The following is a 56832-nucleotide window of genomic DNA, read 5'->3' as shown; positions in this document are numbered from 1 at the left end:
AATATCGGTAATGCCGATCTGGCGCGGGTGGAAGCATTAATTGCCGACTCAAGAATTTTTGCCTTGTTCAGTGAACCCGTTTACTGGCAGGCGCAATTCAGTGGGTTCATTGCGGTTTTTCAAAATGTTTCGTTGTGGCTGGATATTCTTTGGCTTCCGGTTTCCATCGCCCTCATTTTACTGGTCGAAGGATTGGGAACATTAATGAACCGCCCTCGCTGGCAGTTGAGCGTGCTGCTGCTCGTTGCTGGTGGCCTTTTAGCCTGGGCGGTGCCACTTGTCTATGACGTAAGCCGAACGCCACAGAACCTGACTGACCCGGCCCTGGTCGGTCTGTATTTCTCCCTTGCCGGAGCATGGGTATGTGGCGCCCGCTTACGCGGCCACCACAGCCATTAGTGGTTCAGAAATTAAACTTGCGACTGACATCATAAAGGTCAGTGCGGCGGTCTTTAAGATTGGTCACTGACCCTTCATGATGCAGGTAGCGCAGCTCGTCCAGGTTTAAGTCTGAGAACATCAGCATCTCGGTATTGGGCGTGGTTTCTGACATCACGGCATCATGTGGAAAGGCAAAGTCTGACGGCGAAAATACGCTGGACTGAGCGTACTGCACGTCGAGGCTCTCGACTTGCGGCAGGTTGCCGACTGAGCCGCAGATAACCACATAACATTCATTTTCGACCGCCCGGGCCTGAGCGCAATGGCGCACCCGCAAATACGCATTGCGGGTATCGGTCCAGAAAGGTACAAACAGAATTTCCAGCCCTTCGTCCGCCATCAAACGTCCCAGTTCAGGAAACTCCACGTCGTAACAAATGAGTATACCGACACGGCCTGCATCGGTCTGAAAAACCTGCACCTTATCACCGCCCTCAATGACCCAGTCGCTCTTCTCATGCGGGGTTATATGCAATTTACGCTGTTCATCCACCGAACCATCACGGCGACACAGATATGACACATTGTAGAGCGAATCACCTTCCTGCAGTGGCATCGAGCCGGTAATAATGTTGATGTTGTAACTTACCGCCATCTGCGACATTTCGCGTTTGAAAAGGTCGGTGTAGCCAGCCAGAAAGCGGATCGCTTCCATCTGCTGACTCTGGTCGGTAAGGCCCATCAAAGGCGCATTGAAGAACTCAGGGAAGAGGGCAAAGTCACTCTTATAGCTGGACAATGCATCAACGAAGTACTCAACCTGCTGCAGCATTTGCTCAACCGACTCTACCGAGCGCATCTGCCATTGCACTGCGCCTACCCGGACATTACGCGAACGTGCCGTGATAAAGGTCTCAGACGGCTCGTAAAGAAAATTATTCCATTCCAGCAGAGTCGCGTAGCCTTTCGACTTTTTGTCTTCAGGCAGATACTTACCTAACAGCCGCTTGACGCTGAAGTCATTGGCCAACTGGAAGGTCAGGATCGGGTCGTAGATTTCACGACGATGTACCTTCTCCAGATACTGGCTGGCTGTGAGTTCGTTGGCGTATTTGTGATAATTAACAATCCGCCCACCGGCCAGGATAGCTTTCAGGTTGTGCTGCATACAGAGTTCTTTGCGAGCATCGTACAGGCGCCGACCCAATCGGTAACCACGATAGTCAGGATGGATCAGCACATCCAGTCCATACAGCGCATCACCATCTTTTTCATTAAGAATGGTTTCTTTTTTACCCAGCAGGTCGTCATACCGGTGCGGATTGCTAAAACGGTCGTAGGTCACCTTGACCGTCAGCGCGACGCCGACAATTTTACCGCCGTCTTCAAGGCAAATCTGACCTTCCGGAAATTCTTTCATCAGTTTACGAATAGTGTGCTCTTCCCAGGCTCCACCGATATCGTCGTAAACTACGTCCATCAGGCCTTTCAGCTGTGGATAATCTTCATCGCGCAAATTGCGCATCTGCAAATGCAGTTCATCTGGGCTCATGCAACAACCTATTCATTATTTACCATGCCTGTATTGTACTACCAATTGCCAATTTTGGGTTGCTTGTGTAAAGCAAATGATTATACACTTCTGGACGTCTAAACATCTGATAAAGGGTATTTTATGTCTGAAGTCCGCGCCAATCCGGTCGCTCTGTTACCGCTCGCCGTGTTTCTCGCGCTTTTTCTTGGCACCGGTATTTACTACCATCAGCAGGGCGTCGACATGGCGTTCTATCAGCTGGCGGCACCGGTGGCGATTCTTCCAGCCATTATTCTCGCTGTGGCGCTAAGCAAAGAAAGCCTTAACCAGCGGATTGCCACCTTTATTGAAGGGGTCGGTCACAACAACATTATTACCATGTGCCTGATCTACCTTCTCGCGGGGGCCTTTTCGACCGTAGCAGCGGCGACCGGCGGTGTGGATGCCGTGGTAGCACTAGGCCTTAGTATCATTCCACCCGCGTTTATTTTGCCTGGTATTTTCATCATCGCGGCGGTCGTTTCCACCGCCATGGGCACCTCGATGGGTACCCTCGCCGCCTTAACGCCAGTGGCCCTTGGTCTGTCGCAGGCAGCTGGTATAAACCCGGCGTTAATGGCTGGGGTATTGGTCAGTGGCGCAATGTTTGGCGACAACCTTTCCTTTATTTCTGACACTACCATCGCCGCGACCCGAACCCAGGGCTGCGAAATGAAAGACAAATTCAAAGCCAACCTGCGCATTGCCTTGCCTGCTGCCCTGGTGACTATTATCTGGTTGTCTTTCATTGATGTAGATAAAGCGCCGCTCGAGGTTCCCGAGGCAAAACTATGGCTGGCGATTCCGTACTTCGCGATTATTGCGCTGGCAGTGGCGGGATTAAACGTCTTTGTCGTGCTGACCCTGGGTATCGTCATGGCCGCTGTGTTTGGCATGCTGGCGATTGATTATCAGCTGGTTACGCTGAGTCAGGACATTTATGCCGGTTTCGAGAGTATGCAGGAGATTTTCCTGTTATCGCTGTTTATCGGCGGTCTTTCGGCACTTATTCGCCAGCAGGGTGGCCTCGCCTTTCTCGCTAAAGCCGTGGTTTCAGTGACCAGTCGCTTGAGCCAGAAGCCATCAAAAGCCGCTGGTTATGGTATAGCAGGTCTTACTGCGCTGACCAACCTCGCGGTGGCGAATAACACCGTCACCATTTTACTGTCCGGGGAAGTCAGTAAAAAGCTCGCTGAAGAGGGTCAACTGGCGCCTAAGCAAAGTGCCAGCTTTCTTGATATCTTCGCCTGCGTGGTTCAGGGCGTGTTGCCGTACGGCGCGCAAGCACTGTTGTTAGGTGCAAGCTTCGGTATCTCACCATTATCCGTGAGCATGAATACATTTTATTGCTTTATTCTGGCCGTCGTCGCACTGGCCTATATCACCTTTTTCAAGCCGCTCATGCGCGAACCCGCAACCAGCGCCAGCCCCATCTGACATTCAACATTCAAGCGCGGGGCTTGAACGTTGAATCGGAAAAATCGATTCAATGTTCAAGCCCCGCGCTGGTTTGTTGAATTAGTTGGTGGAGGGGATTTCCATAATGCCGTCGATTTCAATCTGGGCGCCTTTCGGCAGCGCGCGCACGCCAATCGCCGCACGTGCCGGGTATGGCGTATCGAAAAATTCGGCCATGACCTCGTTAACGGTAGCAAACTGACCTAAGTCAGGCAGGTAAATCTGGACCTTCACCATATCCTGCAACTTGCCGCCAGCGGCTTCACAGACCGCACTCAGATTCTGAAACACCTGCACCGCCTGTTGACGAAAATCGTCACTGACTAATTCCATGCTGCTAGGAACCAATGGGATCTGGCCAGACAAATACACGGTGGTGCCAATCTTTACTGCTTGCGAATAGGTACCAATAGCCGCCGGCGCTTTGTCGGTGGCAACAATCACTTTAGACATGAATTACTTCCTTAAACGAGAGACCCGCTGCACATGGGGCATTTTGCGAATGCTACGCATCACGGCCGCCAGATGCTTACGATCATTAATAGTCAGTGCAACATCAATATAGTAAATACCGGAATCAATTTCCTCGGTTTTCAAACCGTGAATATTGCAGCCCGTTTTAGCAATGTTAGACGTTAACCGCGCCAGGGCGCCCTGATGGTTGACCATTTCAACCCGCAATTCAGAGACAAACTGAGCATCCGGTCTGTTATCCCACTGCACCGGGAAGTACTTACCCGGTTCCTCTTCATGTCCACGCACATTCTTACACTCACGGCGGTGGATCACGAGGCCGCGGCCCGGACTGACGTGGGCGATAATGTCGTCGCCTGGAATAGGCCGGCAGCATTTAGCGAAACTCACCAAGAGCCCGTCAGCTCCTTTAATAGCAAGACTGCGACTACTGCTATTGTCGTCGGCGGTGTCGTCACGCAAGCCTTCCGAGTCACCCACCAGGCGCCGGGCTACCGCCACGCTCATTAAGTTACCAAGCCCAATGTCACGGATAAGTAGCTCTTTACTATCGCGCTTCATCTCTTTGGCAACCCGTTCGTACTCCTGGTCGCTGATATCATCGAAATTAACCGCGCCCAACGCCGCTCGCAACAGACGTTCGCCAAGCAGGCGCGCATCATCCGCTTCCTGGCTTTTCAGAACCTGGCGAATTTTCGCCCGCGCTTTCCCGGTTACCACAAAATTCAGCCACGCAATATTAGGCCGCGAGCCTGGGGCAGTGCGGATTTCCACTGTCTGACCCGTTTCCAATTGCTTACTCAGCGAGTAGGCCTTGTGATTAACCCGCGCCCCAATGCAGGTATTACCCACATCGGTATGCACAGCGTAGGCAAAATCGACCGCTGTCGCCCCTTGCGGTAACTCAACAATGCGCCCATCCGGGGCAAACACATAGATTTCTTCAGGGAACAGCTCCGACTTCACATTTTCAATAAATTCGAAGGAGTTACCCGCACTTTGCTGCAATTCAAGCAGGCTTTGCATCCATTTTTGTGCGCGGACCTGGGCTGTGGTGCCACTTTCATCGGAGTTTTTATAGAACCAGTGCGCAGCAACACCGCGGTCCGCCATCAAATCCATTTCTTCGGTGCGCACCTGGATCTCGACCGGCACCCCATGAGGCCCTTTCAACGACGTGTGCAACGACTGATAGCCATTGGACTTGGGAATCGCAATGTAATCTTTAAACCGGGTTTCAATCGGCTTGTACAAATTGTGCACGGCACCAATCACCCGGTAGCAGGTGTCGACTGAGTCAACCACCACCCGGAAGGCATAAATGTCCATCACCTGATCGAAATTCAGCTCTTTATTGCGCATTTTGCGGTAAATACTGTGCAGATGCTTTTCGCGCCCATAAACCCGGGCGTCAATGCCGATCTCTTCGAGCCGGGTAATAATTTCTTTGCGTACCCGTGCAAGCAACTCTTTGCGGTTACCGCGGGCCTTTTTCACTTCGCTTTCTAAAAAGCGTGCCCGCATTGGGTACATGGCTTTAAAACCCAGGGTTTCCAGTTCGTTTTTGATGTTATGGATACCCAGGCGATGCGCCAGAGGAGCAAAAATATCGAGGGTTTCACGGGCAATACGTCGCCGCTTGTCAGGCCGTAAATGGCTGATAGTACGCATGTTGTGGGTGCGGTCAGCAAGCTTAATCAGGATCACCCGGATATCCTGGGTCATCGCCATGATCATTTTGCGGTAATTCTCGGTCTGCAGTTCTTCTTTCGAGGAAAACTTGAGTTTATCGAGCTTTGACACGCCCTCGACCAGTTCTGCCACGGTAGCGCCAAATAACTCAGCCAGATCTTCTTTCGACAGTGGGGTGTCTTCAATCACGTCGTGCAGCAACGCCGCCATCAGCGTTTCATGGTCCAGCCGCATATCCGCGAGTATCCCTGCCACCGCCACCGGATGGGTGATGTAGGGCTCCCCACTTTGCCGTTTCTGGTCACCGTGCGCATCGAAAGATACTTTAAAGGCCTCATAGATACGGTCTACCTGCTCTGGTGGCAAGTATGCTGAAACCTGATTTTTAAGTCCTTCAAATAAATACACGGCCCACGCCTCTTTTTTACAGCCAGTACTACAGTGATGATTACATCAACAGAAGCGAATCTTTGCGCTTTTTCTCAGAATACGAGGAATCCTTGCAAATGCCAATGCTTTCCTGCGCTAGCCGGGCACAAACAAAAAACGCCCGCTGAAGCCAGCAGGCGCTTTTAACTACTTACTGCGGAAAGGTTATTCCTGGTTTTGTGGGTTGCGTAATGCGGCAACCGCTGCCATTTCTGCCTCATCGCTTTCGTACCGAGCTACCTGCTCTTCTTTTTCAAGACGAGCTGCATCAATCAGGCCCGCTTCAATTTCACGCAAAGCAATAACGGTGGCTTTTTCATTGTGCGTCTCAACCAGTGGCGCTTTGCCCTGATTAGCTATCTGACGTGCGCGGCGTGCTGCGACCAGCACCAGATCAAACCGGTTGCCAATACGATCTACAGCGTCTTCTACAGTAACCCGTGCCATCTCAACACTCCACAGTTAGGTTATTCTTAAAAAAGGGCGCTTATTGTACTGAAAATAATCGATTCCGCCAAGGCCTATTCTGCAAGCAAATCCTGCAGAATTTCACGATAGCGAATTTGCTGCTTGGAACGGCGTAGGCGCTGGCTCAAAACAATGTGCTCAAGCTGGTCAACAGAGTCATCAAACACTTCATTCACAATGATATAACCGAACTCGCCATAATGGGCCATTTCGTGCTGCGCTTTGGCCATACGTCGGGCGATGACTTCGTCACTGTCCTGACCGCGGATGCGTAAGCGGCGTTCAAGCTCAGCGTTGGACGGCGGCAGAATAAATACCGTGTGCACGCCGGGGTATGCTGCCTTTACCTGACGGGCACCCTGCCAGTCGATATCCAGAAACACATCCACGCCACTGGCCAGGGTATCCTCGATAACATGCCGCGAGGTGCCATAGTAATGGTCGAATACTTTGGCATGCTCATAGAAATTACCAGCGTCTACCTGCTGCAGGAAGGTTTCTTCATCAACAAAGAAGTAATGTTCGCCGTCTTTCTCGCCAGGCCTTGGTTTACGCGTGGTGGTACTGACCGAGACCTGCATTGACCCCTTGCGGTGACGCCTAAGCAAGGCGTCGATCATGCTCGATTTACCTGCTCCACTGGGGGCGGCAATCACAAATAAGTTACCACTTACTTTACTCATACGGGGGTCCACAACTTTGCTGGCTAAAAAGTTGCAACATAAAGTACATCGAAACCAGCAAAAACTCCACTATTCGGATATGCTGGATGCCATAAAACTGCTATTTTCTCAGTAGTATTATTTCGTTCACTTAAAAAGGTACCGTCATGTCTATTGCAGCCTGGGTTCTTATCGCCATTGCCGTTATTCTGGTATTTTGGCTTGTTCGGATATACAACCAGTTAGTCTCGTTAAAGAACCGCTTCAAAAATGCATTTGCGCAAATTGAAGTTCAGCTTAAACGACGTCACGACCTGATCCCCAATCTGGTTGAAACGGCCAAAGGCTACCTAAGCCATGAGCGGGGCACACTGGAAGCGGTCACCGAAGCTCGTAATCAGGCCACCTCTGCGTTGCAACAGGCATCTAAAGCACCGGGTGACAAAGCCGCGATGGGCGCCCTGAGTGGCGCTGAAGGACAATTAACCAGTGCCTTAGGCCGGTTGAATGTGGTGATGGAAGCCTACCCGGATCTGAAAGCCAGCCAAAACATGCAGCAACTCAGCGAAGAACTGACCAGTACCGAAAACCGGGTCGCGTTCTCACGCCAGGCATACAATGACGCCGTCATGACCTACAACACCTATCGTCAGTCATTTCCACAGGTTGCCATTGCTGGCATCGTAGGCCATGGCGAAGATGCGAGCCTGCTGGAATTTGAAGACAGCGAGCAAATTCAGCAAGCACCTAAGGTGTCGTTCTAAAACAGGCTAACTCATGAGTGCTATGAATTTTTTTCATCATCAGGATGTCGCCCGACGCAATACCCGACTTTTAGGCATTTTATTTACCCTCGCTGTGGTGTTGCTGGTCAGTCTGGTTGCGGTGCTGGTGTCTTACTTTCTGGGCGGTATTCAATACCAGGAAACAGACGCCTACACGCAGACTGGCGCAGACTGGTATCTGGCATGGGATGTCATTATTGCCTCCGCGGGCGTCGCTTTATCGGCGATTGGCTTTGCGGTGTTATACAAATGGATGGTATTACGGCCCGGCGGCAAAGTAGTCGCAGAGCAATTGGGCGGACGCCGGTTAAGCCCTGATAGCAGCGACCCGCTTGAGCGTAAAGTGCTCAATGTGGTGGAAGAAATGGCCATCGCGGCCAATATGCCGGTGCCTCCGGTGTACCTGCTCGACCAGGAGCCAGCCATCAATGCCTTCGCTGCCGGTTACAGTCCCCGCGACGCGGTAATTGGGATTACCCGGGGCTGCGCAGAAAAGCTGTCCCGGGCTCAGTTGCAAGGCGTGATAGCGCACGAAATTGCGCATATTCTGAATGGCGATATGCGCCTTAATATTCGTATCATTGCGATCCTCAACGGTATTTTGTTTATTTCTCACGCTGGCTATCTGCTGTTGCGCTTTGGCGCCCTTGGCGGTCGCCGCAGCGATGGCAAAAATGCGGCGTTACCTTTGCTAGGCCTGGGCTTACTGATACTAGGTGGGATCGGCGTTCTGTTTGGCAATGTGATTAAAGCCGCAGTAAGCCGCCAACGCGAATACCTGGCTGATGCGTCAGCTGCTCAGTTCACCCGCGAACCAGAGGCGCTCGCAGGTGCACTGCAACAAATTGGCGTAGCGCAAAAGCGTGGTTCAGGTAGCAAAGTGGAAAGCCCGAATGCGGATGAAGCCAGCCACCTGTTTTTCAGTCAGGCTGTTGGTAAATTCATGTCAGTGATGGCCACTCACCCGCCACTGGGCGACCGCATAAAAAGGCTTATGCCACAGTGGGACGGCAACTACCAGGCGAACGCGGAAGCGCGTCCGGATATACTAGCGAAAGAATCGGATCAGAAAGCAACCTCGCAGGCGTTTGTCGAACGACTTACCGCGATGGCGGTTGCCTTCGACCTGCCGGAAGATGTCGTTGCCGATGCCCGCGATCCGGAACATGCTAAAGCACTGGTCCTGACGTTACTGCTCAGTGAGGATGAAGCAACCCGTACTCAGCAGTTAGCGCTGTTGAATGAGCGGGTCTCGGACGTGCTATACGACGATGTGGTGGCCCACATCGACAGCATTAAAGCGCAGCCGATGGAGCAACAACTACCAATGACCGAACTGCTCATGCCGGCATTGAAAATGATGGACAGCCGCAGTGCAGATCGCTTCTTACAAACCATGCAGGCGGTTATTGACGTTGATGCCAAAGTCAGCCTCTACGAGTGGTGCCTCTACCAGGTAGTCTGGCGCTATCTGAAAGGAGAACATGCACGCAACGAACTGAACGTGCGCGGCTACAAACGCCGTCGCCAGCATGATGCCAAATTAACCTTATCGGTGCTGGCCCACTATGGCCACCAAGAGGATCAAGCAAGTGCTAAAGCATTTCGTCAGGGGGCTGACCTGTTTGCCGCCGATCTCGACAGTTACCCCGCCGATATGCTTAATTTCAGCGACTTAAGCGATTCACTAACCCGTATTGACCAATGGCAGGCGCTTGAAAAAGAACGCCTGGTCAATGCCTGGGTTGCCTGTGCTCAGGCGGACGGGACTATTAATCCGGTCGAGCAAAAATTGCTATTTACCTTGTGTGCCTGCATCGGTGAGCCGTTACCAGAGCTGCCTGCTATTCAGTCACCACAGGCTCCGGCTTAATCAACGCAGTTAAAGCCGCCAACACCTGGTTGGCGGTTCGCTGCGGATCTTCCTGCATAAAACAATGACCGCCCTCAAGCCAATGCAAGGTGACCCGATCCGTCATCCTTTGCCAGCGCTGCAGCGAGCCGCGGACAAAGGGGTATGTCTGTAACCCAGCCCACACATCCGTGGGCACCGCCAGTCGTTTGCTGATGTAAGGCCAAAGGCCTCGCGCGTAAGAACTGAAAATTTCAGCTTCCCGGTCAGGCGAGCATTTAAGTTGCCATTGTCCGTCCGCGCCTTGATGCATGGCGTGTTTAACGTAGGCACGCAACGCATCATCCTGCCAGCCTTTAAACATACCGCGCTGGTGCAATCCTGCGTAGGCGGTTGCTTCATCCGGCCATACACTGCGCCGCTTACGCGCACGTTTTGCGTACGGGTTGAGCTGGTAAAGATGCAATCCGCTAAGCACTCTCATCGGCAGCAGCATGCGCCGTGGAAAAAGGATCGGGTCGAGCAGGATCAAACGGTCAAACAGATGCGGCTGAAGCTGGCTCATCAATAGTGTCAGAATACCGCCAAAACTGTGACCCATACCAATCACAGGAACGGCCCCGTAGGTCGGCTTTACTATCCGCGCTGCCACTTCAACCGCCAGCTCAGCACTTTCATTCCAGCCGACAAAACGGCCACCTTCATCACTGTCACCGTGGCCTTGGGCATCGTGCAGGAAAATATCGAAGTAAGGATACAGCGCCTGCAGCAACGGCAAATAGGTCAGCCCGGAGTAACTATTACCATGAATGAAGTGCACCACCGGCAGGCCACGCGGCCGGGTGTGCTGGCCGCGTAAAGTAAATCCGTACTGGCTCTGGAACTGCCAGGGTACCCAGTCAAGCAGCAACTGGTCTGCCAAATCCGTTGGCTGAGAATCGCCTTTTTCCTTACCCTGAGCCTCGTTGCTGCGCATATTGCTACCTTTTGTCTGTTGTAAATCGGCGCCAGTAAAGGCCTAATATACGCCAATCATGAGAATAACAGCAAAAGCTGTCGTCCAACGTTGAGGAATTTGATGAGCACCTGGATGGAAACCACGGTTGAGAGTGTCAGGCACTGGCACTCCGGTTTACTAAGTTTGCGGATCAACAGCCCGCACTTTAGCTTTAAAGCGGGTCAGTTCGCCCGTATTGGCTTGCCTGGCAGCGATGGTGAGCCGCTGGCGAGAGCGTACTCGATGGTCAGTGCGCCGGGCACAGACACACTCGAATTCGTTATCGCCGTGGTCCCCGACGGCGACCTCTCGCCGCGTCTCGCTAAGCTTCAGGCCGGCAATCAGATACTTCTTAACAGCCACCCCAGCGGCTTCTTTACGCTTGACCACGTCCCCGAAGGGGAAACCTTATGGTTACTGGCAACAGGCACAGGGATCGGCCCTTACCTGTCGATCCTTAAAGGTGAACAGGTGTGGCAGAATTTCCGCCAAATCCGTCTCGTTCATGGTGTCCGCAGCTCGGCTGACTTGTGTTACCGGGACTGGTTGCAGGCGCTGCAGCAGGAAAAGCCGCAGCAGTTTTATTACCAACCGGTGTTGAGCCGCGAGCACCATCAACATCAGCCGACCATTCTGCACGGGCGAATCCCGGCGTTAATTGATTCAGGTGAACTGGAGCACGCCTGCAAAGCCGTCTTCAATTCACAAGCCCAGATTATGCTATGCGGTAACCCGGCGATGATTCAGGATGCGCGGACCGCGCTTAAAGCTAAGGGTCTGGAAAAGCACCTGCGCCGTAAGCCGGGCAATATTACGATGGAGCAGTACTGGGCGTAACATGGCAGCCAGCATTACAGGCAATCCGCAATTGACATGGAAAGCAACAAAATATATCAAATTAAATACCATTTGATATAAACAAAACGGCTTATTTTATTGCATTTTAGTTAACTGCCTTTTACATTGAAGCTATGAAACAGGTAAAAGTCGGATCATTCCTGCTGCTTGGCATAAGCCTGTTGCTTTCGGTTAGTCAGGCCGGCCAGCAACTGAGTCAGTCGCAGCAAAGTTACAGTCTTCACTGGGCGCTAAATACAGCGCCTCCGTTTCATATTGTCGAAGGTCCTTATCAGGGACAAGGGATTTGTGACAGTCTGATGCTAGCCGTCGAGGATGCCTTACCGGAACGCCGTATGTCGCGAATCGTCATGCCTCAAACCCGAATTGGGGTGCAATTCAAGCGCAATGTGAATCAATGCTTCCCCTGCATGATCCATCGCGCTAACAGCATGACGGCACCCACCTGGTTTAGTGACCCTACACATACCTACCAGCCCCACGGCATTATTACCCGGCCAGAGACAGCTGTCCGGCTGCGGCAACTGTTCGGTGATCCCGTGGTTCTTGAAGAGTTACTGCAAAGTAATGACTATCGGCTTGGCCACCCCGCTGGCCGCCGCTATGGGGAGCTGCAAAACTTACTCGATATGCATGAAGGGCAGAGCAGTTATCGGGTGATCCGTACCGGCGAGAATGCCACTACGGCCGTGTTGGAAATGATCCTCGCGGGCCGCGTCGACTACACCATTGATTACCAGGGGTTATTAGCCTACCACCAGCGAACCAGCGGCGATCCGCTGGAGTTTATCGAAATTGCAGAAACCAGCGGCCAGAGTGTTATTGGTGCCATTGGTTGTACCAATAATGCCTGGGGTCGGGCCCTTATCAACGAGATAAATCAGCAACTGCCGGATATCCAGCGCGACCCTCGTTTTATCGAGAGCCTGCGCCTGTGGTCTGAAAGCAGTGTTCAGATCCCGTTTCTCTAACCTGCCTCCCTAACGAGCCAGGGCTATCAGGTAGTCTGCAACCGCTCCCATGCCTGTTACCCGACCACCTGCAGCCGCTTCTGCCGCCTGATTATAGTTGGTGTTGGTATTCACGTCGTACGCGTATACGTCGCCATACTTGTCTTCGATAAGCTCAATACCAGCAATATCCACACCGCTATTACGCATAAACGTTTCCAGCTGACCAATAATAGAATGCCCGTGATAACGTTCACTAATCACAAACTTGGCGGGAGCTGCAGCGGATTCACCAACCGGACAAGCGGCATCATCAATTGCACAGATATCGGCCGGGCAGAGTTCAAAGCCACCGGTGGTATCAACCTGAACAGCATACACAAAACGTTGGCCGACAAACTCGCAACGGGTAATAAAGGGGGCAGCGCTTTGGATATAGGCCTGCAGTAGCCAGATGCCATCCAGCGGTTCATGGTAATCAGGCCCTTCAACAAACTGTTGCAGCGCACTGAGATCATCAAATTTGATCACCCCAAGGCCTTTCCCACCTCGGTTTGGCTTAAGTATCACTGGCCATTGAGCGAAGTCTTCTGCTGCTTTTGCGATCACGGACCGCCCCACCACAGCACGGGTTTTCGGTGTCCGGATGCCGGCTTTCTGCAACGCGGCATATTGCGAAAGTTTACAGGTTTCCAGATACAGTGCGCGGGTGCCATTCACGACCTGAACCTGGGAATCACCGGCATGTTCAAGCCAGGTTAGCGCCATCCGTGTTAACTCGGGAGCAAAACGATGCCCGCGGGTGTGCGAGGACGCGCTCATTCGGTTGTAATACACCCCTGGTTGCGGGTTTTTCTCAAACGCAACATAGTCCTCGTTAAGAAACCATTCCTGAACTTCAACCCCACGCTGGGCAAACTCAGCGCGCAAAGGGACTAGCCACTCTTCGTTCTCGTGCAATATAAAAATTGGTTTCATTAGGTCCTCATTGTGACTGGATGACGGGTGATTAGTCTCTGGCGGCACGTATACAACTTATGCATTAGCTGCCTGCAGTGCATCCTGCGCAAGCCTACCACTGCGTCGCCGACTAATAAATGCTTCAGCTGCTTTAACCCCTTGTTCATAACCACTTTGTAGTTTGCTGATATCCCGGGTGAAACGGGCGACGGGAAACTGTTCCGGGGGGTACAACTGATGAACCTGGCAGTCCGCCGGCGGTTGCTGCATGAATGCCAGAGCCTGATGGTATTTGCGCTCACAACGCAGGGCCGCGCCCAGTAGCCGTGGATGCTGGGACAGCAGTGGCTTGAGCATTCCCGGGAAGCGCAGCTGCTCGGTGCGGAACGACTCAGGCACCGAGCGGATAACGGTAATATCACGTGCACCCTGCTTGTATGCATAACGGACCGGAATAGAGTCTCCCAGGCCCCCGTCGGACATCGGCTCGCCCGCCACCGGGGGATGATCACGAAACACCACTGGCATGGCGCAGGAGGCGGGGAAGACTTCGTCCACATTGGCCGCATCGACTTTGTGGTACAACGGATGCCCTGTGCGTACGGATGTAGTCACCACCCACAACGGAATATTACGCTCGACATAGGTATCCACGTCCAGACTCAGCTCTTGCCGTGAGCGCTGCCACAACCAGCTGACATCACACAAATGACCGCCCCGCGCATAACGCGTGAAACTCATAAAGTCGGGACGACAGGCATGATCGGTCAGAATTTTATAACTCCGTCCATGATCACCTGTCAGATACGCAATGCCTGTAGTCGAACCAGCCGAAACGCCAATGACGAAGTCAAACGGATAATAATCCTGCTCGATAAAGGCGTCGAGGACGCCGGCGGCAAAAATGCCGCGCATGGCGCCTCCTTCTATAATTAAAGCTCGTTGCGGCTTGCTCGCGTGCATAATGCGTCCCTCCCTGCCTACTAGTATTGTTGATACTGGGAGTTATGCAAAAACGATCAGTGGTAACGTTTTGGTAAAGCTAGCCTTTCTGTAAGAAGCGCTGGATCAGCGCACGCAACTCATGCACCGTATCCTGCAACTGGGCGCTGGCATCGGCGGTTCCCTGTGCATTACTGCGTGCTTCTTCCGCACCATCCGCCATATCCGTAACTTGCTGCGAAATATGCTCGGCAACATTGCTTTGCTCTTCGACCGCCGCCGACATCTGCAGTGTGGTATCACTAATCGCAGACACCACCGCATCGATTTCCCGCAATGCCTGCTCCGTCTCGGCAACCATCTCAACCCCGCGTTTGGCCGAGCTCTCGCCATGCTCTGAAACTTCCACTGCATTGTCAGCCCGAGTACGTAAGGTACCGATAATGGTATGAATACGATCCGTCGATTCGCGGGTTTTACCCGCAAGCGCCCGCACTTCATCCGCCACAACACTAAATCCCCGGCCGTGCTCACCAGCACGCGCAGCTTCAATCGCGGCATTGAGTGCCAGTAAGTTGGTTTGATCCGCTATTTGAGTAATTAGATCAGCCGCCTGGCCAATTTCCTGGGTCGATTTCGAGACCTCATTGACCGTACTGACAATACTTTTTACTGCGTCATGCAGTTCGTTAATTGCCTGCATGGCAGCTTTCGCCCGGTCTGTACTTTGTTTAACGTACTCTGCAGCTGATTTGGCTTTTTCCGAATTCGCTTCGACATTGTCAGCGACTTCTTCGATGGACGCCGACATCTGATGAATCGCGGATGCAGCCTGCTGTGTGCTTTGATTCTGATTGTCGGTCAGGCGACTACTGGTCGCCGCCTGTTCTTTGGTGCTACTGACGACTTCCGCCAGCGACTCAGAAGCATCCGCGATTCGGGTCAAGCCGGTGCTCGCACGGGCCGCTTCGCTACGGGTCATCATTTCAACCTGAGCCTTACTACCGCCATCTTTTGAATAGGTATTAGCAACCAGCGCTTCAGTGAAGGCTTCGGGGCGTAACCTGAGCAGATCCTGATAGTCCTTTTCACTGCGCCAGCCCTGGGCAAGCAGAATCACCGCCGTTAAGGCCAGTAGCGTCAGCGCCATCGGAGCCCCGGCGAACGGCCACGCCAACAAAGCGGCTGCGACACCGGGCAACCACACCGGGCTGAATACCTGTGCGTAGTAACGCGCATACTGACGCCAGCTAAAGGGCTTCTTGCCAGCCCGCAAGCGACAATATACTTTCTCCGCCCGTTGCTTTTGCTCCTCGGTGGCATTGACCCGCACCGATTCGTAGCCAACCATATCTGACCCCTCAAACACGGGGGTCACATAGGCACTAACCCAGTAATGGTCGCCGTCTTTGCGGCGGTTTTTTACCAGGCCCATCCAGGGTCGGCCTCGCTGCAGGGTCTTCCACATATTTTCATACACACCAGGCGGCATGTCCGGATGACGGACCAGATTATGCGGCGCGCCCATCAGCTCGTCCTTGCTAAAGCCACTAACCTGCTGGAAGTCTTTATTAAAGAAACGGATCCGGCCTTTTAAGTCTGTCGATGAGATAAGACGTGCGGAGGGGTCAAATTTAAACTCGCGGCCAGTGACGGGGAGGTTGTTGCGCATGTGGGGCATATCCTTAATTGCTGAGGTGCTACCTGCTAGTAGGTATTGCTACTAGCAGGTATCGACAAACCAGTCGATAACCTTACCTAACATAGCCCTTTATTTACTATCAAGTGAATTACTATCAAGTCAATTTTTCGAACACTCATTCAGCTGGCTGCGTAAATGCTGCACCACCGCCCGGACCTTAGCTGACAGGTGGCGATTTTGCGGATACAGCGCCCAGATCCCGTCGTCGTCCTGGCGATAGTCATCCAGCGCGGATTGCAGAGTGCCCTGAGCTAGCGCCTCACTGACATAATAGTCAGGCAGTTGGGCCAGACCGAGCCCCTGTTCAGCGGCGTTAAGCAGCGCCAGACCACTATTGCAATGCAGCCGACGGCCGGGCTTGACCAGCACGCGTTTACCCGCCAATTGCAGCCGCCAGTTCTCAACCGTCCCCGCAAGCAACTGATGCTGCTTAAGATCGTCGGGATGCTGCGGTTTGCCGACGCGATTAAAATAGTCCGGCGCACCGACAATATAGTGGGTACGCTGGCCCAGGCGCTGGGCAATTAAGCTGGAGTCCTCAAGGTTGCCGAGTCGGATAGCAAGGTCATAGCGACCATGGATCAGATCTTCTTTGCGATTGGTCAGATGCAGCTCGAGTTCAACTTCCGGGTAATCCAGTAAAAAACGATTCAGTAGCGGTGCAATCCGGGTTTCACCAAAATAAACCGGCGCAGTAATACGCAGTAAACCTTGTGGGCGCGCCTGCAGATTACCCATCGCACGGTTGGCTTCGTCGAGCCCCTGCACCAGGTGCTGGCAATGCTGTAAATACAGATGCCCCTCTTCGGTCAGGCTGACTTTGCGGGTCGAGCGGTAAAACAACTTAACCGCTCGCCGGCGCTCCAGCTCGCTTACCGCGCGGCTAACCTGAGCTACCGACAAATCAAGCTGCCTGGCGGCGGCAGTAAAGCTGCCCTGCTCGGCCACCGCAACAAACTCACTGATACCCTGCCATTCGCGCATAGCGCCTCATTATTACGCTTTTAGTAAAAGTAAATTGCATTTTAGCAGGATTACTTAACTTAAGGTAAATAACTACAATGGGCTAAACTTAGTACCGTTTCGAGCAATCTGTTTGCTCTGATATTCGCTGTTTTGTAGGGAGTTAGCATGGATACCATTAAAACCCGCGCAGCCGTGGCCTGGGGCCCTGGCGAACCATTAAAAATTGAAGAAGTGGATTTACAGCCGCCAAAAAAAGGCGAAGTGCTGGTGCGTATTGTGGCCAGTGGTGTCTGCCACACTGACGCTTACACCCTCTCCGGCGCGGATCCTGAAGGCATTTTCCCATCCATTCTTGGCCACGAAGGTGGCGGTATTGTTGAAGCCATTGGCGAAGGCGTGACTTCTGTAGAGGTTGGCGACCACGTCATCCCGCTGTACACACCCGAATGCGGTGAATGTAAATTCTGTAAGTCAGGTAAAACTAACTTATGTCAGGCCATTCGTAGCACCCAGGGCAAAGGCCTGATGCCGGACGGCACCACCCGTTTCTCCAAAGACGGTCAGCCCATTTACCACTACATGGGTACCAGCACCTTTGCCGAACATACCGTAGTGCCTGAAATTGCCTTAGCCAAAGTCAGTAAAGACGCTCCACTAGAAGAAATTTGCCTGCTCGGTTGTGGTGTAACCACAGGTATGGGCGCGGTCCACAACACGGCGAAAGTTCAGCCCGGCGATACCGTCGCGGTGTTTGGTCTCGGTGGTATCGGTCTGTCCGTCATTATCGGTGCGGTACAGGCAAAAGCCTCACGGATTATCGCGATCGATGTCAACAATGACAAAGAAACCATTGCACGCCAGCTTGGTGCGACTGATTTCATCAACCCGAATGACTATGACAAACCCATCCAGGAGGTTATTGTCGAGCTAACCGACGGCGGCGTAGACTACTCCTTTGAGTGCATTGGCAATGTTAAAGTCATGCGTTCAGCGCTGGAAAGCTGCCACAAAGGCTGGGGCGAGTCCGTCATTATTGGCGTTGCCGGAGCTGGCGAAGAAATTTCAACCCGTCCATTCCAGTTGGTTACCGGCCGCGTATGGCGTGGCAGTGCCTTCGGTGGCGTCAAAGGGCGTAGCGAGCTGCCTGACTATGTACAGCGTTATCTGGCGGGCGAGTTTAAACTGAGTACCTTTATTACCCATACTATGGGCCTTGAAGATATCAATGAAGCCTTTGATTTGATGCACGAAGGCAAATCAATTCGCTCCGTTATTCACTTTGATCAGTCCCGTTAAGCGGTTACCAAAGAGGGGTTGAAGAATGAATCAGGCTATTGAAAAAGTAAGCAGTCAGCTGGCCTTTGGCGGTCAGCAGATCCGCTTCAAACACCAGTCGCAGGTACTCAACTGTGAGATGCAGTTTTCGGTCTATCTGCCGCCGCAGGCGGAGCATCGCGCAGTGCCAGCGGTATACTGGCTATCCGGTTTGACCTGCAATGATGAAAACTTTTCCAGTAAAGCAGGTGCTCAGCGCGTAGCCGCTGAGCTGGGCCTGGCGCTGGTTATTGCAGACACCAGTCCACGGGGTGAAGGCGTCGCCGACGACCCGAACGGGGCGTATGATCTGGGCCTTGGCGCCGGCTTCTATGTCAATGCAACCGAAGCACCATGGAAAGCCCACTACCAGATGTATGACTACATCGTCGATGAGTTACCAGCATTGGTTGAAGCCAACTTACCGTTGAACCAGCAACGCGCGATCTCCGGCCACTCGATGGGCGGCCACGGAGCCCTGGTGATTGGTTTACGGGAATCCAAGTTCAGTTCGATTTCGGCATTTTCACCGATTTGCCACCCGACCAGCTGTCCGTGGGGGCAAAAGGCATTTGGTAATTACTTAGGTGAGGATAAAGCCAGTTGGCGCCAATACGACGCGGCTCTGCTATTGCAGGAACGCTCGTCTGCACCGCCAATCATGGTCGATCAGGGTACTGCCGATAATTTTCTTGAGCAGCAACTCGATACCGAGGCACTGATTAAAGCCAACCAGCTTAGCGGCAGTGGTGCCCAGATCCGTTATCAGCAAGGCTACGACCACAGCTATTACTTTATCGCGACCTTCATTGAAGAGCATCTGCGCTTCCACGCCAGCAACCTGAACTGACGTGAAGCGCTGTACAGCGGAACTGTTGCTGTTGTTAGTCGCGGAAATTCTCGTACTGCAGCGGTAATTCGATATCGCTGTTTTTCAAAAGCGCGATGGCCTCTTGCAGGTCATCGCGCTTTTTGCCGTTGACCCGCACTTTTTCGCCCTGAATCGACGCCTGAACCTTAATTTTGGCGTCTTTCAGTTTCTTAATGATTTGTTTTGCCACCGGCTGTTCAATACCCTGCTTGAAATTCACATGGTAACTAAAGTTTTTACCACTATGCACCGGCTCGTCTTCCATTTCGACGCCGGCCATGGAAATACCGCGGCGGGTGCAATTGTTGCGCAGTATCTCGAGCAGCTGGTTGAGCTGGAAGTCTGACTCAGTGGACAAGGTGACAGTCAGTTCTTTTAATTCAATACTGGCTTGCACCCCACGGAAATCAAAACGCGTGGTAAGTTCACGGGCGGCATTGTCGACCGCGTTTTTCAGTTCGACCTGATCAATCTCAGACACAATATCAAAACTTGGCATACTAGGCTGGCTCCTCTTGCTATCTATCGCCTTGCTTTTAAGAATATCAGTTTTGTTCACCCCAGGCATCGGAAAGCTCACCAATACCTGCATCGCGGGCCGCTTTCGGCATCTCTTCGAGCAGAAAATCAATTAATACCCGTACCGCAGGCAACAACCCCCGGCGATGCTGGTAAACCAGATGCATGTTACCAACAGGCAGCCGCCATGTCGGCAACACGGGTGCCAGCAAGCCCTTCTCGACGTATTCACGGCACAGGTAAACCGGCAGCATCACCATACCCTGTTTCTCACTGGCGGCCTCGCGCAACACCCATAGATCATCAGTAATCAGGCGCGGCTGATAGGTCAGCGAAATTGACTCGCCCTGACACGAGGTGAAATCGTACTGATATCGGCCGTGGGTGTAGTGCATCGACAACGAGGGCCAGTTCACCAAATCGGTAGGGTGCTTCGGTTCGCCACGCTCACGAATAAACTCAGGGTGAGCAAATAAAGCGGGGGGGGACGGTGCCAGAGGACGCGCTATCAGCGACGAGTCTTCAATGGTTGAACGCACCCGCAAGGCAACGTCTATTTGTTCGCTGACCAGATTAACCGGGGAATTGGAGACCATCAAATCCAGTTGCACATCCGGGTAACGCTGCATAAAGGCGGGCAGAATTTTAATCAGCAAACTCTGACTTAAGGCGTGCGGTGAGCTTATTCGCACCCGTCCGCGTGGCTTCTCCTGGACAAACTGGGTCACCTGTTCAGCCGCTTCCGCGGCCTGCACCAGAGTCTGACAATGGACCAAAAACTCGCGGCCGACATCGGTCAGGCTGAGCCTGCGCGTGGTCCGATTCAGTAAGCGCACGCCCTGTGCTTCTTCCAGATCGCTGATGCGGCGGCTCAGGGTACTCTTGGGCATGCCTAAAGCGCGGGCTGCCTGACTGAAGCTGCCATGCTCAGCCACGTGCGCAAACAACGCCAAATTTGTTAAATCCTGCATCTCCCCCCCAGTCCAGCCTTCTTTGTTCGCATACTAACCAATTGGAGCCATATATGGAACAGTAAGTTTTAAATTAGGTGTCTAGTTAGTTATTTGGGACGTGTTAAGATTCAACCATCAAAATTCTCTACTCTAATGAATGAGGTACGCCATGAAGGTTTTACATATTAATGCAGGTCTGTTCGGTGATAATTCAGTTTCAACCCAGTTAAGCGGTAAAGTTGTGCAGCGCTTGCAGGTGGAAAACAGTAACGCCGAAATTAAAACCCGTGATCTTGCCAGCGAACCGGTCAGCCATCTGGATGCTGAAATTATCATGGCAGCAAGTACCGATCAGCAGGACCGCAGCCCACGTCAGGCTGAAGAGCTGAAAGTGACTGAAGCCCTACTGGATGAGATTTTTGCTGCAGACGTGCTGGTCATTGGCGCACCGATGTACAACTTCACGATTCCAAGTCAGTTGAAAGCCTGGGTCGACCGTATCGCACAGGCAGGCCGCACATTCCGTTATACCGAGAATGGTCCGGAAGGTTTGTTAACCGGCAAACGTGCCTACATTGCCTCTGCCCGCGGTGGTTTTTACTCGGAAGGCGAAGCCAGTGCTCTCGACCATCAGGAAAGCTACCTGAAAACGGTACTGGGTTTTATTGGTATCACCGACGTCATTATTATTCGCGCCGAAGGTGTCAACATCAGCGACAGTCAGCGTCAGGAATCCATTCAGGCAGCCAGCAAAGACATTGACGCACTGTCAGTCGGTTAAGTAGGCATTGCGTTGGTCGCAGGATGAATAGAAAAAGGCCGCATATGCGGCCTTTTAAAATCGGTTAAGCAGCAGACCTAGAGGTTTTCTTCCATATCCTGGATAACCTGCTCGCCGGTCTTACCGTGCAGGCGCTGATAGATTGCCTGCTCAATTTCTTCCTCGGGCATCCCGGCTGAGGTACCTGCCATCAATTCATCGAACATGATCAAACTCAGCGCGTCTGAAAATTCAGTCTGAGATTGTTCATCCAGAGATTGCATGACTTCCTCCACTGAAGCTTCAAATGCACTCTCGTTGCTTAAATCCAAGGTTGGCTCGCTGCTCACGTCAGAGCATGCGGAAAGGACGAAAAAGGCGACGGCGAGAAGCCAGAATTTGGCGAAAGCTGATTGCTTCATAGTACTACCCAGGTTGTGTGTATGCCTGCTGAGTATATCGCAAATACCGGGGAATTGTAGGCGCGAAAAATATTCTATTTAAGTGAACCTTTATCGCTTTTAAAGCGTAAAAAGAATCAATAAATCAAAAAGTATTATCTTACAGTATTAAATCAGGGTGCCTATCATGCGTATAGCAACACGTCTTTACTTCGGCTTCGGCCTTATTCTCGTTCTGATGCTCGGACTAACCGTCTACGGCGTTTATCAGGTTGTCCAGATTGACCGCGTGCTTAGCAACGTTAATCAACAGGATAGCGTTGAACAACGTCAGGCTATTAACTTCCGCGGCAGTGTACATGACCGGGCCATCTCCATTCGCGATGCGGTGCTGGTTCGTGATCGCGATGCGGCCAGTGAATTCTATGCCGAAATTGAAACGCTAAAAGCTTTCTATCAGAACGCGGCGGAGGAGCTGGACCAGCTGTATGCCAACGGCACACCGTCCGCGGAAGAGCGACGCCTGTTGCAACGCATTAACCAGATTGAAGAACGTACACTGACTGCCACCGAGCGCACTCAGCAGTTCATTAACGAGAGTCGTTACGATGAAGCCAGAGCTTACTTGCTAACCACCGTTTCGCCGGCATATACCGAATGGCTGGCCGCGGTGAATGCACTGATTGATTATCAGGAGGCCAGTATATCCAGCCAGGTGGACGGGGTTGTTGAAGATACCACCGGCTTTGCCGCGGCGATGCTAACAATTACCGTGATTGCCTTGATCGCCGGTGCCATTATTGCCTACACCACAGTGCAGCGTATGGTTAAAACCATCGGCGGTGAACCCGAGGATGCACTGAACCTGATTGGACGTATTTCCCGTGGTGATCTCGGGGTGAGTGTTAAAACCAAACATCCGCGCAGTATTATGGCGGCGGTTGGCACCCTGGCTAAAGATCTGCGCTCAATGATTAGCGAAACCATGCAGGCGTCTTCCGACGTAGCGGCGGCCTCGGTACAACTGGCCCGTACCGCCCAGCAAAACGAAGCCTTAATTGATAAGCAACAAGACGAAACCACTCAGGGCGCCAGCGCCATTGAGCAAATGTCGATGACAGTCCAGGAAGTGGCCAGCCACACCGTTCAGGCCGCCGATGTAGCAGAGTCTGCGCAGGAAGAGTTCCGCGCCGGAGAACGTGAAGTGAGCGCCAATCAGCAGGCGATTAACAGCCTTGCCAATGAAGTCGCTGAAGCGGCCGACGTGATTGGTCGCCTGCAGGATGAAACCCGCGAAATCGGTACCGTGCTGGAAGTGATTCAGGCGATTGCTGAGCAAACCAACCTGCTGGCGCTGAATGCCGCTATTGAAGCAGCACGAGCTGGCGAGCATGGTCGTGGTTTTGCCGTGGTGGCTGATGAAGTGCGCAACCTGGCAACCCGGACTCAGGACTCGACCGCGCAGATTAATACCATTATTGAACGAGTTCAGGCCGGTGCTGCACAAGCCGTTGATGTGATGCAACGCGGCAACGAACAGGCTGCAACCAGTGTTGAACAGGCACGTCGCGCCGGCGAGTCGCTGGCGACCATTAATCAGTCAGTAACCCGACTCAATGACATGAACGCACAAATTGCCACCGCAGCAGAAGAGCAAAGTGCTGTCGCGGACGAGATCAACCAGAACTTCCGCCGTATCACGGACACTGCCTCTGAGTCCTCGCGCGGCGCCCGTGATGTGAGTGAAGCATCGGCTGGTCTTGAACAACTGGCGCGTTCACTGCAAAGTAGTATTTCTAAGTTTCAGCTCAATGATGCGTGATAACGCGTAAGGCAGACCGAATAATGCAGGTTATCTTCTCTCACGGTAAGGAAAGTGGGCCCTGGGGCAGCAAAATTCAGCAGCTTGCCAGTACCGCCAAGCAGCTCGGCTGCACCGTCGATAGTATCGATTACCAGGACACCATGGATCCTGACCTGAGAGTTGAGCGCCTGTGTCAACGGCTGAGCAACGAGGACCCGCAGCAGACCATCCTGGTCGGTTCCAGTATGGGCGGTTTTGTCGCCCTGCAAAGCGCCGACCGCTTTGCAGTCAGGGCTTGTTTTGTGCTTGCCCCGGCGATCTACATGCCGGGATATGAACACCGGGCACCCCAGCAGAGGTTGCCGAATTTAGCGATTGTGCATGGCTGGCAGGATGAGATTATTCCGGTCGACCATTCCATTCGCTTCGCCACTGAACAGCGCTGTGAGCTTCATCTGGTGGATGATGATCACAGACTGATGAACAGCCTGGCGCAAATAGACCGCTGGTTTGCTCAGTTCTTAGAGCGGCAATTAGCCTAGCAATACAGCACGCTAATAGCAGTCAACTTGCAGCGCGGCATCAAAACCGCGCGCTCAGCACATTAAATTCATCCAATGCAAACTGGTCAGTCATACCGCTGACCATATCCTGCAATAAGCGACAACGCGCATACTGCTCCCACAATACCGGATCATCATGGGGCCGGGCAGCCAGCTTGGTATACGCCGCTAAGTGCTTATTCGCCAACCTGCTCAACAAACGGCTTTCGAGTAGGTGAGAACCGCTCTCCCCCTCCAGCATTGCCTGAAACTCTTCTTGCGGCAAATGCAACAATGGCGCATAGGCATCTAACAGACCCGTTAAAATTCGATAGCCCTGCAATTCCAGTGTCTGCACTTCCGCCACGGCAAAAATATGGCGCCTTGCAACCCGCTTCAGAGTCGAAATAACTGCATGGCAGGGCGAACTGTCTTCCAGTAAGGCGCGATTGAAACTGCCATCATGAATCGCCTCCATATTATTCACAAACACCTCAGCGGCATGCTCCACCAACGGATGGATCAGTTGCACCCGTAACCAGACAAAGAATTCATGTTCTTTGTTAATCGGCTCGTCGCAATGACGTTTATAGGCGTACTCCGTAACCTGAGTAAAACTGCGCTGGCGGAAAAATTTACCGTCTGGCTCAGTCGGGTAACAGGCGGCAAACTCCTCTTCGAGCAAGGTTTTTAAGCGAGCGATGCTAAGCAGGCCTTTGTCCACACCATCTTCAATATCCGCCAGGCAATACGAGATGTCGTCGGCCGCCTCCATCAGATACGTCAACGGATAACGGTGCCCGGCCTGAAGTTGCAATGCCGCTTGCAGGCTCTCAATGTAAGGCCGTTCTGACTCATAGAAGCCTGGCTTTTTCTGTACGTACGCCAGGGCGTCATCCGGGCCCGGCTTTGCTTCACTGGCGGCGCGGGTGTACTTCATAATGCAGGCCGTCTGGGCGAAGGTCAGATTGAGTCGTTGCAGGCTGGTGACGATGCGAATGCCCTGCGCGTTGCCTTCAAATTGAGCCAGTTCACGTAACAAAGCCTGGCGTGCCGGATGGTCATGCTGAAAGCCCGGAAATGCCGCAGCATGGTTGGCAAACCATTTAGAAATCGCGGCTTCACCGAAATGACCAAACGGCGGGTTGCCGATATCGTGCATCAGACAGGCCATTTCAACCATCGATTCAACAGCACGCTCATAACCCAGCAATCCATAGTCTGCCGCGCGGTTACCGAGCTTTTCAAACACCGTGCGGGTAATGAAACGGCCGGTTTGCTGAACCTCCAGTGAATGAGTTAACCGACTTCGCACGGCAGCATTGCGCTCGAGCGGAAAAACCTGGGTCTTCTGCTGTAACCGCCGCACCGCTGCCGAGTTAATAATTCGTCCGCGGTCACTTTCCAGCGCCCGCTCAAATCCACGAATGGCGTGCTCGTCATTCTCAAATTCTTTCGCTTTGCTTTGATACGGCCTGGCCGCCACTAACCGAGACTTGAAATTTACCGTCAACGCAGTCACCTTGTAGACTATCAATAATTCCTCTCATAAAAGCACCAAGGAGCGTCAGATGCAACGTTGGACACTGCAGATTAAAGGTACAGTACAGGGTGTTTTCTATCGTAAAAGCAGCGCGCAAAAGGCGCAGGAGCTGGATCTTAGGGGCTACGTGCGAAATTGCGAGGATGGTTCGGTGGAACTGGTCGCTGAAGGCGATACCTCGCAGCTACAGGCTTTGCTTGACTGGTGCTGGCAAGGGCCTGCAAACGCCAGGGTAACTGCAATAGACGTCGACAGGCAGGATGCCACGGGCGACCATTCCGCGGATTTTACCGTGCGCAACTAGCTAGTCCGTGTATTCGTTGCTGTGTATCAATAAACTCACCTTCTTTGCACCTATAATAGCGTTTTAAACCAGTTGCAGAGCTTATGAGTACACCCCATATTGCAGCCGAACCCGGTGCTATAGCCCACAACCTTTTAATGCCTGGCGACCCGTTGCGGGCGAAGTTCATTGCTGAGCATTTTCTCTGTGATGTCACCCCCTTCAACAAAGTCCGCAATATGCTTGGCTTTACCGGCACCTACAAAGGCCAGCCGGTCAGCGTAATGGGAAGTGGGATGGGCATGCCGAGTCTCGGTATCTACGCACACGAACTATACACTCAGTACAATGTGGAACGAATTATTCGGGTCGGCAGCTGCGGCGCTTACACCCGCGCGCTCACTCTGTTTGATGTGCTGGTGGCCAACAGTGCCTGGACCGAATCGACCTTTGCCCGCTTCTACTCAGGCCACGATAGTAAAATTGCCTACCCGCACCACGACCTCAATATGCAACTGTTCAGCACCGCCAGAGCCATGGGTGTTGAAGACAGACTGCAACTCGCCCGGGTTCACTCCAGCGACGTCTTTTATCGTCATGATGCTGAAGATTACCGCGATATTTATCGTGACTATGGCTGTGTCGCCGTTGAAATGGAAGCCTTTGCTTTGTTTCATATTGCGCAAACACTGCAAAAACAGGCTGTCTGCCTGCTAACCGTCTCAGATTGTCTCGAAACGGGCGCTGCGGTGACCAGCAAGCAGCGCGAGCAGGCGTTCACGTCAATGATTGAGCTTGCCCTTGAGACGCTGGTTGAAAGCTAAGTTCGAGATCGGCAATTAACAGCAAATCATTGAACGGATGGGCGCGTTGCTCGTCGCGCCGGAGGCTGAATAAATGACGCTGCTGGGGCGGTAACGACTGATACTCGCCGAGGATCTGCAGCAGCCAGACTTCCGCATCCCAGTTGAGATTCTTTTCTCGCCGGTACTGCAGTGCCGATACCCCGGCCTGTTGTTTGCCCTGCTGGTCAACAACGTGCAGTAAGAGCGCCTCCACATCCGCTTTTAACGCCTGCTGGCGTGCTTCGACCTCCTGATTCGCAACCGTCGCCACACGTTCGGCTTGTTCGCTTGGCACTGATTCTTTATTGAGAGCCGGTCGCGGCATATTCGCCATCAAGCCGGTGGCAACCTCGACCGCAGCATGCTGATCGAGGCTAATGGCGGCGGCGGGCACAATAGGCTGAGCCTGGTTTATCAACTCAGGAACCTGACTGCGCCAGGCGTAGTCTCCAACCTGAAAGTTACTGTGTTCGCGCAAAAAGCTGGCCATATTGGTCAGCAGCACACTGCGTGCCTGCTGTTCGCGGTAGCGTCCCATAAGCTGAACAAGGCGTCGCTGAACCTCAAGCAGGCTGCTATGGTGGGCATTTAGCTGCCGTTGCAGCTGACTAACCAGCAGCTTACGCAAATGCACGTCGCCTTCACCTAGGGCAATCAGCTCGGCGAAATCGACATAGTTGAGCCCGTCCAGCAAGCGACCTATTTGCTGTTGCGCTCTGTGGTTTTCACGAATTTTATCGGCCAGGCTGGCAACAAAGCCAAAGTTGCTGTTCAGTCGATGCCACAAACTGTCGATGGCTTCGCCAAACTGTCCGCCTAAGTCATGCACCAGGCCGGTCAGCAATTGCAGTTGGAACTGGGCTTTGGTGGTATCGCCCCGTTGCTGTGCGTCGCGATAGGTTTTCACGCGCAGGCGAATGGTTTCCAGCTTATCGGCCACATCCGCATTGATATGGCGACGGTTCTCATCGGTGACCATACTGGCAATCAGATCAGCCAGTTGCGGGCGTAGTATAAAACCACGGCTTTCATCCGGCTGATAGATCAGGTTTGCCTGCACCAGTTTGCGAATAGCGCGGTCGGACAACTGGCTCTCAGCCAGTTCACCTTGTAAATACGCCTGCATCAGCAACGAACTGTGTTTACCTATCAGCGCCAGGCGCTCAGTGCCGAGCGCCAGCATCGAGCTGGTTAACTGCTGCTCACGAAATTCAGGCTGCGTCGCTGAAACCATTACAACAAGGCCTCCTGCTCCGCTTCGTCACTGACTGGCAGGTTTTCTTCGTCGCGAATAAAACGGACCAGGTCAACCAGGTAATCGACCTTTCCGGTGACTTCAAAGTACTGCCGTTCGGCATGAGGCTGGCGTACATAGCCATGCTCGCGCAGGCGTTTAAAGATTTGCTTTACCTGCGCATCGACAGAGTCAGCCTGTGAATTGAAAAAGCGATCATTGGCCAGCAGCTGCAAACGGTGACGCAGGCTTTGGTTGTCTTCTGTTTTAAGAACAAACTCCTGCAATTTAATGCTGTCGCCTGCGGTTAGCGCACCGTCGCGACCCAGCGCTTCCTGCACCATGAGCATCCATTCCAGCAACGGCATCAGTGACTGCAGGGTCTGACTAAACTGGCTTTTAAGAACATCACGCGCCTGTTCGTCAAAGGTCAGGTAGCCGAGAAAATACACCCCGCTGCCCTGGCTTTGCGCCAATCGCCGGTTCAGTGGACGCAGGTACTCATCCAAAGCTTGCCGCACCTCGTCATTCTGCAACCGGCGGTAGTTATCAGGGTCACTAAAAGGGCAAATAAAGGCGCCACTCAGCAAACGCTCCACTAAAGGTCCATATTGCTCAATCATTTGCTTGTCTCCATCACGTGCTGGTCAGCCAGGGTTGCCTCAAGCTTAGCGCTCAGCGGTGACTGGCGCGGCTGAATTCGCTTGAGCTGGCCTTTCCCTTTCAGCTCAGGGTGCGGCTCAATCAGATACCGGTGGCGGAAGAGCAGCAAGACATCAGACTCTGGGTTCGGGAACGCGCCCACCACGTGAATCGCGTTGCTGTCGCAGGCCTGAAATAGCTTCTCTACGTTGTGGTAAGCAAGTGTACCGATTTCATCAATCGGCCAGTGAATAGTCACCGCGCTATCGCCCCGCAACAAACGCGTAAACGCCAGCAGAAACTTGCACAGAATCAGATAGGCCATGCCGTGGCTGGACGACTCCAGCAACTGCCGGTCATTGCGAATAATCAGCTCTGATCCGCTTTCATTAAGGTACAGCTCGAGTTTAAGCAACGACTCCAGACTGTAGTCCTGATCGGCGCGAAGCAGCTCGGCCACATCGGCAAGGCGGTCAAGGTAAGCCTCCGGCGGCAGGCGCTGACCGGATTCACTCCATTGCTGGAACAACTGACTCAATTCTTTCAGCGGTTGCCAGAAATTAAGCTCATCAATGGTCGAAGAAATATGCACCTCGGAACGGCTGATCCCTTCCAGCACCAGTTCGTCACCCACCGCATCCGTCAGTCGTCGGCTGTATTGACTGACCCGGCGGTTAATATCGTCAAAAACTTTAAAGAAGCTTTGCAGCCCGCCACCAATGTTGCGACCTTGCTCCACAATCTGTGACTGCTGGTCCTGCAGAATATTCAGCAACTCACCAAGCACCCGGGCGTGTTCCTGCACATTGTCATTGTCGCTTAGGGTAGCAAACTCTCGTTCGATCATGTGCTCAAAATCAGCGCTGGCATCACGGCGCAGGGTGGCGCTAAAGCGCTCGCATTGCTCTCGCAGTTTGCGGCTACTGTGGGCGTAACTGTTCAGTGCTTCCAGTATCCGCTGCAAGCGTTCACGGGTATCGCCGAAACTACTCTCGTTTGCTGCCGATACCGGCTCAGCAAAGTCGCGGTGCTGCGTCAGCTCATTGAAACGCGCCAGCGCATTGTCCAGCTCTTTGTTCAGGCTTTGTTGCTGATGGAGCTGCTCTTTGCCACGTTTGTCTTCCTGCTCCAACGCTTTGCGTTGCAGTTTGGTCTGTTGCTTGAGGTCAGTCAGTTCACTGTCGAGCCGGGTCAGGGTGCTCTTTAATTGCTGTTCCTGCTCCATCCAGCCCGGGCGCAAACGGTTCCAGGTGCTGCGCATAAAATCATCGTACTCGCTGAGTTCGTGCTGGCGCTCTTTGGTATTGGCTATCCGCTCGCGCAAAGTTTCTGTGTCTGCCTTCAAAGTCTGTAGCTGCTTACTGTCGACCCCAGCCTCGGCCAGTTCGTCGCTAACCCGTGCCTGCAGCTCTTTCACCTGTTGCGCATGAACACTGCGCATGTCATCGACCTGACGAGCGTACTGGCTAATGTCGTCCTCCAGCTTACTCAACTGTTCCTGAAAATCCGCTTTGTGTTCAAGTTCAAGCGCCTTCGCGTCATGACGCACTTGCTGCAATCGTTGCTGATGACTTTCACGCGTTTTTTGCTCTTCGTCCTGCAACACTTTGAGGCGCTTACGGTTGCTCTGCTGGCGCTCTTTTATCAGAGCATCCTGCTCAGCCTGCAGCCTTTTTTTGCCGTCACGGGCGTACTCAAGATCCTGCTGACAGCGGCGTTGTGCCTGACGCGCCTGCTGAGCGACCTGCTCTGCATCCTTATATGCCTGGTGAGCTTTACTTAAGGCTGATTCGGCAAGTTCACACTGCTGTTCTGCTGTTGCCGCTGCATCAGCCGCTGTCTGTAGTTCAGTTTCCAGCTGCGCTTCGGCTAACGCAAAATGCGGGCTCTCCACTGCGCTGAGGTCGAGTGACAGCCCATACAGCGACTCATCACCAGCACCGAAACGCGGTGACAAGTCGGTCCGCTGAAGTAGCTCCTCCGACAGCACCTTACCAAGGTTCTGCTCCCAGTCCGGCTTGTGTTCACGCAGTGCCTGACGCAGGCTGCCATGTTCCGGGTTGGCCTGCGCCTGCAACTGCTTATAACGCGCTTTAGTCTGATGCAGTTGCTGGCGGCATTGCGTCAACTCACGGTCAGCCTGTTCGCGCTGAGTTCGCCGTTGCTGCACGGTATCGTCTTCCCGGGCAAGCACCTCGGTGGCGGTTTCCAGTGCCTGCTGAGCGTCTTCAATACGGGCATCGGCCAGTTGCATACGTTCCCGTTCATCGGCATCCAGCGGGGCAATGCTAAGCTGAGTTTCCAGACTGACCTGTTCACGCTGCAGACGCTGCAGAGCGTCATGCAGATCAAGCTGCATCTGCTCAACCTGTTGAGTAGTCTGCTGCTGAAGGCGGGTCAGGGTTTCATCCTGAACTGAGCGTATCTGCCCCTGCTCAGCGCGCAGTTCGTCACAGCGCTGCTGGTTTTTCCGCTGCAAACGGTCAAGCACTTCACTCAATTCACTTTTACGCTGATCCAGCTGCTGCGCAATATCCGCATTCTTTTCCAGCATCAGCTGCAAATGGCGGGTTTGCTCTTCCAGTTTTTGCTGCCAGGCGGGGAGTTCTTTGCTGTCCTGGGCGACGTCTTCGATGCCACTATCGAGGTAACGGTCACGCTTCGACTGCGCCAGCTCCAGGTCGCGCTGGACCTGTTGGTAGCGGCTTTCTGTCTCACTCTGGGCGTCATCAAGCTCTCGTTTTTGTGTCCGGTAGCTGGTATCCAGCTCGTCCTGTTGCTTATGCAGGGTATTCAGCTGCGCTTCGACATCGGCGGTTTGCGTGAGTAACTGGCTACGATCCTGCTCCACTAAAGGTTTGAGTTGCCACAGCTGACTCTTGCTGGCTGCCGTATCTGCCAGACACTGTTCGATCTCAGCGTAATACGCCTGCAGATTATCCATCTGCATGAACTGCCGCATTTCTTTAATCCAGGCCTTAATTTTTGCCGGCTTAAAGGTATTTTCAGGGCGCTGATAGCCGTCTTCCTCAAGAATTGTCGCCAACATGCTTTTGAGGGTGTCCATTTTGCCTTCTTTGGCATGCACCGCACTCACCAGCTTTTCAATATGGCGCAACCGATGGCTGCCGCTTACCAGCCCGTAACGGGCCGCTAACTGGCGCAGTTTAAGCTGATCTTTGCGGTTATTGCGCATTGCACTGAGGTCATTCTGAATAATAGCGCGGTACTCACTGGTGGCCGAGATTTTATGGCTGCTTTCTATTTCCAGCGCGCGCAGACGCTGCGCCCAGGCATGATAGCCGAGCCCTTTCGCCCCATCTGCGGTTTCCTCAAGGTATTGGGTTGGTTCATATGGGGCATCAACAAAACGGTAGTCCACGCCATCGTTGCGTTTCGTTAGTACCACCTGGGCCTGGCTGCCATCCGCCCGCTGATAGTCGTAAATCAGGTATGAGTTCTGGAAGGGCAGGTAGAACACGTCGAAACGATCGCGGGTTTTCGGCACTACCCGGTTTGGCTGTTCACCAAAAAAAACCGGTATCAGGCGCTGTAAGGTAGTTTTCCCCGACGCGTTGGTACCACAGATGTTGGCATGGCCCTGCAGATCAAGCTCGATCACGCCAGGTAAGTGGGTATGGATTAAAATAATTCGTAATAACTGGGACATAAAACAAGGCTTCGCAAATGAAAAAGCGTCCGCTGCACTGCATGGCCGGACGCTTTTTTACCATCAGATAGACTCAGTCTACCTGCATTCCCAGAACAGGAAAAGACTGATTAAAACTGGTAGTTCGCAGACACCCAAAGGCTGCGAGCGCGCTGAGTCGTGTTGTAATCCGGCGCGCAGCTGTACTCCAGTTCATTCTCAGCCAGCAGACAGCTGCGGCTGGAAAGATCATTGTCGAGCAGGTTATTAATCCGCGCATTGAAACGCAGGTTGTCGTTAACCCGGTACTGAGCGCTCAAATGGAACAGCTCATACGCTTTGTAATAGAGTTTCTGTGTCTCCGGCCCCTGAGGCCCACTGACATTGGCCGTTCCCCGGAAACGTTCACCGCGCACTTCAGCCTGCAATGCAAGGCTTAGCTTGTCGGTTGCCTGCCAGCGCAGATTGGTATTGAACATGTGCTCCGGGGTATTCACTAATGGTAAACCGGCGTCGGCGCCACTGCGCACTTCACTGTCGGTAAAGGTGTAGTTGGCACGCAATGACACCGCTGGAGTGAAGTGGTAACGCCCCGCCACCTCGATGCCCTGGGTGATTGCCTGGTCAACGTTCTGGCTTTGCGAAAAGGCGGTGTATCCGAGCTCTGCCCAGCCTTCTCCGATATCCACGCATCGCTGGCCGCTGGCCGCCACTTCACAGTTGGGCAGATTATCCTGGCGGATGATCTTGTCGTCGAAATCATTGTAGAAAACCGTAACATTGGCGTTCAGGTTATCGCCATTGTCGTAGTATGCTGCCATCTCATAGTTCACGCTGGTCTCTGGTTGCAAGTCCGGCGAGCCCACCATCGGGTGCACACCCTGGCCACCGAAGCCGACAATGCCCGGGAACAGCTGGTTTGGCTGCGGCGTTTTATAGCCAGTGCTTAGCCCACCTTTCAGCGTCCAGTCCGCACCATAACGATGGGTCAGATAGACCCGCGGACTGATCTGGTCACCGAAAACCTGGTGATCGTCGTAACGCAGGCCATAGGTCAGGGTCAAATCCTGGTTCAAATCCCAGTTGTCTTCGCCAAATACAGCCCATTGCCGGTGGCGCTGAACAACTCCGTCAGCAAAATCGTCACCGTACATGCCAAATACACCGTCTTCCATGTCCGCATCAAAATACTGCGCACCGACGACGAAGAAGTGGCTGCCGACACTGCTTTCTAATTTGCTGTCTATGATCAGGTTATCAATTTGCAGCGTTCGCATCGGCCGCGGCAGAAAGCTTGCTTCGAGCTCGGCACGAATATCATTGGTTAACTCCGGGCGGTCGATGCCCTGATCTGTTACCGCCTCATCCCAGAGCGTTTGCACCTGTGCTCGTTCACCCAGCGTCAACGGCAACGAACGACCATAGTTGGCACTGCGGCTACGGGTTATCTGGGTGGTGCTGGTACCGAAATCCCAACGGCCGGTATGCGACAGCACAAGCTGCTCACGCTCAACCCGTTGCCAGGGGGTGTAGCCAACGCGCGGTTGCACAACGCCACCTGGTGCACGCCATAAGCTCTCCGGCTGATCAAGGGTTCCGACCTGACCTAAGCGGTTGTCGTAGCGCTGATTAGCCTGATCATAGGCAACTACAACATCGTGGTCCTGATCGGGGGTAAAGGTCAGGTTAAGCCCCGAATTGTATAGTTTAGCCCCAACAATTTTACGGTCGCCGAAGCTACCGCTGTCTTCCCATACGCTGCCGTCGGGTAGCGGCAACGCTTCCTGATAGGTCGGTTCACTATCGCCACGGGTAAACAGGCTGCCATACACACTCATCGACAGCCGGTTCGGGATCAGTGGCCCAGTCAGGTAAACTTCGAGGTTACTGTCGTCGCCATACTGCGAGTCCGTCTGCGTGGTCGCGCCGACGGTCGCACTGCCGTGCCAGCTGTCCATATTCTTACGCGTAATAATATTGATCACCCCACCAATTGCATCCGCGCCATAAAGCGTCGACATCGGCCCGCGAACCACCTCAATGCGTTCAATCGCTTCGATCGGAGGCATGTACATGAACTGGCTGTTACCGAAGTTATTTGGTCCAATGTTGCCAATATCACTTTGCCGGCGGCCATCAATCAGAATCAGGGTGTAATCCGCCGGCAGGCCACGCATAGTGATACTTATATTGCCGTTTTTATCCTGCCCGGCACCCACATCAACCCCTTCCAGGTCACGTAACGCGTCTGCTAAACCAGCGTAGGGCCGGTTCTGCAGCTCTTCGCGGCTGATAACGCTGACGCTGGCCGGTGCATCGGTCAGCTTCTGTTCAAAACCGGAGGCGGTGACCACCATCACTTCCATCCGCGCCAGTTCTTCTTCGGTCATTGCCGCGGCGGAGGCCTCAGCACCAACTGCACCCGCCAGTAGGGCGCTCATGACACCGGATAAAGCAAACATGGGAAGGACTTTCATTAATGTGCTCCTGCAACTTTTTTATGAGAGAGAATAAAAATATGTTGCGAATGATAATGGTTATCATTAAACTTGCAAGCACTTTTTGATAACAATTCTCATTTAGGTTTGCTTAGTGTGATGACGATTCCCCCGACACATAAACGCTTCTCATTGGGGAGCCTTCGCCAGTGGCATTGGGTCAGTTCGGCGGTCTGCCTGGCGGCATTACTACTCTTTGCCGTCACCGGCTTTACCCTCAACCATGCTGGCTCAATTGAAGCCACGCCTCGTACCACCAGTGTCGAAATACAACTCAATGAAACACAACTGACCGCCCTGCAGGAGAGCCTCAACGCGGAAAAGGTAACGGCAGAGCTGAAGGCGATTATCAGACAACTAACCTCACTGCGCCTGAGCGCAGGGCAACAGGCAGATATCGAATGGTATGAGGATGAGCTTTACCTGAGCTTGCCGCGTCCCGGGGGCGACGCCTGGCTGAGTCTTGAAATGTACAGTGAACAACTGGTTTACGAACAAACCTCGCGTGGCCTGATTGCCTACTTGAACGATCTGCATAAAGGGCGCCATACCGGCGTCGCCTGGTCGTGGTTTATTGACCTGGTGGCCTTGTTCTGTGTCATTTTCGCGCTAACAGGTTTATGGCTGCTGCTACGTCAGCAGCGTACCCGTCGCGCGACCTGGCCGCTCACCACTCTGGGGTTACTCGTCCCCATTGTTCTTTTATTACTTACCAACCACAGCTGAAAATGCCATATACAAGGAGTCCTTATGCGTTCAGTCACAACCTTTGCCGTAATCTTTGCCGTGTTAAGCAGCTTAGTCCTGCTGATGAGTCCTGCCGCTCAGGCAGACACAAGTCTGACTGTCGAAGTCGAAATTCCCCGCCTCAGTGTCGCCGAATATCACCGTCCTTATATCGCAATCTGGGTCAGTGACCCTCACCAGCAACGGGTGAGCGACATCGAAGTCTGGTACGACACCGCCATGGCCAATCAGGAAGGTCATAAATGGCTGCCTGATTTACGCCAGTGGTGGCGCCGCTCCGGTCGTCAGCTCGATTTACCGGTCGACGGTGTCAGTGGCGCTACCCGGGCACCAGGCAACCACTCAATCAGCGTCCGCGAGTCCGCTTTGCAGGCATTAGAGCGCGGTGACTACATCCTTCATATTGAAGCCGCCCGCGAAGTCGGTGGTCGCGAACACCTGCGTTTACCCTTTAGCTGGCCTGCTGACGCAGGGCTTCTTCAGGAACAACAAGGAGAGCATGAGTTAGGTCGTGTGCGCCTGCATGCTCATTAAACACCTGTCTACTTTTACTAACGGAGTGATCACTATGAAAATTAATACCTCAGTATTCAAGCACGGCTTGCTGGCCGCGGCGGTCTGCGCCAGCGTCATCAGTGCCCCGGCGTTCGCCCACCGTGCCTGGCTGCTACCGCAAAGCACCGTACTGGCAGGCGACGAACCCATGGTCACCATCGACGGCGCCATTTCTAACTCTATTTTCATTGCGGACTATCATGCGCTGCGCAGCGATAGTCTTGAAGCGCACAATAATCAGGGTGCGCAGGTTGAACTGCAAAACCTGCACACGGGGCGCTTTCGCACCAGTTTTGATCTAACGCTGGCAGAGCCTGGTACCTATCGAATTGCCTCTGCATCGAGGGGCATGACTGCCCGCTGGCAGAACAGCGACGGTTCGCGCGGCATGTTCCCCGGCCGCGGTCAGCCACACAATGATGCAGCAATTAGTGACGCGGTTCCGGACGACGCTGAGAATGTTCAGATCGGCTTGATGTCACGCCGAATCGAAACCTTCGTCACCGCTGGTGCACCGACCCAGCAGACCATCGCACCGACGGGTGAAGGCCTGGAAATGGTCTTTCACACCCATCCTAATGACTTGTTCAACGGCGAAACGGCGCAGTTTCAGCTTATGATTGACGGCGAGCCTGCATCTGCTGCAGAGGTGATTTTAATCAAAGATGGCGCGCGTTACCGCAACCAGCAAGAGGAAACTGAATTTACCACGGACAGCGAAGGCCGCTTTGAGGTGCAATGGACAGAGCCTGGCATGTACTGGCTCGAAGCCAGCTATCAGGACGAGCGTGCGCCAGCACCGGCTACCAGCCGTCGCGGCAGCTATGCGGTAACCCTGGAAGTGTTACCGGAGTAAGCTATGGAAATCGCCTACGCCAGCGCGCTGACGGTGATTTGGACTCTGGCCAGCCTGTGGTGGCTGCGCCAGCGTCCTTCACTTGCCGGGGCCTCAGAGCAGCACGACATTGTTCTGGTTTATGCCAGCCAAAGCGGTACCGCACGGCGTCTGGCTGAACGCTATCTGCAACAGTTTAACGACGCCCGTGAACTCAATACGACGGCTCAGTCCCCTGCGGCTCGTTTGTATGCGCTTGACGAGATTAGCCCGCAGACACTTGCCGGATGCAAAGTCGCGCTTTTTGTGGTGAGTACCTTTGGCGACGGCGTCGCACCGGATCATGCAACGGCATTTGTTCGTGACCACTTAGGTCGCAATCCGCTGAACGCATCGGCGACCGGCAACCGCTGGCCTGAGCTGAGCCAGCTCCGTTATGCTGTACTGGCATTGGGTGATCGCCACTACGCCAACTTTTGTGCCTTTGGCCACTGTCTGGACCAGGCATTGCAACACGCCGGCGCCGCTCGCCTGTGGCCCGTCATCGAAGTCGACCGGCAGGCGTCAAGTGCATTGCAACAGTGGCAGCAGCAGTTGCAACATCAGTTTCAGCTGGTCGAAAGCCAGACTACAACAGCGCTGTCCTGTCGGTTACTGCACCGCGAACAACTCAACCCACAAAGCCCTAACCCCAGCCTTTACCTGGTGCGGATGAGTGCGCTTGGTCCCTCACCGCTGCGCTTCGAGCCTGGGGATATTGCTCAGGTGCAACTGCCCAATGGCGAACAACGTAGCTACAGTGTCGCCAACTATGACAGTCAGGGGTCTGGCCAACTTGAACTTATTATTCGTCAGGTCACCCGCACGGATGGGACTCCGGGGGTTGGCTCCCACTGGCTGACGGAGCGCGTGGACGGCGGGAGCGAGATCCTCATCCGCATCCAGTCAGGCCTTGCGCTAACCAGGCTTAGCGTCCACACCCCTGTGATCATGATAGGCGCTGGCAGTGGCCTGGCAGGCGTTCGTGCGCTGCTGCAATATCGACAACAGGCCGGTGTGCAGGGCGACTGGCTAATTACTGGCGAGCGCGACGCGCGATTTGACCTGCCGCTATGGCAGCAATGGCAGGATGCCTGTGATGACGGTACGCTGGGTCATTGGGACGCCTGCTTTTCGCGCAGTCCTGAACAGCCATTTTGCTACGTCCAGGATGCACTCATGGCACACCCGCAACGGCTCCGCGATTTGCTGATGCGCGGCGCCTGCATTTATGTTTGCGGCAGTGCTGCTGGTCTCGGCGAGTCAGTGGATGCCTGCCTGCATAGCCTGTTAGGCCCGGCAGTCGTCACCATCTTGCAGACTCAACAGCGCTACCTGCGTGATATTTATTAATCAGGTCGACGACTGCGCACAAAAAAGGCCACCAAAGCAGAGGTAATGACACCCATCAGTAGCGCGCCTATAGTGGCCTGAATGATATAACTACTGAGGTCAAAATACTGACCGGCTTCCGCTGGCGTCATCTTCCCGCTTTGCACCGCATGGGTTGCCGCATTGGTAAAAAAGTGAGGGCTAATCAGACGATGAATAATCCATTGCAGCAACGGACTTAACACCGCGACCAGGACGCTGATGCGCAGCCCACAGTGGAAGCCCTGTTGCCAGCTCATCTCACCGTTGTAGGCCCGCTCCCGCTTTTCGCGCAGCGCCAGAATATAAATAGCCACGGCGACGATCGCGAACAAACTGGTATACAGCGGGTGGTGTGCAACATGAACAGAGTGCAGGCCAACCATTCGCTCGGCGAACATCCATAGCAGGAGTGCACTGACGAAAATGCCAGTCCACTTTAGTTCGGTATAGTATTTATGCCACCACATGATTGTGCCTCAAATGTTATTATTCTGTTTGGACTATACCAAAGTTGAGCAGAAAGTAACGGATGAAAACGGGCTAATGCGGGCCATTGTTGATTGCTCACCACCGCGCCCTTCGGTAGCATGAGCGCACTAACTGATGAAGCAGGAAATAGCATGACTGATCTGAGTAATCCCGTTTGGCAAGATAGACGCTCAGGCCCCAATAAGCAGCGCAGCGGTGACATGCGCACCGCCTGGCAGCGCGACCGTGCCCGCGTACTCCACTCCGCCGCCTTTCGTCGCTTGCAGTCCAAGACTCAGATTATGAACGTGGGCGAAAATGACTTTTACCGGACCCGCCTTACCCATTCACTGGAAGCCGCTCAGATTGGCTCGTCATTGATCAACCATGTGCGCCATCAGGGCAATGAGTTCGAACGGGCTCTGCTGCCGGACGAGAACCTGATGGAAGCCCTGTGCCTGGCTCACGATATTGGCCATCCGCCTTTTGGTCATGGGGGCGAAACCGCGCTGAACTTCAAAATGCTGCGCTCAGGCGGATTTGAAGGCAATGGTCAGACATTTCGGATCGTGGCGCGACTGGAAGCGTACCATGAGCAATATGGCATGGACTTAACCCGACGCACCCTGCTTGGGCTGTTGAAATACCCGGTGGTGATGCCGGACCTGCCGTTACCGGCGGATGAAAACAACCCGGGAGCACTCGGAAAATGGAAGCCCGCCAAAGCGATTTTTGCAGAGGATGCAGATATTCTCGACTGGGTGCTTGCGCCGCTGAATCAGAATGACCGTGCCGTGTTTCAGCAGACCCAGACTCTTGAAGCAAGCCCGTGGCAACGGTCGCTGCATAAGTCCTTTGATGCGTCGATGATGGAGCTGGCCGATGACATTGCCTATGGTGTGCATGATCTGGAAGACGCCGTGGTAACCGGCACACTGAGCCAGCATCAGTGGCAGACTCATATGGATTCGTTGATCGAAGCGCTGCAGCCCGGTTTACGGGCGTTGCTACGCGAACTTGAAACTCAGCTATTTTCAACCAGCCACCATCAGCGCAAGAATGCGATCGGCGCGCTGGTCAATATATTCGTCACCTGCGTGCGGGTCGAAGATGTCCTGCCAGAGGCAGAGGAGCCCCTGTTACGCTACAACGTGACCTTGCCCACAGCAGAACGTCAGCTGTTGGATGCGTTAAAGGGCGTGGTCTTCGAATGCGTGATTAATCAGCCTGACATTCAGCAATTGCGCTACCGCAGCCAGAATATGCTGCTAAACCTGTTTACCGCGTTTCACACTGAGCCGACCCGTTTGCTACCGCGAAATACCCGCGCCCGCTGGCAGGAAGCATTTAACCAGGCAGGGCAAAGCGCCGCAGATCGGGTGCTCTGCGACTATATCGCCGGGATGACCGACGACTATGCAGAACGGATGCACCGAAACCTTTTTTAAATCAATCGACTGAACTGCTAGACGGATCTTTACAAAAAACTTAAGCTAACCACTTACTCGTCACTTGAGCGGTAGATAATTATGTTAAAAAAGACCTTACTCGCGTTGCCAGCTGTTGCCTTACTGATCGGTTGTAGCAGCTCCCCTGATAGTCAGCTTTCTTACGAAAACTGCATGTTCCCCGATGCTCCTCGCACCAGCGCTCCGGCCTGGGTTTGTTATGCACCGGTTGAAGGTATCTGGATCCAGGGCGTTGGTTATTCACCGCGCTTAGGCTCTGGCATGGGCGTCATGACTGATGCTGCCGCCGCAGAAGCGCGGGCGCAAATTGCCGCAAACTTCAGCACCCACGTCAACAGCCGTCTGCAGTCGCTGGTTGATGAACAGACCGTTAACGGGCGTAACCTGTCCACGGCAAATATTGAGCGTGTGCAGCGAACCGTTACCTCGATGCAGCTGACCTATACCCGTATTTATCATACCGTACAGACTCCAACTGGCGGCGTGTACGTTCTGGTCGGACTAAATGAAAAAGGCTATGAAGAAAACGTTCAGCGGCTGTTAGCAGAAGCAGAAATGACTGATGACACTGAGCTTTATCAGGAGTTTCTGATGGAAAAATCGAATCAAGAGCTTGATGCAGCCCGGGCAAATATGACGCCTTAATGCTCCTACGGGGACCTCGTATGGTCCCCGTCATTCAGGTCACTGCGACCTGGCGGAGATAAGATGCGTTAACGAAATTTCTTAAATGCGGAGCAGGCAGAACGATAATTCTCATGCGGGAAGATATTCGTCAGGGCCTGACGCTGTTGCTCGCTAAAGTCACCTTCGAATTTAAGCACCATATAATTGTGTTCCGGCTCGACTTTGACCTTGCCATTCGCCCCTTTTAGCAAACGTTCTGCCTCACGCTGAAAGGCCGGGCTAAAGGAGCCTTTCACCACTTTACACTGGTCGCCCCTGATTGCCAGCACGGCAATTGCGTTGGACCCGAACAACAGGAAATATAAGGCTACCAGTACTACAACAACTGCAATCGTCCAACCAACCATACGTACAACTACCTTTCTTCTGAACACATAGAAATGTAAAACCGGGGCGTATTATACACGTTTTAGGGCGCTATTTCCGGGGGCAGTATCGTTAGATATCCTTTACCCGGAATTTTTTTCTGTGGTAACTTAATAACATTAAGCGATTGAACCTTTAGTTTTCATTCGAAATTGAGCTTTAACAGGATTCACAATGCAATTAGCTGTATTGGTTATTTTCCTAGCCGCCGCCTTAACGCCGTGGCTGTACAACAGGCTGCACGGCCAGTCGGCTAACGTGCTGGCATTAGTTCCGGCCGCCCTGACCATCTGGTTTGCGATGCATATCCCGGCTGTGGCAGGCGGTGAAGTGATCATCCATAAGATGCAATGGGTTCCTGGTCTGGGCATCAGCTTTGATATGATGCTCGACGGTCTCTCGTTGCTGTTTGCCTTACTTATCTGCGGTATCGGTACCTTTATCGTGCTCTACGCAGGGGCCTACCTGAAAGGCCATGAAAACCTCAATCGTTTTCTGGTGATACTGCTCGCATTCATGGCCTCGATGCTGGGCCTGGTGCTCGCGGATAACCTGGTTACCCTGTTTGTCTTCTGGGAACTCACCAGTATTACCTCGTACATGTTAATTGGCTTCAACCACCAAAGCGCTGAAGCGCGTAAGGCCGCCTTGCAGGGCCTGATAGTAACTGCGGGCGGTGGCCTGGTATTGCTTGCCGGCCTGGTTATGCTGGGCAGCGCGGGCGGCAGTTACTCGCTGCAGGATATATTCAACAGCTCCCGGGTGCTTACCGAGCACCCGCTGTATGTGGGCATGATGGTGTGTCTGTTAATCGGCGCATTCACCAAATCAGCTCAGTTCCCGTTTCATTTCTGGTTGCCAAATGCAATGGCAGCGCCGACACCTGTTAGCGCTTACTTACACTCAGCGACCATGGTTAAAGCGGGCATCTATCTATTAGCGCGTTTACAGCCAGAGCTGGGTGGCACTGAACTCTGGATAACGGTACTCACCAGCGTGGGCGCGTTCACCATGTTAACCGGGGCATTTCTGGCCCTGCGCAACACTGACCTTAAAAAACTGCTGGCCTACTCGACGCTGATGGCGCTGGGTACTCTGACGCTCCTGCTCGGGATCGGCACTGAACTGGCGATGATAGGCTTTGCGGCCTATCTGCTAGCGCATTCGCTCTACAAAGGCGCGCTGTTTATGCTTGCCGGCATTATTGACCACGAAGCGGGCAGCCGCGATGTACGCGAGTTAGGCGGCTTACGTAAAAAGCTTCCGGTCACTGCCGTATGCACCCTTGTTGCAGCATTGTCGCTGGCCGGCATTCCTCCTCTGTTCGGCTTTGTGGCCAAAGAACTGCTGCTGGAATCGTTACTCGATAACATGTTCAGCTATGTGATTCTGGGAATGGTTATCCTGGCCTCTATTTTCATAGTCTGTGTCGCAGCTCTGGTTGCCATCCGACCTTTCTTCGGCGCCTTTAAAGCGGGTAAAGACGAAGACAAGGTGCACGAAGCCCCCTCCGGTATGCTGGCAGGACCCGTTGTGCTGGTTATTCTGACTGTGCTCGCGGGCCTGTTGCCTGGCCTGGCCGGTGACTATTTTACTCTGCCAGCAACCTTTTCGGTCGCGGGGCATGAGGTCGAAGGCTATTTGTCCCTGTGGCACGGCATCAATATGGCGCTGATGATTTCTATTGTCAGCGTTCTCCTCGGGCTGCTGTTATTTAAAAACTGGGACTCGGTATACAGCGTGCTTCGTAAGCTCGACCCGGTAATCCGCAGAGGCCCGGAAGCTGGCTACTTCAAGTTTATGGATGGCCTGGTAGCTACCGCTGAGTGGCAGACCCGCGTGTTGCAAAACGGGTCGATGCGTAACTACCTGCGCACTATTATCCTCACGTTAGTGCTGCTGACCGGTTATACCTTGTTCAGTCGTTATCAGCTGCACTGGAATTTCGGCGTTGATTTTACCTTTTATGAGCTAGCTGCTGTGGTGTTGTTAGTGGCCGCTGCTGCGGGTGCCTGCCTCACCAGCTCTCGGATGGGGGCTGTCGCCTACATGGGCGCGTTCGGTTTCTTCGTAGCCATGATTTTCATTCTGTTCAGTGCACCGGACCTGGGTATCACCCAGATCCTGGTGGAAACCCTGACCGTTATTTTATTGGTGCTGGTATTGTTCCGCTTGCCATCCTTTTCCAACATCTCATCGCCAATGGACCGCGCCAGCGATGCTTTTGTGGCCTTGCTCACCGGCGCGTTAATGACCTGTCTGATTATGGTCACCATTGACGTTCAGTTGTTCGAGCCAATTTCCGGTTACATGATAGAGAACAGTGTGCCGCTTGCTCACGGACGTAACATCGTGAACGTCATTCTGGTCGACTACCGTGCACTGGATACTTTAGGGGAAATCTTCGTCCTCGCACTGGCGGCGATGGGCGTCTACGCGATGATTAAATTCAAGCCGTCTACCGCGCCAGGCTCGAACCATCACGCCGGCACTTTGATTTTGCCGTCGAAACGCATACCAGAAAAAGACATTGTGCATTCCTGGCAGGAAATCCATCAACGAATGCTGGAAGAACAAAATATCGTCGATGCGCAACCAGAAGAGGACGAGGACGCCACTGAGCAACGTTCGGTCAACGAAACTCGGGGTAGTGATAGCGAAACCAAGGGAGAGCCGAAGTCATGATGAAACCTGGTACGCTTATTCTGCATGTGGCCGCCCGCTACCTGGTGCCACTGCAGCTAATTTTATCGGTATTTCTGTTACTCCGCGGACACGACGAACCGGGCGGCGGCTTTATTGCCGGCCTGGTTGCTTCTGGCGCATTCGCGCTGTACTTATTTACCTTCGGTGCCACCGTCACCCGGGACCTTTTACGGGTTGATCCACGTAACCTGATCGGTATTGGCTTATGCCTTGGCATGGTTTCAATTTTTCCTGCGCTGCTAAATGGCGAGCCGCTGCTGACCGCGCAGTGGTGGAATATCCCGTTACCTGGTGACTCCTACATGAAAATGTCGACTCCGCTGATTTTTGACATTGGCGTTTACTTCACTGTCTTTGGTTCAGTCATGCTGATGTTAATCGCGCTGACTGAAACAGAAGAGCATTAACCAAGGAGAGAGAATGGAACCCATACTGGCTATTGCCGTTGGTCTGCTCTATGCCGCTGCCATTTATATGATGTTGCGTCGCAGTATCGTTAAGCTGGTTATCGGTTTAATGCTGCTTTCAAACGCAGCAAACCTGCTGATTTTTACCTCCGCAGGGGTAACCAGAGGTGCACCACCGCTAATTGCCGAGGGTGCTTCGCTGCCCGACGGCATTGTGGCTGACCCCTTACCTCAGGCGTTAATTCTGACAGCGATTGTGATCGCTTTCGGTGTGCTTGCTTTTGCCGTTGTACTGATTCACCGCGCCTACGCCATTCTGCACACTGACAACCTTGACCAAATGAAGGATACCGATACGTGAGTTTAGAAGTTGCTTTACCCATCGTCATCCCGCTTCTGACCGGTGCTTTATGCGTCCTTTTCTGGCGTAGCAATATCATGCAGCGTATCCTTTCTGTGGTGGGCAGCACTGCGCTGCTGGCAGTTAGTATCTGGCTACTTGCGAGTGTCTATGACCAGGGCCATGTGGTGATGCACATGGGTAACTGGATGGCACCATTTGGCATTACTCTGGTCGCCGACATGCTCAGTGCGATCATGATCCTGCTCACCGGCATGATGGCCCTGGCGATTGCCATTTATTCACTGGCCTCTGCCTCTACCACCCACGAAAAATTTGGTTATTACCCTCTGATGCACTTGTTGCTTGCCGGGGTCGCGGGCTCGTTTCTGACCGGAGACATTTTTAATCTGTATGTCTGGTTCGAAGTCATGCTGATTGCCTCCTTTGCCCTGCTGGTGCTGGGTGGCGAGCGCGCGCAAATGGAAGGGGCGGTTAAATACGTTACCCTTAACCTGCTTTCATCCGCTATTTTCCTGAGCGCCGTCGGCTTGCTCTACGGTGTGGTCGGCACGCTGAATATGGCCGATATTGCGGTGAAGCTCGGCGAAGTAGAAAACACCGGGCTGGTCGATGTTATTGCGGCGATGTTCCTGGTCGCTTTCGGTATCAAGGCGGCAGCCTTCCCGCTCTTTTTCTGGCTACCTGCGTCTTACCACACCGGTCCGGTTGCGGTGTCAGCGCTGTTTGCCGGCCTGCTGACTAAAGTCGGTGTGTACGCCTTATTCCGCGTGTTCACTCTGATATTTAATAACGCACCTGAGTTTACCCACGAGCTGCTGCTGTGGATAGCCGCCGGAACCATGTTAACCGGGGTACTGGGCGCTGCGGCTCAATTTGAATTCCGCCGTATTCTGTCGTTCCATATTGTCAGTCAGATTGGCTATATGTTACTGGGTCTGGCTCTGTATACCCCACTTGCGCTGATCGGCGGTGTCTTCTACATCATGCACCACATCATCGTGAAGACGAACCTGTTCCTGATTAGTGGTATTGCCCATCGCCTGTTAGGCACCTATGACCTGAAAAAGTTAGGCGGGCTCTACAAATCAAGACCTGTGCTCAGTCTGTTGTTCCTGATCCCCGCTCTGTCACTGGCTGGTATCCCGCCACTGTCAGGGTTCTTTGCCAAGTTCATTGTGATCCGCGCAGGTATTGAAGCCGAGGCCTGGGTGGTCACTGGCATCGCCTTACTGGTGGGCCTGCTGACGCTGTACTCGATGATAAAAATCTGGGCAGAAGCGTTCTGGAAAAAGCTGCCTGACAGCACCGATGGCGCATCACTGGAGCGAGGCCGCACCTCAGGGTCGCTAATGTTGATGTATGCACCTGTGGTGGCACTCGCGGCCTGCACCCTGCTGATTGGTTTAAACGGCCAGCCTATCTATGACATGGCAGAGTTCTCAGCGCGTCAGTTGATGGACCCGTCCCAGTACATTAACGCTGTTCTAGGAGGTCGCCCATGATCGCATTTATCTGGAATCTGCTACTGGCATTAATGTGGGTGATCCTGACCGGGAACATTGGTGGTGTTAACCTGCTGTTTGGGTTCTTAATTGGTTATCTGGTGCTGGGCGTGATGCAGCGCCAGGTTCCGGTACTTCGGGGCTACACCAAGCGACTGCCAAAGCTGTTCTTTTTCACCATTTTTTTCATCAAGGAACTTATCCAGGCGAATCTGACCGTAGCGTTCGATATTATTACCCCGGTCTGGTACATGAAACCCGGGGTGATTGCCTTTCCGCTGGACGCTAAAACTGAAGTTGAAGTGACCATGGTCGCCAATTTCATCTCGCTCACACCGGGTACACTAAGCCTTGATGTGTCCGATGACCGTCGGGTGCTTTACATTCACGCCATGTTCCTCGATGACGAAGAAGAGCTGCGCAAAAGTATCAAAAATTTAGAACGCCGGGTGCTTAAGATCCTGCGTTAGTTCAGATCCCGGGAGGTTCTGTGGAAACTGTTACCACTATTACATTTGCCATTCTCATGCTGGCACTGGTAATTACATTTATCCGTCTGTTAATCGGGCCAACGTTACCGGACCGGGTGGTCGCACTAGAGCTGATCCCCTCTATTCTGGTCTCGATAATAGGTGTGTATGCTATATTTCATGACAGCTCAAGCTTCATTGATGTTTCGATTGTAGTGGCCTTAGTGTCATTCTTGGCAGCCATTGGCTTTGCCCGTTTCCTGGAGCGTGGAGGTCCGCGCAATGACTGATGTAATCATTTCCATATTTATGCTGTCCAGCGCCTTGTTTGTGTTACTCGCAGCCATTGGCATCCTGCGCCTGCCGGATCTCTACACGCGCATGCACGCCTCAACCAAAGCCGGTGCATTGGGCATTATGCTGATGATGGTCGCGGTCGCATTGCACTTCTTATCACTGGTGGTGCTGGCTAAGGCACTGGCTATTGTGCTCTTTATCTTTATGACAGCGCCTGTTGCAGCGCATGCAATTGGTCGTGCAGGCTATTTTGTTGGCGTCCCGGTCTGGGCCAAAACCGTGAAAGACGAACTGTACGACAACTACGATCCGGATACCCACCGTCTGCGCAGTGGCCTGGAAACGCCGGAAGAGCTTGAGAAAATGCCGATCAAGGCGAAGCCACGTATTCGTTTGAATACCAAAAAGTAATAGAGTGATGACGATGGCCTTTAAGACGACCCACAGTTACCTGCAACTGCCTGAGTCGAGCTTTCAGGCCTGTCAGCCCACCCCTGTGGCTGACGCGCAATGGATAGCCTTCAATCAACCGCTCGCGACCTCGCTTGCCTTACCTGAAACCTATTGGCTCAGCGCAGAAGGGTTGAGCCTGTTTAGCGGTAACCAGCTGCCCGACTGGGCAACGCCCGTTGCCCAGGCATATGCAGGTCATCAATTTGGTCATTTTGTGCCGCAGCTGGGTGATGGCCGGGCATTGCTGCTCGCTGAGTTTAGTGACGAAGCCGGTCAGCGCTTTGATGTTCAGTTAAAAGGCTCCGGTCCCACACCTTATTCACGCGGCGGCGATGGTCGTTCACCACTCGGCCCGGTGCTACGTGAGTACTTACTTAGTGAATACATGGCTCGCATTGGTGTGCCAACAACGCGCGCGCTGGCAGCAGTGGCAACGGGTGAGTCAGTGCAACGCGAAACCGCTGAGCCTGGCGCGATTTTAACCCGGGTTGCCAGTTCACATCTGCGCGTTGGTAGCTTTCAGTTTCTTCTCGCGAAAGGGGATATCGACGGGCTTGAGCGGCTGTCTGAGTTTACCGTACAGCGTCACTACCCTCAGCTTAAACAAATTGACGATGACGGTCAGCGCTATCTGGCCTTGCTCGATGCCGTCATTGAGAAACAGGTACAGCTGGTCACGCACTGGATGAGCATCGGCTTTATTCATGGTGTTATGAACACTGATAACACCAGCCTCAGTGGCGAAACCATTGATTATGGTCCCTGCGCCTTTATCGATGAATACCGCGCCAATCAGGTATTTAGTTTTATCGATAAACGAGGGCGCTACGCCTATAACCAACAACCTGCAATCCTGCACTGGAATATGGCCCGCCTGGCGGAATGTTTATTGCCGTTAATTGATAACCATAAAGAAACCGCGGTACAACTGGCAACCGATCTGATCAATGCCATCCCGCAACGCATCAGCGCTGCCTGGCTTGAGCGAATGGGGGCCAAAATTGGCCTCAATGCAGTGCGGGCGGAAGACAAACCCTTAATTGAGCGTTTGCTACAGAGCTTTGAACAAGGTCAGGTCGATTTCACGCTGGGCTTTTATCAGCTTGCCGATGAGCTGAACAAGCAGACAACGCCAGCTGCCCTTTATGCTGACTGCACTGACTTCAGTGGCTGGCGCGACGACTGGCAGCAGCGACTTAGCCACAGCGGACAGCCTCTAAGCGAAGCAGAACGGACAATGCGCGCCTGCAACGTCAGGCGTATTCCGCGCAATCATCAGATCCAGGCTGTGATTGAAGCCGCTTATACAGACGGTGACCTGCGTCCGTTCAATGCATTGCATGCTGCGCTGCAGGACCCGTTTGCAACAGCCCCTGAATTCGATCCGTTTGACCAGCCACCAGCCGCTCCCCAGCGGGTGACAAATACCTTCTGTGGAACCTGAGGCAGCTGTGGTTTTAGTGTTCGAGCCAGCGGGTAGCGAACTCATCCAGCGGCATCGGTTTACTGTACAGATAGCCCTGTCCAAGACCACAGCCATAACTTAATAACAGCGTGGCTTCCTGCTCACGTTCAACGCCCTCAGCAAGTACTTTCATGCCAAGCTCCTGAACCATGTGAATAGTTGCCTTAACGATGGTCTGGCTGCGCTCATCGCCGTCGATATTGCGAATAAAACTCTGGTCGATTTTGACCTTATTGGCCGCAAACTGCTTCAGGTAGGCAAGCGAAGAATACCCCGTACCAAAGTCATCAATCGCCAGTGCAATGCCACATTGACGAAGCCGTTCAGCCACACTCAATGCTTGCGCCGGGTTGTGCATCAAGCCGGATTCGGTAATTTCCAGCTCCAGTGCACTGACATCGACCTGATGACGTCGCATGCAAGCCTGCAACCAGTCGACGAAGTCATCCTGTTCGAACAATGGCATCGACACATTGACCGACAGCGGCCCCGGCAGAGCAAGTGCTTGCTCACGCCATAAGGCAAGCTGCTTAAAGCTTTGTTCAATGACAAAACGGTCGAGGATGGCTATCAGCCCACGTTCCTCGGCAACCGGAATGAAATCACCGGGCGAAATACTGCCGATCAGTTCGTCATGCCAGCGCAACAGTATTTCAGCCCCAGTCAGCCGCCCTGACCTGAGGTCAACCTGCGGCTGGGCATGCAACTGCAGTCCCTCGCCCGTCGTCAGCGCGTCCTGTAAGCGACCAGCAATGACAACTTCGCGTTCTATCCTCTCGCTCATGTGCCGCTCGTAGAGCACCACAGCTTCTGTCGTCGCCTTGGCCTGATACATCGCAATATCCGCATGGCGCAATAAATCCGTCGAACTGCTGCCATGGCGGGGATACAGCGAAACGCCCACGCTGGCGCTGATATCGAAACGCCCTTCTTTAATACGCACACCATAACGCAAGGTGCCAAGTAAGCGTCGCACCAGGGAATGAATGAAATCAGTACCCGACTCCGCTATCAGCAACACGAATTCATCGCCGCCAAGACGCGCCAGTATATCGTCTTCCCTGACTTCGCTGGCGAAGCGGCGCGCCACTTCTAACAGCACCTGGTCGCCAACAACATGGCCCTGGGCATCGTTAATTTCCTTAAAACGATTGAGGTCGATGAAAAGTAACGCAAAGCTTTGCTGGTGCCGTTTCGCGTGAGCAATACGGCGGTTTAACTGGTCGAGGAAGTAGCGCCTGTTCGGCAAATCGGTAAGCGGATCAAAGTAAGCCAGCCGTTCGATACTGTCCTGCGCCCGGCGCATCTCAGTAATATCTTCTTTTACCGCCATGTAGCGGTATATATGGCCGTCCTGGTCACGCACCGGGGAAATAGTAACGGTTTCGATAAACTCTGACTCATCACGCCGCCGGTTAATTAACTCACCGCGCCAGCTCTTGCCTTGCTGCAGCAGGGCGCGCATCTGTTGATACACTTCCGGTGCGGTTTTGCCGGACTGGATCAGTCTGGGTGTCTGGCCGATGATCTCGTCGCGCTGGTACCCGGTATTATCGACAAAGGCGTCGTTGACGTAGAGAATGCGCGCGCTGACATCAGTCACCATCACGCTGTTTGAGCTTTGATTGATAGCCTGCACCAAGAGGGCGTTGCTCTGCTCCTCGTTACGCAGTTCGTTAAACGACCGTTGCAGCTTATCCTGCATTTGCTGCAGGGCGCGAAAAATTGCACCTACTTCGCCCTGATCATGACGTGTTGGTAACTGAGTCTGAAAGTCACCCCGGGCAAGGGCACGAGCGAAATCACCGATGCGGGACATAAAACTGCGGAAGTAACGTACCGTAGACAGAGTGAAGAAGAGCGCCAGAGCGATAATCAGAATGGTCAGCAGTATAAGGCGCTCATTATGCTCGCTGCCACGGGCAATCAGCGGCAGCAAACTGAGGCCTGTCAGCGCAATCATCAACAGGGTGTATAACCATAACCAGCGCGAAAACGCCATCCGGTAACTAAGCAGGTTTTTAACCCAAGACTTCACAGATATCCCCCTGTTCGTGTTACCCGTATGCTGAGCTAGCCGGTTCGCTGTGCTCCTACAACCTGAATTAATTCCACCCAGTCGTTGTCAATTGCTTTGCTGATATCCGAATACAGCGCCGCTTCTACCTCAGCGTGTTGCTGAGTGGTAATACCAATGACCCCATTCACCTGATTACGACCATGTGACTTGCCATAGTAGAGCAGTAAGTCCGCGATCTGCAAGGCATGTTCCCAGTCCAGTTCAGTTCCCTGATGACCGGCCAGAGGCAACGTAATCAAGCCCGCTGTGGCAGTGACCTCAGTCTCCTGGTCCTGCAGTTGAACCGGTTTACCAGCCACAGCCTGAAGCAGACGGCGGGAAAACTCGGGTAGCGCCTCAACACTGGTGTTACGCAGGAAGATAAGAAATTCCTCACCACCCCAGCGCACGACCAGATCGCTATCACGGCATACGCTACGCAGCCGCGATGCTAACTCAGTTAGCACCAGGTCACCAGCGGCGTGACCCTGACGGTCGTTGATTTGCTTAAAGAAATCGATATCGATCAAGAAAAGCGCGTCTTTTTCACCCGGCAGGCGGCTATGCTGCGCCATAAATTCCTGCAATGAACGACGGTTAAACAAGCCAGTTAGCGGGTCCCGGGTCGACTTCACCTGCAATTCACGGTTGGCCTGATTCAGTTTTGCATTAGCCCGCTGCGTTGACCGGTACGCCAGCCACAAGGTCAGCGCCGCCAGCACCACCACGATAACGCCTAACACCACAATGCGCTGATGCAGCCGCTGATTTTCTAACTGCCCCTGTTGCAGCTCACTGCGTTGGCGCAGCATCTCAATGCGTCGATTCTGCTGTTCGGTTTCAAACCGCAAATGCAACTCACTAATAACCCGGTCCCGTTCACTTCGAAATATTTCTTCACGCAATTGGCGCTGTTCGATCAGAGTCTGCGCCTGGCGCTGATAGGCTCCTGCCATCTCGTAAGCTTCAGCAAGATACGACAGCCAGTCCGCTACCTCTGCACGGCGCCCGTTACTGCGGAAATTCTCCAGCGCAGTTTCCATAGTGGCCAGCCCCTGCTCAGCACGACCTTCCGCGACCTCAATGTAGCCAAGATTAAAACGCATCACCTCAGCATCGCTTTCCCGGTTGAGCGTTTTGCTCAGGGCGACCCCTTCATTCAGCACCGCTTTGGCTTCATCAAAACGCTCGAGCATGATCAACATCGAACCTGCGTTGTTACGGCCAATTAAGCGGACGCGATCATCATCCAGTCGCTCTGCCCACTCGGTGGCCTGGGTGTAACTCTCCAGTGCTTGCTGGCTGGGCCCTTCCTGCCCCTGGACAAAACCCTGTACCAGGTACAGATCAGGCAGGCGCGTATAAATCTCTACTTCTTTGGCATAGGCAATGGCATCCGAAGCAATCTCCAGAGCCGTCTCGTCATTGCGCAATTCTGCATGTAAACGCGCCATATTGAGGTTTATAAAAATACGCCGGCGGCGGTTAAGAGGCGTGTCTTCACGACCAACTTCGTCATAAGATTTCACGAAATACTGCAGGGCTTCATCGTACTGTGAGTTCTGCTTCAGGATCCGTGCAATTAAATGAAAACCAAAGAATCGTAAACGCGGGTTTGTCACGCGTTCTACCTCAGTCTGCAATTGTGGAATACGCGTCATTGCAGCACTCATGTCATTCACTTCAAGCAGTAAGTGACTTTCACTGGCCAGCACTTCAAAGCGAGCGTGCTCAGAGCCTCGCTGATCAGTGATGGTTTCTAATTCTGCCAGGATGGCGAATGCCTGGTCCATATCACCGTCGCGTAGCCCGGCTTGAAAAGCCTGATACGCTTTGGCTCGCACATAGCTGTCTAACGGGGTCTGCGCCGGGTCCAGGCTGTCCAGAATGGCATTAAAAGCATCCCGATCTGGCGGGTAAAAACCGACTTCTATAATGGCATCTAATTGTGCCTCAAGCTCGGAGTCTGTCCCACTCTCAAGCGCCTGTGCCAGACCAAGCGACCACAGGTAGAGACAGGTTATATAACTCCAGGAGCGCAGGTTAGTCCATGACAGCATATTATTGTATTCGTTATTATCATGTTAAGAGCTGCTAGAGTAATCTATAAGGTGGGGCTGAACAATCCTTGTGCAGTGGTTTGTTAAAATATCAGGGTAAAAAACCGGCGCCCGAAGGCACCGGTTTATGATTAAAAAATTAAAGCCAGTAGAATGATCAAAGGTATAGGTACGCCTAACAGCCAAAGTAACAAAAATTTCATCTTGGTTTCTCCTCGTCATTAGTCAATTACAGTTAGCACTTCATCGCGCTGGCGTCCGCCCATGGTGGCGCAGAATGCGGCAAAGAACGCCCCTGCCAGTAGTGCGATAAACAGCCAGATTGCGGTCCAGGCTGCAGCCTCCCGCGCTTCATCGACTGCCTCTACAGCTTGTTCATAGGCGCTCTGTGCCTGCGCGAGCAAATCCTCAACACGCTGCTCAGCCTGTCGTTGACTAAGTCGGCTCTGTTCACTTATCAGCGCAGCAAGGTAGCTTTGATCAGCATCTTCCATCTCGCCCTCACGCAATGCGCGCCATAGAATAGTGGTTACTTCCTCAACCCGTGATTCATCAGCAGCCGCATCGGGTTCGTTTTCGTTACGCAACAACCGCTGGGCGAAATAGCCTTGTTCATCACGCATGCTCTCAATGGACGGTGCCGCTGCTCCAATTGCTTCGGAACCAGCCTTCAGACCGCCAAACATGACCGCTGATGCGGAGCCACCCATAAAAATGACGGCCACTATAGTCGCCACGGACCAAGTCACCAGACCATGCGCCGTATCGCGAAAATAGACCTCATCCTGATGGGTGTCCGGCCATTTTACGCGCAAGCGCCCGGCCAGATAGCCGCCCAAACCGGCAGCCGCCAGCTGAATAATGATCAACCAGACAATGCTGCCAACACCAATAGTGGCGGCGCTGGCACCTTCTCCTGACCAGGGTGAAACACTAATAAGGCCAAAACCAAAGCCAAGTAACATAAGAATAAAGGAAAGCGCCGCAGCTGCCGCTGCACCTGCAAAAATGGCGCCCCAGGATACTGCTGTGGTGGTATTCGATGATATTGTTGGCATAGCATGTTCCTTTGTTAACCGTGGTGATCCGCCGTCGATCGGTGAAAAACTCAACAATATAAGCATAGACAGGATTACCGACGTTATTCCGCTATCTCTGCCATTTGCGGTAAACTTTACACTTTGATCTAAGAACCAGGGCTTTTCCATGCAAAACTCACTTCCCGCGCCCAGCCCCTTGTATCGCTGGGCGATTCTGCTGTGCGTCAGTCTTGCCATGTTTGGCAATTACTATGTCTATGACTCGCTATGGCCTGTGGTCGATCTGCTGCGCCAGGATCCTGGTTTTAGTTACGGTCAAATCGGTATGCTCTCGTCGGCCTACAATATTGCGGCACTATTAGTGCTCTTAGCCGGGGGCTATTTTATTGACCGTTTCGGCACTAAAAAGGCAATTACCCTGTTTGCCTGCATCTGTTTAGGCGCGGCCGTCCTGACCGTTGTTTCATCACGATTTGAAATTATTCTGGCGGGCCGGTTTCTGCTCGGCATTGGTGCTGAACCACTGATTGTGGCGGCAACGACCGTGCTGGCAAAATGGTTTAAAGGCAAAGAACTGAGTTTCGCGTTTGGCATAAACCTGTCCATTTCCCGTCTTGGCTCGGCCTCCGCCGACTGGTCAACGTCGTTTGCCAGCCCTCTGTATATCAACTGGCAGGACCCGCTGTGGCTGGCAACTGCCATCGCCGGTCTGTCGGTTACCGCCGCCTTGCTCTATTGGGTTCTCGAGCACCGGGCCGAAAGTCGTTACCAGGTTGGCGAACCGCAAGCGGCCGACGAACGAATTGAACTTAAGAACTTATACAAATTCAGCGCTTCGTACTGGTACATCGTGGCTCTTTGCGTGGTGTTCTATGCCACGGTATTTCCGTTCCGCAGTTTTGCCATTGACTACTTCCAGCAAGCGCATGGTATTACCCGTGAGACCGCCGGACTATTGAGCAGCTTGTTGCCCGTCGCGGCCATCATACTGACACCCTTATTCGGCCTCTGGGTCGACCGGGTTGGCCACCGGGCGCTCTTTATGGCGGTCGGTTCCCTGGTTATGTTGCCGTTATTTCTCGCGGTGACCTACTTACCCGCCGGCCCTGACATCTTCCTCTGGATCCCATTTATTGGCAGTGCTGATGTGCCACTGACCCTGTTTGCGGTAATTTTTCTATTAGGGGCGGTATTTTCACTGATCCCCGCGGTCATGTGGCCATCGGTGGCCTATATTGTTGACCAACGACGACTGGGGTCAGCGTTTGCGCTGATGACGCTGTGTCAGCAATTGGGGTGGGCCGTTGTGCCATTGATCGTGGGCGCACTCAATGACAGGTTTTTAGCCGGCGCAGAGAATCCATCTGGGTACGCGCCCGGGATGTGGTTCTACACCGGATTAGCGGCCACCGGTCTCTGGTTCGCTTACAAACTCTGGCACAGCGAACGTGGCCTAAACGGCCATGACCTTGAGTCCATGCGTGCCAGACAGGGGGGCTCAGCATGAATTACTGGTTAGTAAAGTCAGAACCCGATGAATGCGGCATCGATGATTTCGTCGCATCCGGCGATAAACCTATCCGCTGGGATGGCATCCGTAATTATCAGGCACGCAATTTCCTGCGCGCCATGAAGCCAGGTGATCAGGTACTTCTATACCACTCAAGTTGCAAGCAAATCGGGGTGGCTGGCGTACTTGAAGTGGTCACTGAACCCTATGTCGATCCGTTGCAGTTTGAACCTGGCTCAGACTATTACGATGCAAAAGCATCTACTGACAAACCAAAATGGAGCGCCGTGGATATGCGCCTGGTGGGCAAAGCCGGGCAGGTTCTCCCGCTGGCGACGCTGAAGCAACTATCCGCATTGCAAACCTGTGTCTTACTGACCCGGCCACGACTATCGGTAATGCCATTAACGGAGGACGAATGGCAGGCTATTATTAAACCACTTGGTCATTTACAACTGTTTAGCGAAGCGAAAGGATAATCGATGAGCCACACACCCGTTATTACCTTTACCATGAACCCTGCCGTGGATGTTTTCGGCGAAACCGGGCAAATTTTTGATGACAGCAAAACCCGTTGCCAGCAAACCGCGGTTGAACCGGGTGGCGGCGGAATTAATGTGGCACGTAATATTCGCCGTATGGGGTCGCCCACATTAGCCGTATTTCCGTCCGGCGGACTCCATGGCGAGCAGCTGCAACGGTTACTAAACGAAGATAAACAACCCTTTATAGCCATTCCAATCGGTGGAGCGACCCGCCAAAACATGGCAATCACCGACCTTAGTCGCAAGGTGATGCACCATTTCGTTTTTCCCGGACCCGATTTAACCGACAAAGAGCTGCGCGCCTGTCACGATACATTGCTCAAATACAACCCGCCTTTTCTGGTGCTTAGCGGTAGCCTGCCGGATCACGTGCAACAGGACTTCTATGCTCAGGTGACCGAAGCTGC

53 protein-coding genes (2 of these 53 only partly in view) are annotated in these 56832 nt (G+C 53.3%); 30 read left to right on the top strand and 23 right to left on the bottom strand.

The features are described from left to right. Positions 1-399, top strand: partial view of a hypothetical protein gene (locus CWE12_RS10115; RefSeq protein ID WP_126789595.1) — the 3' portion only. 114 nt of this gene lie to the left of the window's left edge; only the last 399 of its 513 coding nucleotides appear in the window; the start codon falls outside the window, past its left edge; it ends in the stop codon at positions 397-399. Positions 400-403: 4 nt separating this feature from the next. Here the strand turns inward: CWE12_RS10115 and CWE12_RS10110 are convergent, their stop codons facing one another. Then, positions 404-1933, bottom strand: a complete 1530-nt coding sequence (locus tag CWE12_RS10110) for a bifunctional GNAT family N-acetyltransferase/carbon-nitrogen hydrolase family protein (RefSeq protein ID WP_126789594.1) — start codon at positions 1931-1933, stop codon at positions 404-406. Between the two features lie 123 nt (positions 1934-2056). Between CWE12_RS10110 and CWE12_RS10105 the strand changes: the two genes are divergently transcribed. After that, positions 2057-3391, top strand: a complete 1335-nt coding sequence (locus CWE12_RS10105; RefSeq protein ID WP_126789593.1) for a Na+/H+ antiporter NhaC family protein — start codon at positions 2057-2059, stop codon at positions 3389-3391. A gap of 81 nt (positions 3392-3472) precedes the next feature. Here the strand turns inward: CWE12_RS10105 and CWE12_RS10100 are convergent, their stop codons facing one another. The 4 genes from CWE12_RS10100 to gmk all read right to left on the bottom strand — a co-directional run bounded on the left by CWE12_RS10100 (position 3473) and on the right by gmk (position 7158). Beyond that, on the bottom strand, positions 3473-3865 hold the full coding sequence (locus tag CWE12_RS10100; RefSeq protein WP_126789592.1) for a RidA family protein: 393 nt from the start codon (positions 3863-3865) through the stop codon (positions 3473-3475). A gap of 3 nt (positions 3866-3868) precedes the next feature. Continuing rightward, on the bottom strand, positions 3869-5986 hold the full coding sequence (gene spoT, locus CWE12_RS10095) for a bifunctional GTP diphosphokinase/guanosine-3',5'-bis pyrophosphate 3'-pyrophosphohydrolase (protein WP_126789591.1): 2118 nt from the start codon (positions 5984-5986) through the stop codon (positions 3869-3871). A 186-nt stretch (positions 5987-6172) separates the two neighbouring features. Next, positions 6173-6454 (bottom strand): DNA-directed RNA polymerase subunit omega, encoded by a 282-nt coding sequence (gene rpoZ, locus CWE12_RS10090; protein WP_126789590.1) that lies wholly within the window; start codon positions 6452-6454, stop codon positions 6173-6175. 74 nt (positions 6455-6528) lie between these two features. After that, positions 6529-7158, bottom strand: a complete 630-nt coding sequence (gene gmk / locus CWE12_RS10085; protein ID WP_126789589.1) for a guanylate kinase — start codon at positions 7156-7158, stop codon at positions 6529-6531. A 146-nt stretch (positions 7159-7304) separates the two neighbouring features. Here gmk and CWE12_RS10080 point away from each other — a divergent pair, with 146 nt between their 5' ends. Both CWE12_RS10080 and CWE12_RS10075 read left to right on the top strand, forming a co-directional pair. Then, positions 7305-7901 carry a LemA family protein gene (locus tag CWE12_RS10080; RefSeq protein WP_126789588.1) on the top strand — a complete coding sequence of 199 codons (597 nt, stop codon included), beginning with the start codon at positions 7305-7307 and terminating at the stop codon, positions 7899-7901. A 22-nt stretch (positions 7902-7923) separates the two neighbouring features. Continuing rightward, a complete protein-coding gene (locus CWE12_RS10075) occupies positions 7924-9795 on the top strand; it encodes a M48 family metallopeptidase (protein WP_157981961.1) in 1872 nt (623 codons plus the stop codon). Here CWE12_RS10075 and CWE12_RS10070 read toward each other — a convergent pair. Continuing rightward, a complete protein-coding gene (locus CWE12_RS10070; RefSeq protein ID WP_126789586.1) occupies positions 9767-10750 on the bottom strand; it encodes an alpha/beta hydrolase in 984 nt (327 codons plus the stop codon). The two genes, CWE12_RS10075 and CWE12_RS10070, sit on opposite strands and share 29 nt — an antisense overlap. A gap of 102 nt (positions 10751-10852) precedes the next feature. Between CWE12_RS10070 and CWE12_RS10065 the strand changes: the two genes are divergently transcribed. Both CWE12_RS10065 and CWE12_RS10060 read left to right on the top strand, forming a co-directional pair. Further along, complete coding sequence (locus CWE12_RS10065; protein WP_126789585.1) at positions 10853-11608, top strand: ferredoxin--NADP reductase; 756 nt, start codon at positions 10853-10855, stop codon at positions 11606-11608. Between the two features lie 134 nt (positions 11609-11742). Next, positions 11743-12600: an ABC transporter substrate-binding protein gene (locus CWE12_RS10060; protein ID WP_126789584.1), complete on the top strand. Its 858-nt coding sequence runs from the start codon at positions 11743-11745 to the stop codon at positions 12598-12600. A 9-nt stretch (positions 12601-12609) separates the two neighbouring features. Here the strand turns inward: CWE12_RS10060 and CWE12_RS10055 are convergent, their stop codons facing one another. From CWE12_RS10055 to CWE12_RS10040, 4 genes are all read right to left on the bottom strand, one after another. Continuing rightward, positions 12610-13557: an ATP-grasp domain-containing protein gene (locus CWE12_RS10055; RefSeq protein WP_126789583.1), complete on the bottom strand. Its 948-nt coding sequence runs from the start codon at positions 13555-13557 to the stop codon at positions 12610-12612. A gap of 57 nt (positions 13558-13614) precedes the next feature. Continuing rightward, positions 13615-14502, bottom strand: coding sequence for a patatin-like phospholipase family protein (locus CWE12_RS10050; RefSeq protein ID WP_126789582.1), 888 nt, complete (start codon positions 14500-14502; stop codon positions 13615-13617). A 79-nt stretch (positions 14503-14581) separates the two neighbouring features. Next, positions 14582-16153 carry a methyl-accepting chemotaxis protein gene (locus tag CWE12_RS10045; protein WP_126789581.1) on the bottom strand — a complete coding sequence of 524 codons (1572 nt, stop codon included), beginning with the start codon at positions 16151-16153 and terminating at the stop codon, positions 14582-14584. A gap of 129 nt (positions 16154-16282) precedes the next feature. Beyond that, positions 16283-17167 carry a LysR family transcriptional regulator gene (locus tag CWE12_RS10040; protein ID WP_126789580.1) on the bottom strand — a complete coding sequence of 295 codons (885 nt, stop codon included), beginning with the start codon at positions 17165-17167 and terminating at the stop codon, positions 16283-16285. 147 nt (positions 17168-17314) lie between these two features. Between CWE12_RS10040 and CWE12_RS10035 the strand changes: the two genes are divergently transcribed. Together CWE12_RS10035 and fghA are read left to right on the top strand one after the other, a co-directional pair. Continuing rightward, a complete protein-coding gene (locus CWE12_RS10035) occupies positions 17315-18445 on the top strand; it encodes an S-(hydroxymethyl)glutathione dehydrogenase/class III alcohol dehydrogenase (RefSeq protein ID WP_126789579.1) in 1131 nt (376 codons plus the stop codon). Positions 18446-18470: 25 nt separating this feature from the next. Continuing rightward, positions 18471-19313, top strand: a complete 843-nt coding sequence (gene fghA, locus CWE12_RS10030) for an S-formylglutathione hydrolase (protein ID WP_126789578.1) — start codon at positions 18471-18473, stop codon at positions 19311-19313. Positions 19314-19347: 34 nt separating this feature from the next. Here fghA and CWE12_RS10025 read toward each other — a convergent pair whose 3' ends face one another. Together CWE12_RS10025 and CWE12_RS10020 are read right to left on the bottom strand one after the other, a co-directional pair. Then, positions 19348-19833 carry a YajQ family cyclic di-GMP-binding protein gene (locus CWE12_RS10025; protein ID WP_126789577.1) on the bottom strand — a complete coding sequence of 162 codons (486 nt, stop codon included), beginning with the start codon at positions 19831-19833 and terminating at the stop codon, positions 19348-19350. A 46-nt stretch (positions 19834-19879) separates the two neighbouring features. Next, entirely contained in the window at positions 19880-20824 is a 945-nt protein-coding gene (locus CWE12_RS10020) for a LysR substrate-binding domain-containing protein (RefSeq protein ID WP_126789576.1), read from the bottom strand. A gap of 151 nt (positions 20825-20975) precedes the next feature. Between CWE12_RS10020 and CWE12_RS10015 the strand changes: the two genes are divergently transcribed. Next, positions 20976-21587: an FMN-dependent NADH-azoreductase gene (locus CWE12_RS10015; RefSeq protein WP_126789575.1), complete on the top strand. Its 612-nt coding sequence runs from the start codon at positions 20976-20978 to the stop codon at positions 21585-21587. Positions 21588-21664: 77 nt separating this feature from the next. Here CWE12_RS10015 and CWE12_RS10010 read toward each other — a convergent pair whose 3' ends face one another. After that, positions 21665-21988 carry a DUF6694 family lipoprotein gene (locus CWE12_RS10010; protein ID WP_126789574.1) on the bottom strand — a complete coding sequence of 108 codons (324 nt, stop codon included), beginning with the start codon at positions 21986-21988 and terminating at the stop codon, positions 21665-21667. Between the two features lie 166 nt (positions 21989-22154). Here CWE12_RS10010 and CWE12_RS10005 point away from each other — a divergent pair, with 166 nt between their 5' ends. After that, entirely contained in the window at positions 22155-23789 is a 1635-nt protein-coding gene (locus tag CWE12_RS10005) for a methyl-accepting chemotaxis protein (RefSeq protein ID WP_126789573.1), read from the top strand. Between the two features lie 23 nt (positions 23790-23812). Continuing rightward, positions 23813-24313 carry an alpha/beta hydrolase gene (locus tag CWE12_RS10000; protein WP_126789572.1) on the top strand — a complete coding sequence of 167 codons (501 nt, stop codon included), beginning with the start codon at positions 23813-23815 and terminating at the stop codon, positions 24311-24313. Positions 24314-24353: 40 nt separating this feature from the next. Here CWE12_RS10000 and dgt read toward each other — a convergent pair whose 3' ends face one another. Continuing rightward, positions 24354-25826, bottom strand: a complete 1473-nt coding sequence (gene dgt, locus CWE12_RS09995) for a dGTPase (RefSeq protein ID WP_126789571.1) — start codon at positions 25824-25826, stop codon at positions 24354-24356. Between the two features lie 58 nt (positions 25827-25884). On the opposite strand from dgt, the gene CWE12_RS09990 reads away from it, so the two are divergent. Both CWE12_RS09990 and deoD read left to right on the top strand, forming a co-directional pair. After that, positions 25885-26160, top strand: coding sequence for an acylphosphatase (locus tag CWE12_RS09990; protein WP_126789570.1), 276 nt, complete (start codon positions 25885-25887; stop codon positions 26158-26160). A gap of 83 nt (positions 26161-26243) precedes the next feature. Beyond that, the gene (gene deoD, locus CWE12_RS09985; RefSeq protein ID WP_126789569.1) at positions 26244-26963 is read left to right on the top strand and encodes a purine-nucleoside phosphorylase; all 720 of its coding nucleotides are present in this window, start codon (positions 26244-26246) and stop codon (positions 26961-26963) included. On the opposite strand, the gene CWE12_RS09980 is transcribed toward deoD, so the two are convergent. The 4 genes from CWE12_RS09980 to CWE12_RS09965 all read right to left on the bottom strand — a co-directional run bounded on the left by CWE12_RS09980 (position 26917) and on the right by CWE12_RS09965 (position 34986). Further along, positions 26917-28218, bottom strand: a complete 1302-nt coding sequence (locus CWE12_RS09980) for a hypothetical protein (protein ID WP_126789568.1) — start codon at positions 28216-28218, stop codon at positions 26917-26919. The genes deoD and CWE12_RS09980 overlap by 47 nt on opposite strands. Continuing rightward, on the bottom strand, positions 28218-28841 hold the full coding sequence (locus CWE12_RS09975; protein ID WP_126789567.1) for a condensin complex protein MksE: 624 nt from the start codon (positions 28839-28841) through the stop codon (positions 28218-28220). The genes CWE12_RS09980 and CWE12_RS09975 overlap by 1 nt, the downstream gene beginning before the upstream one ends. Beyond that, positions 28838-32530, bottom strand: a complete 3693-nt coding sequence (locus CWE12_RS09970; RefSeq protein ID WP_126789566.1) for an ATP-binding protein — start codon at positions 32528-32530, stop codon at positions 28838-28840. The genes CWE12_RS09975 and CWE12_RS09970 overlap by 4 nt, the downstream gene beginning before the upstream one ends. 110 nt (positions 32531-32640) lie before the next feature. Further along, positions 32641-34986 carry a TonB-dependent receptor domain-containing protein gene (locus CWE12_RS09965; RefSeq protein WP_126789565.1) on the bottom strand — a complete coding sequence of 782 codons (2346 nt, stop codon included), beginning with the start codon at positions 34984-34986 and terminating at the stop codon, positions 32641-32643. Between the two features lie 120 nt (positions 34987-35106). On the opposite strand from CWE12_RS09965, the gene CWE12_RS13675 reads away from it, so the two are divergent. Genes CWE12_RS13675 through CWE12_RS09950 form a run of 4 tightly spaced genes read left to right on the top strand, consistent with a single transcriptional unit; the run spans position 35107 to position 38536 of the window. Further along, positions 35107-35733, top strand: coding sequence for a PepSY-associated TM helix domain-containing protein (locus CWE12_RS13675; protein ID WP_241984191.1), 627 nt, complete (start codon positions 35107-35109; stop codon positions 35731-35733). Positions 35734-35757: 24 nt separating this feature from the next. Further along, complete coding sequence (locus CWE12_RS13670; protein ID WP_241984186.1) at positions 35758-36288, top strand: DUF2271 domain-containing protein; 531 nt, start codon at positions 35758-35760, stop codon at positions 36286-36288. A gap of 34 nt (positions 36289-36322) precedes the next feature. Further along, positions 36323-37165, top strand: coding sequence for a DUF4198 domain-containing protein (locus CWE12_RS09955; protein ID WP_126789564.1), 843 nt, complete (start codon positions 36323-36325; stop codon positions 37163-37165). Positions 37166-37168: 3 nt separating this feature from the next. Further along, on the top strand, positions 37169-38536 hold the full coding sequence (locus CWE12_RS09950; RefSeq protein WP_126789563.1) for an NADPH cytochrome P450 oxidoreductase family protein: 1368 nt from the start codon (positions 37169-37171) through the stop codon (positions 38534-38536). On the opposite strand, the gene CWE12_RS09945 is transcribed toward CWE12_RS09950, so the two are convergent. After that, the gene (locus CWE12_RS09945; protein WP_126789562.1) at positions 38533-39024 is read right to left on the bottom strand and encodes a DUF4199 domain-containing protein; all 492 of its coding nucleotides are present in this window, start codon (positions 39022-39024) and stop codon (positions 38533-38535) included. The two genes, CWE12_RS09950 and CWE12_RS09945, sit on opposite strands and share 4 nt — an antisense overlap. Positions 39025-39186: 162 nt before the next feature. On the opposite strand from CWE12_RS09945, the gene CWE12_RS09940 reads away from it, so the two are divergent. Next, positions 39187-40473, top strand: coding sequence for an anti-phage deoxyguanosine triphosphatase (locus CWE12_RS09940; RefSeq protein ID WP_198675741.1), 1287 nt, complete (start codon positions 39187-39189; stop codon positions 40471-40473). Positions 40474-40554: 81 nt separating this feature from the next. Further along, positions 40555-41139: an LPP20 family lipoprotein gene (locus CWE12_RS09935; protein ID WP_126789560.1), complete on the top strand. Its 585-nt coding sequence runs from the start codon at positions 40555-40557 to the stop codon at positions 41137-41139. Between the two features lie 68 nt (positions 41140-41207). Here the strand turns inward: CWE12_RS09935 and CWE12_RS09930 are convergent, their stop codons facing one another. Beyond that, positions 41208-41528, bottom strand: coding sequence for a DUF3634 family protein (locus CWE12_RS09930; protein WP_126789559.1), 321 nt, complete (start codon positions 41526-41528; stop codon positions 41208-41210). 193 nt (positions 41529-41721) lie between these two features. Between CWE12_RS09930 and CWE12_RS09925 the strand changes: the two genes are divergently transcribed. From CWE12_RS09925 to CWE12_RS09890, 8 genes are read left to right on the top strand one after another with little or no spacing between them, the layout of a single operon-like run. Next, positions 41722-44232, top strand: a complete 2511-nt coding sequence (locus CWE12_RS09925) for a putative monovalent cation/H+ antiporter subunit A (RefSeq protein ID WP_126789558.1) — start codon at positions 41722-41724, stop codon at positions 44230-44232. Continuing rightward, positions 44229-44660: a Na+/H+ antiporter subunit B gene (locus CWE12_RS09920; RefSeq protein WP_126789557.1), complete on the top strand. Its 432-nt coding sequence runs from the start codon at positions 44229-44231 to the stop codon at positions 44658-44660. The genes CWE12_RS09925 and CWE12_RS09920 overlap by 4 nt, the downstream gene beginning before the upstream one ends. 13 nt (positions 44661-44673) lie before the next feature. Then, the gene (locus tag CWE12_RS09915; protein ID WP_126789556.1) at positions 44674-45021 is read left to right on the top strand and encodes a Na+/H+ antiporter subunit C; all 348 of its coding nucleotides are present in this window, start codon (positions 44674-44676) and stop codon (positions 45019-45021) included. Continuing rightward, a complete protein-coding gene (locus CWE12_RS09910) occupies positions 45018-46526 on the top strand; it encodes a Na+/H+ antiporter subunit D (RefSeq protein WP_126789555.1) in 1509 nt (502 codons plus the stop codon). The genes CWE12_RS09915 and CWE12_RS09910 overlap by 4 nt, the downstream gene beginning before the upstream one ends. Next, the gene (locus CWE12_RS09905) at positions 46523-46996 is read left to right on the top strand and encodes a Na+/H+ antiporter subunit E (protein ID WP_126789554.1); all 474 of its coding nucleotides are present in this window, start codon (positions 46523-46525) and stop codon (positions 46994-46996) included. The genes CWE12_RS09910 and CWE12_RS09905 overlap by 4 nt, the downstream gene beginning before the upstream one ends. A 20-nt stretch (positions 46997-47016) precedes the next feature. Beyond that, positions 47017-47286 (top strand): MrpF/PhaF family protein, encoded by a 270-nt coding sequence (locus CWE12_RS09900; protein WP_126789553.1) that lies wholly within the window; start codon positions 47017-47019, stop codon positions 47284-47286. After that, entirely contained in the window at positions 47279-47704 is a 426-nt protein-coding gene (gene mnhG / locus CWE12_RS09895; protein WP_126789552.1) for a monovalent cation/H(+) antiporter subunit G, read from the top strand. Before CWE12_RS09900 ends, mnhG begins: the two co-directional genes overlap by 8 nt. A gap of 13 nt (positions 47705-47717) precedes the next feature. Continuing rightward, positions 47718-49190, top strand: coding sequence for a protein adenylyltransferase SelO (locus tag CWE12_RS09890; protein WP_241984185.1), 1473 nt, complete (start codon positions 47718-47720; stop codon positions 49188-49190). 13 nt (positions 49191-49203) lie between these two features. Here the strand turns inward: CWE12_RS09890 and CWE12_RS09885 are convergent, their stop codons facing one another. The 3 genes from CWE12_RS09885 to CWE12_RS09875 all read right to left on the bottom strand — a co-directional run bounded on the left by CWE12_RS09885 (position 49204) and on the right by CWE12_RS09875 (position 54388). Next, the gene (locus tag CWE12_RS09885; RefSeq protein WP_126789550.1) at positions 49204-51249 is read right to left on the bottom strand and encodes a putative bifunctional diguanylate cyclase/phosphodiesterase; all 2046 of its coding nucleotides are present in this window, start codon (positions 51247-51249) and stop codon (positions 49204-49206) included. Positions 51250-51284: 35 nt separating this feature from the next. Continuing rightward, positions 51285-53330 carry a tetratricopeptide repeat-containing diguanylate cyclase gene (locus CWE12_RS09880; protein ID WP_126789549.1) on the bottom strand — a complete coding sequence of 682 codons (2046 nt, stop codon included), beginning with the start codon at positions 53328-53330 and terminating at the stop codon, positions 51285-51287. 221 nt (positions 53331-53551) lie between these two features. Next, a complete protein-coding gene (locus CWE12_RS09875) occupies positions 53552-54388 on the bottom strand; it encodes a hypothetical protein (RefSeq protein ID WP_126789548.1) in 837 nt (278 codons plus the stop codon). 148 nt (positions 54389-54536) lie between these two features. Here CWE12_RS09875 and CWE12_RS09870 point away from each other — a divergent pair, with 148 nt between their 5' ends. The 3 genes in view from CWE12_RS09870 to CWE12_RS09860 are tightly spaced (at most 3 nt apart) and all read left to right on the top strand, a layout consistent with a single transcriptional unit that may run on beyond the window. Next, the gene (locus CWE12_RS09870; protein WP_126789547.1) at positions 54537-55877 is read left to right on the top strand and encodes an MFS transporter; all 1341 of its coding nucleotides are present in this window, start codon (positions 54537-54539) and stop codon (positions 55875-55877) included. Continuing rightward, positions 55874-56359: an EVE domain-containing protein gene (locus CWE12_RS09865; RefSeq protein ID WP_126789546.1), complete on the top strand. Its 486-nt coding sequence runs from the start codon at positions 55874-55876 to the stop codon at positions 56357-56359. The genes CWE12_RS09870 and CWE12_RS09865 overlap by 4 nt, the downstream gene beginning before the upstream one ends. 3 nt (positions 56360-56362) lie before the next feature. Beyond that, a protein-coding gene (locus CWE12_RS09860) for a 1-phosphofructokinase family hexose kinase (protein ID WP_126789545.1) crosses the window boundary here: on the top strand, positions 56363-56832 show its start. The gene runs 472 nt beyond the window's last position; the window shows 470 of its 942 coding nt (coding positions 1-470); it begins with the start codon at positions 56363-56365; the stop codon falls past the right edge of the window.

Source organism: Aliidiomarina sedimenti (assembly GCF_003986955.1).
Lineage (GTDB): Bacteria > Pseudomonadota > Gammaproteobacteria > Enterobacterales > Alteromonadaceae > Aliidiomarina > Aliidiomarina sedimenti.
This window is presented reverse-complemented; position numbering and strand designations above follow the sequence as displayed.

Excerpts from the sequence above, each read along its gene's own strand:
- CWE12_RS10110 (WP_126789594.1), bottom strand. The coding sequence starts at position 1,933 with ATGAGCCCAGATGAACTGCATTTGCAGATGCGCAATTTGCGCGATGAA.
- CWE12_RS10105 (WP_126789593.1), top strand. The coding sequence starts at position 2,057 with ATGTCTGAAGTCCGCGCCAATCCGGTCGCTCTGTTACCGCTCGCCGTG.
- CWE12_RS10100 (WP_126789592.1), bottom strand. The coding sequence starts at position 3,865 with ATGTCTAAAGTGATTGTTGCCACCGACAAAGCGCCGGCGGCTATTGGT.
- rpoZ (WP_126789590.1), bottom strand. The coding sequence starts at position 6,454 with ATGGCACGGGTTACTGTAGAAGACGCTGTAGATCGTATTGGCAACCGG.
- gmk (WP_126789589.1), bottom strand. The coding sequence starts at position 7,158 with ATGAGTAAAGTAAGTGGTAACTTATTTGTGATTGCCGCCCCCAGTGGA.
- CWE12_RS10080 (WP_126789588.1), top strand. The coding sequence starts at position 7,305 with ATGTCTATTGCAGCCTGGGTTCTTATCGCCATTGCCGTTATTCTGGTA.
- CWE12_RS10075 (WP_157981961.1), top strand. The coding sequence starts at position 7,924 with ATGAATTTTTTTCATCATCAGGATGTCGCCCGACGCAATACCCGACTT.
- CWE12_RS10070 (WP_126789586.1), bottom strand. The coding sequence starts at position 10,750 with ATGCGCAGCAACGAGGCTCAGGGTAAGGAAAAAGGCGATTCTCAGCCA.
- CWE12_RS10065 (WP_126789585.1), top strand. The coding sequence starts at position 10,853 with ATGAGCACCTGGATGGAAACCACGGTTGAGAGTGTCAGGCACTGGCAC.
- CWE12_RS10060 (WP_126789584.1), top strand. The coding sequence starts at position 11,743 with ATGAAACAGGTAAAAGTCGGATCATTCCTGCTGCTTGGCATAAGCCTG.
- CWE12_RS10055 (WP_126789583.1), bottom strand. The coding sequence starts at position 13,557 with ATGAAACCAATTTTTATATTGCACGAGAACGAAGAGTGGCTAGTCCCT.
- CWE12_RS10050 (WP_126789582.1), bottom strand. The coding sequence starts at position 14,502 with ATGCACGCGAGCAAGCCGCAACGAGCTTTAATTATAGAAGGAGGCGCC.
- CWE12_RS10045 (WP_126789581.1), bottom strand. The coding sequence starts at position 16,153 with ATGCGCAACAACCTCCCCGTCACTGGCCGCGAGTTTAAATTTGACCCC.
- CWE12_RS10040 (WP_126789580.1), bottom strand. The coding sequence starts at position 17,167 with ATGCGCGAATGGCAGGGTATCAGTGAGTTTGTTGCGGTGGCCGAGCAG.
- CWE12_RS10035 (WP_126789579.1), top strand. The coding sequence starts at position 17,315 with ATGGATACCATTAAAACCCGCGCAGCCGTGGCCTGGGGCCCTGGCGAA.
- fghA (WP_126789578.1), top strand. The coding sequence starts at position 18,471 with ATGAATCAGGCTATTGAAAAAGTAAGCAGTCAGCTGGCCTTTGGCGGT.
- CWE12_RS10025 (WP_126789577.1), bottom strand. The coding sequence starts at position 19,833 with ATGCCAAGTTTTGATATTGTGTCTGAGATTGATCAGGTCGAACTGAAA.
- CWE12_RS10020 (WP_126789576.1), bottom strand. The coding sequence starts at position 20,824 with ATGCAGGATTTAACAAATTTGGCGTTGTTTGCGCACGTGGCTGAGCAT.
- CWE12_RS10015 (WP_126789575.1), top strand. The coding sequence starts at position 20,976 with ATGAAGGTTTTACATATTAATGCAGGTCTGTTCGGTGATAATTCAGTT.
- CWE12_RS10010 (WP_126789574.1), bottom strand. The coding sequence starts at position 21,988 with ATGAAGCAATCAGCTTTCGCCAAATTCTGGCTTCTCGCCGTCGCCTTT.
- CWE12_RS10005 (WP_126789573.1), top strand. The coding sequence starts at position 22,155 with ATGCGTATAGCAACACGTCTTTACTTCGGCTTCGGCCTTATTCTCGTT.
- CWE12_RS10000 (WP_126789572.1), top strand. The coding sequence starts at position 23,813 with ATGCAGGTTATCTTCTCTCACGGTAAGGAAAGTGGGCCCTGGGGCAGC.
- CWE12_RS09990 (WP_126789570.1), top strand. The coding sequence starts at position 25,885 with ATGCAACGTTGGACACTGCAGATTAAAGGTACAGTACAGGGTGTTTTC.
- deoD (WP_126789569.1), top strand. The coding sequence starts at position 26,244 with ATGAGTACACCCCATATTGCAGCCGAACCCGGTGCTATAGCCCACAAC.
- CWE12_RS09980 (WP_126789568.1), bottom strand. The coding sequence starts at position 28,218 with ATGGTTTCAGCGACGCAGCCTGAATTTCGTGAGCAGCAGTTAACCAGC.
- CWE12_RS09975 (WP_126789567.1), bottom strand. The coding sequence starts at position 28,841 with ATGATTGAGCAATATGGACCTTTAGTGGAGCGTTTGCTGAGTGGCGCC.
- CWE12_RS09970 (WP_126789566.1), bottom strand. The coding sequence starts at position 32,530 with ATGTCCCAGTTATTACGAATTATTTTAATCCATACCCACTTACCTGGC.
- CWE12_RS09965 (WP_126789565.1), bottom strand. The coding sequence starts at position 34,986 with ATGAAAGTCCTTCCCATGTTTGCTTTATCCGGTGTCATGAGCGCCCTA.
- CWE12_RS13675 (WP_241984191.1), top strand. The coding sequence starts at position 35,107 with ATGACGATTCCCCCGACACATAAACGCTTCTCATTGGGGAGCCTTCGC.
- CWE12_RS13670 (WP_241984186.1), top strand. The coding sequence starts at position 35,758 with ATGCGTTCAGTCACAACCTTTGCCGTAATCTTTGCCGTGTTAAGCAGC.
- CWE12_RS09955 (WP_126789564.1), top strand. The coding sequence starts at position 36,323 with ATGAAAATTAATACCTCAGTATTCAAGCACGGCTTGCTGGCCGCGGCG.
- CWE12_RS09950 (WP_126789563.1), top strand. The coding sequence starts at position 37,169 with ATGGAAATCGCCTACGCCAGCGCGCTGACGGTGATTTGGACTCTGGCC.
- CWE12_RS09945 (WP_126789562.1), bottom strand. The coding sequence starts at position 39,024 with ATGTGGTGGCATAAATACTATACCGAACTAAAGTGGACTGGCATTTTC.
- CWE12_RS09935 (WP_126789560.1), top strand. The coding sequence starts at position 40,555 with ATGTTAAAAAAGACCTTACTCGCGTTGCCAGCTGTTGCCTTACTGATC.
- CWE12_RS09930 (WP_126789559.1), bottom strand. The coding sequence starts at position 41,528 with ATGGTTGGTTGGACGATTGCAGTTGTTGTAGTACTGGTAGCCTTATAT.
- CWE12_RS09925 (WP_126789558.1), top strand. The coding sequence starts at position 41,722 with ATGCAATTAGCTGTATTGGTTATTTTCCTAGCCGCCGCCTTAACGCCG.
- CWE12_RS09920 (WP_126789557.1), top strand. The coding sequence starts at position 44,229 with ATGATGAAACCTGGTACGCTTATTCTGCATGTGGCCGCCCGCTACCTG.
- CWE12_RS09915 (WP_126789556.1), top strand. The coding sequence starts at position 44,674 with ATGGAACCCATACTGGCTATTGCCGTTGGTCTGCTCTATGCCGCTGCC.
- CWE12_RS09905 (WP_126789554.1), top strand. The coding sequence starts at position 46,523 with ATGATCGCATTTATCTGGAATCTGCTACTGGCATTAATGTGGGTGATC.
- mnhG (WP_126789552.1), top strand. The coding sequence starts at position 47,279 with ATGACTGATGTAATCATTTCCATATTTATGCTGTCCAGCGCCTTGTTT.
- CWE12_RS09890 (WP_241984185.1), top strand. The coding sequence starts at position 47,718 with ATGGCCTTTAAGACGACCCACAGTTACCTGCAACTGCCTGAGTCGAGC.
- CWE12_RS09880 (WP_126789549.1), bottom strand. The coding sequence starts at position 53,330 with ATGCTGTCATGGACTAACCTGCGCTCCTGGAGTTATATAACCTGTCTC.
- CWE12_RS09875 (WP_126789548.1), bottom strand. The coding sequence starts at position 54,388 with ATGCCAACAATATCATCGAATACCACCACAGCAGTATCCTGGGGCGCC.
- CWE12_RS09870 (WP_126789547.1), top strand. The coding sequence starts at position 54,537 with ATGCAAAACTCACTTCCCGCGCCCAGCCCCTTGTATCGCTGGGCGATT.
- CWE12_RS09865 (WP_126789546.1), top strand. The coding sequence starts at position 55,874 with ATGAATTACTGGTTAGTAAAGTCAGAACCCGATGAATGCGGCATCGAT.